We start from the raw sequence: 57,671 nt of genomic DNA, 5'->3' as shown, positions 1-57,671 counted from the left end.
TTGATACATCAGGTGTGGCTGTGATGAAATATCCAAATTATATTGCGGAATGTGTTGGAGCAAAAGATACACAGAGCATGAACTTTGCGATGATCCAAGGAGAAAAGGGATATCTAAAGGTAGTAGGCGGAGCAAACGGCTGCCAGGAAGTGGTCATTACAAATGGGGACAGGGAAATAACGATGAATGCCCAATTGAAATCCAATCGCCTTTATTATGAAGTCGCAGAATTTCAAAAGATTTTTCAAATGAGAGATTTCCAGCGGTGCTACGATTTGCTTGATTATACGAAGTCGGTTGTGGGAGTTCTGGAATCAGCAAGAAAAGACGGCGGAATATCATTTGACGCTGATTGATTGAATGATGGATGGAAACATGGGGGCTTCGCTTACTCGCGAGAGCAGTTCCCATGTTTTTAATTTAGTGCACCTGACTAGTTGGTTGAGCATGACCGAATAAAATAGTGACATATTATTGCGGCGATGCTTATATTATTATGTGTAATAGGTAAGTGGCCTTCCAGGTTTTGGCATCCTTTTTAACAGCATGGAAAAGGGATTTCTCCTGCATGTAAGGATTCTTTTCCAGGTCTTTGGCTGGGGGTGTTGATTGTCGCAGTGAAATTATAGTTTCCTTATGCACATATTGGTTGTATAATTGTCTTAATCTTCGAAAGGGGGGCTCATATGCGGAAATACTCCGTTTTTTTATTTTGTTTACCATAATAGGCTACTCCTATTACTTCATGGATAGCGATTTCCATCATAATGGCACCTTCGTTCTTGAAGATAATCCAACGATAAGCAGCTCCGTTTCAAGTGATTTTCAGCCAATCGATGTTGACAACAATAAAAAGGCAGCAAGCACCAACCATGAGATCTTGTTGTTTGCTGCATTAAATCTGATAATCTTCTTTAACTGCTTTATCCAGCTCATTAGAAGACTTATATTACTGACACCGATTTTTTACCAATCAAACTACGTGGCTTCTCTCCATTGAAAAAGTAGAATGCTTTAATCTTTTTCGATGGAGGGAGGAAGGACCAAATGATATGGTTTCGTTTTGTAATTATAGGAATGCTTTCGCTGACCGCAATTTCTGTACTCTCATATCAAGGAATAGAATTTTACCACGCATTAAAAGATTATTTAAACCTAAATAAATATTTATAGAAGCCGCCCATTGGGGTGCCTGTCACTTCCCGAAATTTGTCGAATCCAGCAATTTTTGACATTAGATTAGCAAGAGCTTTCTCTGCACGCGTGATTGGTGCGGAGGGGGCTTTTTTTATTTCACTCGATGCTGGAGGTGATGCTGGCGAGTTGGTAACAGGCGACTTGATAGAGAGGTGCTGGTGCAGAGGAGTCGCACTTCCTGGGCGCAGATTCCGGGGCAGAGGTGTCCGAGGTGCCTGTCACTTCCCGGTTTTTGTCGGTTTCTGTCAATTATATGATTCTATCAATTGAACTCATCTCCAAAATTCGATACGATATTATATAAGAATTTGTGGAAAAGGAGTTAAAATTGTAATGGACATACTTGGAATGAATATAGATCTTGCAGAAGTGGCTGGAGTAGTGGTCCCAGTTGTTGTGCAAATCATTTTATTGCTGATTTTATATGCGATTGTGGCACCTATCGGGAAAAAGCTGATTGAAAGGGCGTTGAATAAGGCTTCGGCAAGGCAGAATGCATCTCCCGGCCGTATGAAGACCCTGGAAAAACTGCTCATTAATTTGTTTTCATATGCGATGATTTTTATTCTGATTGTTATGATCTTAACGGCCATTGGAATTGAAATTGGACCATTGATTGCCGGAGCAGGTGTAGTTGGTCTGGCAATTGCCTTCGGTGCACAAGGACTTGTCAGTGATATCGTAACAGGGTTCTTCGTGTTATTGGAAAGACAACTCGAGGTTGATGACTATGTAACAACGGCTGGTTATGACGGCGTTGTCGAAGAAATCGGTCTTCGGACAACCAAAATAAGAAGCTTTGATGGAACTTTGAATTATGTGCCGAATCGTTATATAGAAGGGGTAGCGAATCACTCTCGCGGAAATATGCGGGCAATGGTGGACATTGGAATCAGCTACGACGAAGATATCGACCAGGCAATCAAAGTTCTCGAAACGATATGTATGGAGTTTCAACTGGATGAACGATTCAAGGACGGCCCAAATGCGATTGGAGTGCAGAGCCTGGGTACTTCTGATGTGGTTCTTCGCGTTGTAGGTCAAACGGAAAATGGGCTCCAATTTGAATGTGAACGGGATCTGAAGAAAAGGATTAAAGAAGAATTTGACAAGCAGAAGATTGAAATCCCATACCCGCACCAGGTTCTTGTACAGAAATAGCTGTTCAGCGGAAGAGGATGAGGAAGAGTTGCCCGAAAGAAGTGCCTGTCACTTCCCGGTTTTTGTCGAAATATGTCAATAGTTAAAGGAAGGTTCCTCGAAGCAAAATCAGGGGAACCTTTTTTTAATAAAAAAACAGATTATAAATATTTATAATAATAATCAGCAGTATGGTTAGGTTAAACACCGTCTCTATCCGCTTATTGGATAGCTTGCTGACCATTCTGCTGCCTATCCAGCCACCCAGAATCCCCCCGCCAATCATATAGCCAATCATGGATAAATCATATCCGCTGAACCCAGTGGTAACAGCTATCAAAGCGAGCGCAGACAACTGTGAAAAGAAAATGATAAACGTAGAACTTATTACGGCATTTTTTGCGTTCATCGAAAATAGTAAATATAATACAGCGACATTCAGAGGACCGCCACCTATACCGAGGAACGATGAAAGCATTCCCAACGCAATGCCGACTGCTAAGATAATCCATTTATTAGTCAGCCTGTATGCTCTGAGGGCATTCTTATATCTCATATAGAGGAAAATTATGATTAAAATAAGTGCTAATAAAGCCGATTGAAAAATACTAATAAAATATGTCAAACTTTGGTCGCTCACCAAATGGTTAAATAGACCTTTTCCAATAAATCCACCCAGAATAGATCCGCATGCAATCAGTAAACCAATGCTTCTATCGAAGTTGTGGTTCATTCTTTTGACTTCTATCAAAGACATCGTTGACATCGCCAGTACGGTAGAAGCGGACAATAAGCCGATCGTCGGTAAATCATAATGACCGAAGAAGTCCAACAAGGGTTTAATAATGATGCCCCCGCCTAAACCAGCCATAGATCCCAGCAAGGAAGCAAGAAAACCGATTAAAAAATATAAAGCAATAATCATAACCATCTCCAATAGGGGTGCCTGTCACTCCCCGATTTCTGTCGAAGTATGTCGTGACTCCAAGATAAGTATAACAAGAATTTAGAATTAGGGGTATTCTCCTTTTATTTTTAAACAATAACAATGTTGCTGCAACAAATTTCTATAAAGTAATCGTCGGGCGATACATATAGCTCATGCGGAATGACTTGTTGGCCACACTTAAAGCTGAAGTGAGGAAAAATGAGTTTATGAGCATGGCATGCACGGTTGGCAAACAAGAACTGGGCAGAGTTATGCAAACCCAACGACAACCCAACATCAACCCAACATCAACCCAACGTCAACCCAACATCACCCAACGTCATCCCAACCTGAATTGCTCGAACAGTACCCGAACGGTGCCTGTCACTTCCCGGTTTTTGTCGAAAAATATTTGGGTTAGGTTGGTTCTTCAATTCTGAGTAGGCCTTTTGTCTTGAATAGTTTGACCTGTTTAATAAGTGAGCAAACGGGGTATATTTTAGCAAGTCAGCCTGTTTTACTTACAAAAGAAAAAAACAATATAGAAGATGGGGGAGAGATTATGGCATTTACAATCATTTCCTGTGCTTTTTTATGGGAATAGTTGCATGGTATTCGTATATGAAGACGAAGAATACGGTGAGTGACTCGGAGGGGTATTTTTTGGCGGGGCGCGGACTGACTGGAGGATTTATTGCCGGGTCACTTGTACTGACAAATCTGTCCGCAGAACAATTGGTAGGGTTGAACGGACAGGCATATAATTCCAATCTGTCCAATATGTCATGGGAAGTAACGGCAGGGATATCGGTCACGATTTTAGCTCTCATCTTATTGCCGCGCTACTTGGGGGGAGCATTTACGACGCTTCCGCAGTTTTTAAGTACCAGGTTTGATCATGGAACCCGTACATATGTCGTTATTTTATTTATGCTTGGTTATGCTTTCGTTACGATTCCATCTGTACTCTATTCGGGCGCACTGGCTGTTTTACAGCTTTTTGATGTGCCTGGCTTGCTCGGGATTTCACTTGAACAGGCGCTTTGGATTGTCGTCTGGATTATAGGGATTATTGGTGCAGCCTACGCAATCTTTGGTGGCCTTCGTGCTGTAGCGATATCAGACACTCTGAATGGAATTGGATTATTGATTGTCGGTATCCTAGTTCCGATTCTCGGATTTATCGCGCTTGGGGATGGAAGCATAATGGAAGGAATGAAAACCATCTCAACCGATAATCCGGAGAAATTGAATGCAATTGGTTCCCGAGATGACTCGGTACCATTTGGAACGATTTTTTCAGGGATGCTCTTCATGAATCTGTTCTACTGGGGAACGAATCAGTATGTTATTCAGCGGACACTTGGCGCGAAAAGTCTGGCAGCGGGCCAAAAGGGTGTGTTATTGACAGGTTTCCTTAAAATTCTGGTCCCGTTTATGATGATGATTCCAGGTGTCATCGCCTTTCATCTTTATGGTCCATCCTTAGCGACCATGGATCTTGCTTATCCAACATTAATAAATGATCTCTTCCCAACCATTTTGACTGGATTCTTTCTGGCTGTTTTGCTCGGTGCAGTATTGTCCAGTTTCAATTCCTTATTGAATAGTGCTTCAACCATGTTTGCCTATGACATTTACAAAGCGGCAATCAACAAGGGAGCAACCGATAAGCAAATGATTCGTGTCAGCCAGTGGTTCGGAACAATATTGGCTCTTGTTACATTTTTCATTGCTCCGTTGCTGCTGAGAGCACCGGATGGTTTATGGAATATTATAAGGCAATTTACAGGCTTCTTTAATATTCCCATCGTAGCGATAGTTCTGGTTGGTATCTTTGCCAAAAGAGTACCTCCAATCGGACCGAAGATTGTCATTATCTTTCATGTTATCACGTATTATATGTTGCTTTGGGGGCTTCCGGCATTCTTTAATATAGAAATTCCAATCAACTATATTCATATAGCGGGAATCCTATTCTTTGTAGAGGTCGGTACCATGCTAGTGGCTGGAAAAGTGAGACCATTGCGAGAGGATTTTGTATTCAAGGCAGATCCTAAAGTGGATTCAACCCCATGGAAGTATGCAGTTCCGGTATCCATTATTCTGTTTGGCCTGATGCTATTTACGTACATCTTGTTCTCGCCAATCGGCTTAGCCTATGCAAACGGGAGTGTCTCAGGGTGGTTTTGGCCAGTGAGCATTGCATTACTTATTGTTACAGCAGTACTATACTATATCGCTTTGAAAACGTGGGAACGAAAAAATGCTGCAGGCTTTTAAAACTGCAGCATTTTTTTGTGTAATTATAATCGACAAATTACGACAAAAACCGGGAAGTGACAGGCACCTATTTGGCACCTTTTTTCCTACAGACAAGTTTCGACTTAGGTGATAGAATCTATTATAAGAGTGATAGATAAGGAGATTTGTTCATTGTCGAATTTTAAGCTAGGTCGTGTGCTGTGCATTATTTTTTCTGTTTCTGTACTTATTTCTTTTTGTCCAAGAGGCACATATGGAATGGATGGCAGTCAAGTTGAGGCCATCATTGGCTATGAAAATGAGCTGGGCAAGCAATTCATTATAGAAAATAGCAATAATATTAATCATCATTTTAATAGGATAGCTGCGCTTGCGGTAACAATTGATGAAGATGTTTTAGAGGAAATCGATGATAGTGAAAATATTAGCTACATCGATCAGAACGCTGCGGTGGCATTATCCAATAATGTCCAAAATATTACAGAAATATCGGAAGTCGAAATGGGAGAGATGGAACAGTGGAACATTCAGTCCATCGGTGCTCCCTATGCATGGGAAGAGGGTGCTACTGGCAACGGTATTAATATAGCAATCATTGACACTGGTATATTCCCGCATTCAGATTTGACCATTTCGGGAGGATTCTCAACGGTCGATTATACGAAAGAATGGCTGGATGATAATGGTCATGGGACCCATGTAGCTGGGATAATCGGTTCAAAAAGGAATGACACCGGGGTAGTCGGAGTTGCACCGGAATCCAATCTGTATGCTGTAAAGGCCCTTGATGCTAATGGAGAAGGGACATTGACAGATTTACTGGAAGCAATGGAATGGGCGATTGAAAATGATATGGACATTCTAAATTTTTCCCTGAGTACGGAAGAAAATAGTCTCGCATTAAAAGATATGATGGACAAGGCCTATGAAGAAGGAATGCTGATTGTAGGTGCGAGTGGGAATGACGGAGAAAATGTTACATATCCTGCCAAATATGAAAGTGTTATTGGAGTATCCGCCGTTGATGGGCGTTTGAATATAACCGGTTTCTCTTCTACAGGAGATGAGGTGGAGTTTTCCGCACCAGGGCTGAACATCGTAAGTACGTACCTCCATGATTCTTACGGTGAAGGAAGTGGAACTTCTCAGGCCTCGCCTCATGTTACAGGCCTGCTTGCTTTACTGAAGCAAAAGCATCCCGAAATGGCAAATAGTGACTTGCGGGCAGAATTGATCAAGCATGTCCAAGACCTAGGTGAAGCGGGTAGAGATTCCTTCTATGGCTATGGATTCATCACATATGTACCAGATGACCAGACCGCCCCAGGCACCGTCAAAAATCTAAAACAGACGAAATCCAGTACGGATTCACTATCCGTTGGCTGGGGGAATCCGGTAGATGCAGATTTTGCTAGAGTTCATGTTTACATGGATGATTCCTTAATTACAACAATTAATGGAGCGGATGCATCTGTTTATACGCTCACTGAATTGGCCGCTGACACCGAATATACGATTACTTTATATACCGAGGATAAGGTAGGAAACCTGTCTGAAGGAGTGAGCTATACGGCGAAAACTGCTGCAGTGCAATCTGATCCGGATGATGAATCAGTCGTTGTCGATGAGAAAAACGACGCGGACTCAGATGAATTGAACGATGGTAAAGCAGCTGAATCTGGGAAGGAAAGCCATAATGATGCTGCTTCTCAAGTAAGTGATAAGGCTGCAGAAGAAGCTGAACAATCCGGGCAAAATAATGCCGGAAGCACCGGGAAGCATCAGGAAGTAAATGCTGACCTTAATAAAAAAGTAACTGCTGCCTTGCCTAAAGACAAGGATGATTCTATCGAGAACCCATCCGTAGCATCCGGCGAGAGTCAATCGGCTGCAAAGAATGGGGAGCCGGCGAATGATGTGCAGTCCTCAATCGGCGGGAGCCCTGATTCAGCAAAAACGGAGGGAAGCTCGGAATCAGCAGAACGTAGCGACAGCAGCGATATAGCTGATCCATCTGACAACAACAAATCCTATGAAACGGCAGCAGGAAATCAAGAGAAAGCTGAAGAAAAACCAAAAGATACAGAAGAGCCGGACCAAAACAGCGAAGAGGGGAATATGTTCACTAGATTGTTTGAAGCCATCGGAAAACTATTCACCACACTAGCAAACTGGATCACCGCACTGTTTAACTAGAAACGCGGAAGTGCCAACACCGAGGTGCTGCCGAGGAGTTGCCGAGGTGCCATCGAGGTGCCTGTCACTTCCCGAAATATGTCGAATAAAAAAAGCTGCTAATCCATTTTAAACGATAGATTTAGCAGCTTTTTTGCTCGATTTAATCGACAAAATACGACAAAAACCGGGGAGTGACAGGCACCCAAGTATCTCCGAAAGTTAGTGGCAGATTTCCAGGTTGAATGCTGCGACTTTCAATTGGAAGGAGATGGTAAGCATCCAGAGGAAGAGTCCAAAACCGTGGAAGACATACCAGCGCTTCATTTTTTTATAATATTGGATGACAAGCAATACTGCGAGAGATGTGAGTGTAACAGCTACTGTCAGTCCAAGCATGGCAGAAAATGTAGAAGTCCAGTAAAAATTATTAAACATAGGAATAACGGTTATCGGGGTGTAATATACAAGTAAATAATAGATACCGATAATCCATGAAAGAACCATAAAACCGAGCATGAAATACAGCGAGTACTTTTTCACGGGCCGTCTCCCCTTTATCTGAATTAAATCATAGTAATTTGATTGGTTTATTTTATTTTATGCGGTGCGTATATTTTTGTCAATATAATAACTTCCGGGCTTGGAGATGCACTGTGACAACTTATCGAAACTTATTCAAAAAATAACAGGATTTCTTGACCCAATCCCTTGAGTAGCATAGAGTAGAATGAAAAACAATGAACGAGGTAGAAGCTGATGAATACGTACTCTCAAGGAAAATTACAAGCATATAAAGATAAAAATGAAAATCGGGCCCGTTTGCTGATTAAATGTCCTGATCAGCCGGGAATTGTGGCTGCTGTATCAAAATTCCTCTATGACCATGAGGCAAACATCGTCGCATCGAACCAGTATACAATGGATCCGGAGGGCGGAGAATTCTTCATGCGAGTTGAGTTCGATTGTCCGGATTTAAAAGAAAATGCAGAGAGGATTGAGCTCGAGTTTCTTCCGTTGGCGAGCGGGTTCCAAATGGAGTGGAAGATGATGTATGTTAGTGAACTTAAGAACATGGCCATCTTTGTCTCCAAAGAACCTCATTGCCTGCTCGAACTTTTATGGGAATGGCAAAGCGGCGATCTAATGGCTAATATAGCGCTTGTCATCAGTAACCATGAAACAGCAAGGGAAATGGTGGAGTCACTAGGAATACCATTTTATTATATCCCGGCAAGCAAGGAGATTCGCAAACAGGTAGAAGAGCAGCAAAAGCAGCTGCTGGAGCAATATGACGTGGATATTATCGTACTGGCCCGCTATATGCAGATTCTCACAAATGATTTTGTGAAAGGCTATGAGAATCGCATTATCAACATCCACCACTCTTTCCTGCCGGCGTTTATTGGAGCAAAACCGTATGAACGTGCCTATCAGCGCGGGGTGAAAATGATCGGAGCAACGTCCCATTATGTAACAAGCGACCTTGATGAAGGACCGATTATCGAGCAGAATATCGGACGCGTTGACCATCGCGATAATGAGGAAGCTATGAAAAAGATTGGTCAGTCGATTGAACGGAGTGTTCTGGCCCGGGCGGTCAAATGGCACCTTGATGACCGGATTATTGTGCATCGCAACAAGACCATCGTATTTTAAATTCAGTGATACTCGCTATGCCACCGTCTTTTAGATTGCATTTATTTTAGGATACGGCTACAAAATTCATCAATAACAGGACCATCGATAACAGGACAATAAAACGCCATCTGCCATTACTGGGGGATGGCGTTTCGTTGTGTTCTGCCTTTCAACGATAACAGAAACCGCAAGATGAATAAAATGGAAGAGGAATGCTCTTAGATGGCCCCCAGCAACAATGCAATCATACTGTCGCTAGTCCCATCCCCAAAAAAGAATAAACCCTGTCCAATATATACATAAACCCAGCTTCACAGACTGCTGAAATGATAAAGCAACCTTTGTGCTACACCGATTCGACAAAATTCGGGAAGTGACAGGCACCTATTCAGTCGGCTTTTAGACTTTACAAATAGCGAAATTAATTATAGAATTATCATAATAGTTAGTCAAATTAGGTATTGCATGAGTTAATTTAGCGGCAGAGGCAGGATTGGCTTTTTTATATAAGAAGTTTGTGAATAGGTAAACATACTCACTTTAATGAAAACGGTTTAAAATTATTGTATAAAATAGTGTTAAAAGTGAGAAAAAGGGTATTATTTAAAATAATTGGATATATAAAAGGGGGAAATTTTATGAAGAAGTTTAGTTGTATTCTTTTTTTTAGCTTATTTTTAGGGATTTTCCTCGTTGGCTGCAGTGGCGGCAGCTCCACGGGAAGTGGGGAGGATGTACAGACCATTACCTTTTATAGTGTTGGTGGTGGAGACAATTACTACAATGACATTCTTATCCCGATGTTTGAGGAGGAGACTGGGGGCAAGTATAAGGTTGAATATGCTCGCGGCACCCCGCAGGAGATCATTAGCAAAATTAAGGCACAAGGGACTAATGGAAACATAGATATTGTGGCAACAGGAATTGACGGCATGCCATTAGGTGTTGAAGAAGGTGTATGGGAAGAGCTTTTCCCGGAGTATGAAGAGGAACTGAATTATAACAATTTAACGGATTCAGCGAAAGCATATATTGAGGCATATGATAACTATGGCGTAGCAATGAATGGTGAATCGGGCGGTCCTATCATTGTCTACAATGAGGATACGGTTTCCGATCCGCCGACAACCTTTGAGGAACTAACTGCTTGGATTGAGGAAAATCCAAAGAAATTCAGCTATGCACCGCTTTCGGTCAGTGGGCCGGCAAGAGGGTTCTTCTTTGGAATTGCCCAAATGATGGGAGAGGATTTCCAAAGCGGGGCAGATTTGACGAAGACGTGGGAATACCTTGAAACAATTGGAGAGGATATTGATTTTTACCCGTCTAAAAGCTCTGATGTATTCAATCTTTTATATGATGGAACGATTGATATAGCACCACATATGCCATTCTGGTATGCATACGATAAAGCCCAGGGGCAAGTGCCTGATAATATCGAAGCTGTGAGACTGGAAGGTACCAAGCAAATTATTGATGCCCAATTCTATGTCATGGTCAAGGATCTTCCGGAAGAGCGAAAGGAAGCAGCATTGGAGTTCATCGAATTTGCAATGTCTGCTGAAGCACAGGCACAGCAGTATCAAGTAGGTCGTGTTCCAGCCAATAAAGAGGCAACTTCTGATATGATACTGCCGGACTATCAGGATTCGTATCAGACATATCTCGATATTCTGATGCCGGAATTCCAGCAGGATGGAGATGCATATGTACCTGAGGATGATTGGATACTTTTCCCCAATACGGATGTGCTGAATGGTTACTATACGGAATGGGAAGATAGGATTCAATCGCAAAAATAGAAGCCATCATTGTGTGGACATAAAAAGGAGATGAATAGGATGTCTCAGGTAATGGAGGAAGTCAACCCTGCACCAGCAGATAAAAAGGCTGAAGCAGAGAAGAAGATTATGAAGCAGGCAAGTGCGAAGGTGGAGTTAAGGAACCTGGTTAAAAAATTCGGCAAAACAACGGCCCTGGGATGTCAACCTTGATATTGACAGCGGTGAATTCATGACATTGCTCGGTCCAAGCGGCTGCGGGAAAACAACCATTCTATCCATGATTCTGGGAATCCATGATCCAACATCTGGCGGGATTCTCTTTAATGGGGAGGTCATCAACGGCATTCCGATGAATAAACGGGATATCGGCATGGTATTTCAAAACTATGCCCTCTTTCCGCATATGACCGTAGCACAAAATGTCGCATTTGGACTGGACATGCGAAAAACGTCAAAGCAGGAAAAACAGAAAAGAGTCGCAGAAGCACTGGAGATGGTCCAGCTGGCAGAATTCAGCAAGCGATTTCCGAAAGAATTGAGTGGTGGGCAGCAGCAGAGGGTAGCGCTGGCCCGAGCCCTCGTCATTCGGCCGAAAGTACTGCTGCTGGATGAACCGTTGAGTAATCTTGATGCAAAGCTTCGCAAGGATATGCGGATCCAATTGAAACGACTGCACGATGAACTGAACATTACGACCATTTATGTGACACATGACCAGGAAGAAGCACTATCACTGTCCACGAAGGTTGCTGTCATGTCCAGAGGTATCGTCCAGCAGATCGGAACTCCAAGAGAGATTTTTATGAATCCGAGAAATAAATTTGTAGCCAATTTTATCGGGTACAGTAATTTTCTGGAAGGTAAAGTGGAGGCAGAACAGGGGGAGCATTTTGTTTTCCGGTCCGAGCATGGCTACCCATTGCTTGTGAAAAAGAATCCGGATATTAAGATTGGGCAGGAAGTTCTTCTGACGATTAAACCGGAAAATGTCAAAGTGGCTGGTGAATTGATTAAAGATAGCATCAATTATATGAGCGGAAGGGTTCTGACGAGTGATTATGTCGGAAGCACGACCAGCTATGAAGTGCTGACAACGCAAGGGGAAATTATCAGGATAAATGTATTGGGGCTTGAGCCATATCCTCTGAACACGGATATAAAGCTATATTTGAATCCTGCCAGTATTCTCATATTAAATAAGGGGTGATTTCCTTGAATCCAGAAACAGCTACCAAAAAGGCAGATTACCTTTTATTGCTCCCTGCAATACTTCCTATACTATTCCTATTCGTGTATCCACTGATTAAAGGAGTATTATTGACGGTACAAACAACAGATGACGGGGCCTTTACCTTGCAAAACTATATTACCTTTTTTACCGAGAAGGACTATTTCGATACGATTTTCCGGACAGTGATGCTGGTAATACCCGCTTCCATCGCCGAATTATTTGTAGCATTTACCATCTGCTTTTTTATCCGGGGGAAAATGAGAGGGAAAGGGATTATTGGAGCAATGATTATTTTTCCCTTGACCCTGGGCTCTCTGATTATCGACATGGGAATCATCACTTTTTTCAGACCATCCGGCTGGTTTAATGAAATGCTGATGTCGATTGGTTTGATTAGTGAACCAATCCAGCTTGTATACAACTATTGGGGAGCATTCATTGCCATTTTTATTCTTGGGGTTGCTTTTCTTGCATCCAATTTCATCGGCATGATGGATTCGATTGATCCGAATCTGGAGATTGCCTCCCGGTCATTGGGGGCAAGTGAATGGACAACATTTAAACGCGTATTCTATCCGCTCATCCGCAACAATGTCCTAACCGTATTCGGCCTCAATATCATCATGCAGATTGGTGTATACAGTTCTGCAGTTGTCGTCGGGAATCCGGCATCCGAGACGAGGACATTCGCAGTTGTTGCCTTTGAAGAGGCGATGCGCAATTTCAATTACAGTATGGCAAATACGGTCGCTATTGTGATGGCGGTCACGCAGATATCCGTATTGATGATTGTCTTCTGGCTGAAAAAAAGGGGATATACAGGTTCGGCATCTACGTTCAAATAAGGTGGGGAGAATATGCAAATGCCTGCAGATAATCAGCAAGTCGTACAAGATAAAAGCTATTCTAATAAAAAGATAGGACCCTTCGTCAAAAAAATACCATTCTGGTTTTTGATTATTGGTTTTCTGGGACTTGTGTTTGGGATGATGTTCGTTGTATTTCTTAGTGCATTTGGAAAGGAATCTGATGGTCTATTTGGCGGCATTACATTGGAATGGTTCAAGCGGGCTTGGCTTTCCTACGATGTCGGCCAATTTTTCCTGGTGACCGTGCAGGTACTGTTTACGGCTACGATTATTTCCTTGGTGCTGAGTATTCCTACTGCCTACATATTGGCAAGGAAGGATTTTCCGTTCAAAAATCTTTTGGTGTCCTTCTTTCAATTGCCGTTCACCTTACCTGAACTGGTTTATGCTATTCCGATTGCGTCTATCTTTTATTCGATGGGACTGGCCGAAACTATACCGGGTCTCGTCTTGGTGTACCTGATTATTGGTGTGCCATTTTCCGTATTCATCCTTATTCCATTCATTGAGTCGCTTGACCCGAGACTGGAATTCGCTGCCTATTCTCTCGGAGCGAATAAATTTAAGCTCTTTACGAAAATCATTGTGCCGCAGCTCGTACCGGGAATCACTGCAGCAGCCATCAATATATTTGTCCGTATGTTTGGGGCGTTTACATTGATTCTATTGATTGCCGGACCGACCACACAAACATTGCCGGTAATGGTATTCAGTGTCCTGAGAAGTTCCGGGAGCCAGCCGCAGCCGATGCTTGATGCATTAGCATTAACATTGATGGTTCCGCTACTATTATTCTCAGTACTCAGCATCTGGCTATCATCCTACGCCCAAAGAAGAATGGGAAAATAGGTGCCAAATAGGTGCCTGTCACTTCCCGAATTTTGTCGGAAACGCTGAAACTTGATTTCCTATCGAAAAACAAGGAGAATTCGCGGTTTATCCTATGAAAATGAGTCGAATGTCCTGATAAGCAATTTTTACCATTTTATGAATTTTTGTTTAATAGGATTTATAGAAGGGTATTAATAAGCAATTAAACGTAAACATACAGATTTATATAAATAAATCGAGCTTTGGAGGTTGCTCTCTAAGCTGAATTTGGAGGAGATCATATGGGAAAGGTTAAAAAAGCGATTATCCCTGCTGCAGGTATGGGAACAAGATTTTTGCCGGCAACAAAGGCAATGCCTAAGGAAATGCTGCCAATTGTCGATAGGCCGACAATTGAGTATGTCGTAGAAGAGGCAATCGAGTCCGGCATAGAAGACATTATTATCGTCACTGGTAAAGGTAAACGGGCCATTGAGGATCATTTTGATAATAACTTTGAACTGGAAGAGAATCTCATTAAAAAAGGGAAATTTAATCTGCTGGAAAAAATCAATAAATCTGCCAATGTAGAGATTCACTACATAAGGCAGAAAGAAGCAAAAGGATTAGGACATGCAGTTTGGTGCGCAAGGAAGTTCATTGGAAATGATCCATTCGCAGTGTTATTGGGAGATGATATAGTCCAAGCTGAAAAGCCATGCCTGAAGCAGCTTATGGAACAATATGATGAGACCCAGTCATCCGTCATTGGCGTACAGCAGGTTCCGGAGGAAGAGACATACCGTTATGGGATCATTGATCCGAAAACAATCGAAGGCAGACGCTACCAGGTAAGCAACTTTGTTGAAAAGCCGAAGCAAGGCACAGCACCATCCAATCTTGCTATCATGGGCCGCTATATACTGACGCCCGAGATTTTTGATTTTCTGGATAAGCAGGAAACGGGTGCAGGAGGAGAAATCCAGCTGACCGATGCGATCCAAAAATTAAATGAACTTCAGAAGGTCTATGCCTATGACTTTGAAGGCAAACGCTATGACGTTGGTGAAAAACTTGGATTTATCCGCACCACGGTTGAGTTTGCGCTGAACAACGAGGAAATGGGTGATCAGGTTTTGGAAATGCTAAAAGAGATTGTGCTGGGCAAAGAGGTTGTGAAGGAGTAAATATCATAACAGGGTTTATCACTTCTCGATTTTGGGAATTACATGGATACCTTAACGGGTCTGACAGTATTCGACAAAATTCGGGAAGTGACAGGCACCATTCAAGATGGTGGTACCGTTCAAGGGGATTTTTGAGGAAATCTATTTTTTAAAATAAGCATTGTGAACAGGTTCACAATATGGAGGGGAAATGGATGAATATTTCAGTTGTTGGTACGGGCTACGTAGGACTGGTAACTGGGGTAAGTCTCTCAGAAATAGGACATACAGTAACGTGCATAGATATAGACGAGGCAAAAGTAGAGAAAATGAGCCAAGGGCAATCATCTATTTATGAACCGGGTTTGGATGAATTAATGAAACAAAACATCCAAGAGGGCCGGTTATACTTCACAACAGATCATAAAACCGGTTTTGAAAATGCGGATGTTATTTATATCGCAGTCGGAACCCCGGAAAATGCGGAGGGTGCTGCAGATCTCTCTTATGTGATGAAGGCTGCTGAGGATATTGCGGCACATATCAGAAAAGATGCGATTGTAGTAACCAAAAGTACCGTGCCGGTTGGAACCAATGAAAAAATCAAGCAGACTATTATGCTTAATCTCGTAAACGACGTCCATGTCGATATTGTTTCAAACCCTGAGTTTCTTAAAGAGGGGTCGGCAATCTATGATTCTTTTAATGGAGATCGAATTGTCGTTGGTGCCGATAATGAGAAGGCGGCAAATGTCATCGAAGAAATCAATAAGCCTTTCGGTGTTTCCGTATATAAAACAGATATCCGAAGCGCTGAAATGATCAAATATGCTTCCAATGCATTCCTGGCAACCAAAATTAGCTTTATCAACGAGATAGCCAATATCTGTGAATTGGTTGATGCCAATGTAGATCAAGTGGCAGAAGGGGTAGGGATGGATCAGCGAATCGGCGACAAGTTCCTGAAGGCGGGAATAGGCTATGGCGGGTCATGCTTTCCAAAGGATACCAAGGCATTGATCAAGATTGCGGGAAACGTAAACTATGATTTTGAGTTACTAAAAGGCGTTGTACATGTCAATAAGAAACAGCAGGCACTCCTAATCGATAAGCTCTATGATCGTTTCCCTTCTATAAAAGGCAAACGAGTGGCGGTACTGGGGCTTGCTTTTAAACCGAACACAGATGATATGCGAGAGGCAGCTTCTTTGATTGTCACTGAAAAATTAATCGAGCAGGGCGCAGAAGTTATCGGCTATGATCCTATCGCTACGAATAACGCCAAAAGGCTTTTAAGCAGCAAAATGACCTATGCTGATAGTGTTGAGGATGCGATTAAGCATAGTGATGTTGCACTGATTCTGACAGAGTGGGATGAAATAAAGAATATCGATCTCCATGCATTCCAAACCATGAAGACACCGATTGTTCTTGACGGCAGAAACTGCTTTGATTTGGAAACGATGAAGGCAAACGGCATCGAATATCATTCGGTCGGACGTCCTTCCGTCTACCAAAATGAAGAAGTGCTGATTCATACAGAATGAGGTGGTGGCCGACCGTGAAACAGATTGTGAAGCATTGAAAGTGAAAAAGCATAGCGAATGATCAGCCACTATTCAAAGGACGCCAATAAAAGATCGGGATAAACGAATTTTCATGATGGGAGATTGGCAAGTGCTGCCAATGGAATTGGAGAAGCATTCTAAAGTGGATATATCCTGTTGTGTTAAATCTTTTAGAAGAAGCTGCGGCAATCAAGCCGGCAGTCTAATATATCATTCGTGAAAGGATGAGGAAGTATGAAAAAAGATGTCGTGATCTATACAGCCATTTCAAAGGGATATGATGATTTAAAAATACCATATAGTGTTTCAGACAGATGTGATTACGTTTGTTTTACCGATGATCCATCGCTCCATGGCGGACCGTGGGATGTCAGACCTTTTCCGAATGAGGATCAGGGACTGGATCAAATAAGAAAATGCAGACAGGTGAAAATACAGCCGCATGTCTTTTTGCCGGAGTATCAATACAGCATTTGGGTGGATGGGAATATCGAGATTACGGCAGATATTGATGAATTAATTGAAAAGCATTTCGATCAGCCGGGTCCAGGATTTCTTTCATTTGATCATCCATGGAGAGACTGCATCTATGTGGAGGCAGAAGGTGTCATTGAAAATAAGAAAGGGATTGAAATCGGGTATGGTGACAGAAGAGTACGGGATCAAATGGCAAAATACCGTGCTGAAGGCATGCCGGAAAAGAATGGCTTAATTGAAAGTAATGTTATTATGCGAAAACATACGCCGGAAGTAAAGAAAGTAATGGATCAATGGTGGCAGGAAGTCAAAACACACAGCCGCAGGGATCAGTTAAGCTTTAATTACGTGGCATGGAAAAATAATTTCAGCTATGGCCATCTGGAGGGCTGCAGCAGATGGAATACAAATAAATATTTTGAAATCAAATATGAACATTCCGCTGCACCTACTACAGCTAATGACACAACCTTTGCCGAGGAGCAGTTTTAGCAAAGACATGTCAGAACAATTTAGGAAATAGCATTATCAGTATGAAAAGATGTGATGGGTTCTCTGCCCTTCACGTCTAATATCTTTTTAGTTTCAGGAATTAAATTAGTACAGCAGAAAGAGGCATAGGTTATTTCATCTCTGGAACACATAAGGGTTAGCTTAAATATTGGACAGGCTGTTGCTTATTCTTTAATAAATGCAATATAGGAATGAACCATTATTAAGAAAAAACTAATGAGGTGAAGGAAAATGGAAGAGCGAATATCTGATGTGAACAGTGAGGATCAGCCTGCTGAGAAGAGGGCAAGAAAAAAGCTTCGATTGATTGCATCTGTTTCTACCTTTGGCGGGCTGCTCTTTGGTTATGATACGGGTGTTATCAATGGGGCATTGCCTTTTATGGCACAGCCGGATCAATTGAATTTAAATGCAACTACACAGGGGATTGTAACGAGTTCCCTGATTTTTGGTGCCGCTTTTGGTGCCATTTTTGGTGGACAGCTTTCCGACAGGCTAGGCCGTAAAAAGGTTATCATGTATCTGGCCGTTCTCTTTTTTATCGCAACTTTGGGCTGTGCCTTTGCGCCCGATGTTCCAATCATGGTTACTGCCAGAATTTTACTTGGTCTAGCAGTCGGGGGAGCATCTGTCATTGTACCGAGCTTCCTGGCTGAAATGTCGCCAACTGAGAAACGCGGCCGAATGGTAACACAAAATGAATTGATGATTGTCAGTGGCCAATTGCTTGCCTATGTATCCAATGCGATTCTTGGTGCAACGGTTGGAGCTCAGGATGCAAATGTTTGGCGTTATATGATTTTAATTGCAACCATTCCGGCAGTCCTGCTATGGTTTGGAATGCTGTTAGTGCCTCAAAGTCCACGCTGGCTTATCACGCAAGGAAGGTATAAAGAAGCATTGGATGTTATGAAACAGATTCGCTTTGGCAATCGGGCAGAAAAAGAAGTGGTAGAGATTCGAACGGCGCTGAAAGCAGAAAAGCAAATTGATCGCGCCTCCATAAAAGATCTGGCTATACCGTGGATACGGCGACTGGTTCTTCTGGGAATTGGTATAGGGATTGTCCAGCAAATAACTGGGGTCAACTCGATCATGTATTATGGAACAGAAATATTGCGAACAGCTGGATTCGGGACCGAAGCAGCATTGGTCGCCAATATTGCCAATGGTGTCATTTCCGTTCTGGCAACATTTGTCGGAATCTGGCTGCTTGGAAAAGTAGGACGCCGGCCAATGCTAATAACCGGTTTAATAGGAACAGCCTCTGCGCTGCTATTGATTGGTATATGCTCATTTTTATTTGAAGGTACTGCCATTTTACCGTACCTGGTCATTACATTGACGGTAACATTCCTCGCTTTCCAGCAGGGGGCGATATCACCGGTGACATGGCTGATGCTTGCAGAGATTTTCCCGTTGAAACTACGTGGGATCGGCATGGGTGTCAGTGTGTTCTGCCTCTGGATAACAAACTTTCTGATTAGTTTCTTGTTCCCAATATTACTTAGTGGAATCGGATTATCATCGACGTTCTTCCTGTTCTCCTTTATCGGATTGTTCGCAATTCTATTCGTGGTCAAATTTCTTCCGGAAACAAAAGGAATCTCGCTGGAAGCACTCGAACTCAAATTCAGACAATACGGGAACTAAATTAAAATTGAAGTGACACCCCCAATAAGGTGCCTGTCACTTCCCGAAATTTGTCGAATAATATTTGCCGCCCCCCCAGCTGTCCCCACTGCCCGGCTGCCTTCACCCGGCAGCCGCAAGCTGTGGTGCCTGCCACTCCCCGAAATTTGTCGATAGGGAGGGCGGGGTTTTTTATTGCTGTTATCGATGGTATAATATTCCCATAAGGTATGAGGGGATGGGAAGCATGAACTCTTTTTCGGTAACAAAAATACTGAATAACAATGTGCTCATTGCTGCGGACCTCCAAGGAAATGAAGTTGTGCTTATTGGAAAAGGTCTCGGTTTTAACAGGAAAAAGAATGACACGATCGCAGAAGAAACTGTTGAGAAGCTATTCGTTCTCCGCAATGAGGATGAGCAGGAAAATTATAAAAAACTTCTGCAGGAAATAGATGATCATACATTAAATGCAATTGTCTCTGCTATTGAGATTATTAAAAATAGATCTAATTCGATGCTGAATGAAAATGTGCATGTTGCCTTGACAGACCATATCGTAATTGCGATAAGTCGCTTGCTGAAAGGCGGAGTTATACGAAATCCATTTTTAACCGAAACGAAAGCGCTTTACCCTGGAGAATATGAGATTGCGGCAGAAGTGGTCAATTATATCAATCAATCCTTGGATATTGATTTGCCTGAAGGGGAAATTGGATTTATCGCACTCCACGTCCATAGCGCAATCACAGATAAAACCATATCGGAAATCAATCGCTATTCTCAGCTTGTTACGACATTAATCCGGGTAATAGAGAAACAATTCCAGATTACGATAGATCCCAAAAGCATCGATTACATAAGGCTGATCCGTCATCTGCGTTATACCGTTGAACGAGTACAGAACGGTGAAAAACTGGAGGAACCAAAAAAAATCAGGGACCTATTGAAAAACGAATATCCAACATGTTATAATCTCTCGTGGAAACTTGTCAAAATCATGCAGCAGACATTGAAAAAGCAAGTTTATGATGCTGAGGCCGTCTATTTGACGATGCATTTGCAGCGTTTGACTGAAAAAGTAATCACACAATAAAAAATGAATAGCGTTGATATATTCTTACGTGTAACTGATTCGATTAGGCATGAGTAGGAACATGAAAATGTGATGGCAGGGTAAGCAAGTATGCTCTGTATCCTTTTTCGTTGTTTCTGCCATGCCTTTTTCATTTTTAAAATTGCTGCACTATCATTATAAAGGGAGAGAATGATTATGTTTAAAAAGACTTTTGGGGTACTGCAAAAAGTCGGCAAAGCATTGATGCTGCCAGTAGCGCTTTTACCTGCAGCAGGTCTTTTGCTAGGATTTGGAAACGCTGCCCAGCAAGAAACAATGATCGGTTATCTGCCATTTTTGCAAACGGACTGGATCCAGCTCATGGCAACGGTGATGGAAGATGCGGGCGGCATTATCTTTAACAACCTGCCGCTGATTTTCGCAGTCGGGGTTGCAATTGGCGTTGCCGCTGATGGTGCAGCTGGACTCGCAGCGCTGGTCGGATACCTTGTATTAAATCAGGTGATGGGATCCTGGATGGGAGTAACACCCGATCTGATTGCAGATGATCCAGGTTTTGCAAGTGTACTTGGCATTCCGACACTGCAGACAGGTGTGTTTGGAGGGATTATTGCTGGTTTGATTGCAGCATACAGTTTTAATAGATTCCATGATATCGAAATGCCATCATTCCTTGGCTTCTTTGCAGGAAAACGTTTTGTACCAATTGCTACAGCAGCATTTTCTTTTGCAGCAGGTCTATTGCTGATGATTGTATGGCCGCCAATACAGGAAGCAATGAACGCAGCTTCTTATTGGCTGATTGAAGAAGGAACCTATATTGCTGTATTTATGTTTGGTTTCATCAAACGTCTACTGATCCCGTTTGGATTGCATCATATTTTCCATGCGCCGTTCTGGTATGAGTTCGGGGTTTATACAAGTACTGCCGGAGAATTGGTTCGTGGTGATATGACGATTTTCTTCCAGCAATTAAAAGATGGAGTTGACATAACAACCGGGAATTTCATGGCGGGGGAATTTCCAATCATGATGTTTGGTCTGCCAGCAGCGGCACTTGCAATGTACCACACTGCACGGCCGGAAAAGAAAAAACTTGTTGCAGGTTTGCTCGGTTCAGCAGCACTGACATCTTTCCTGACAGGTATTACGGAACCACTCGAGTTTTCGTTCTTATTCGTATCACCGTTACTATTCTTTATTCACGCCATATTGGATGGTCTATCATTTGTCCTGATGACATTCCTTGGCGTCAATATCGGCTATACCTTCTCGGGTGGGGCGATCGACTTTCTGCTATTCGGGATTCTGCCGGGTAAAGAACCATGGTGGATTGCTATTGCAGTAGGTCTGGTATTCGCAGTTCTCTACTATTTCGTTTTCAGATATTTCATCAAGAAATTCAACCTGATGACACCGGGGCGTGAAGCAGATGAAGATGCTGATTCTGATTCGAAGGCTTTCGCTGGAAATCTTGCTTATAACGTACTTGAGGCGATGGGCGGAGAAGGGAATATTGCCCATCTGGATGCTTGCATCACCCGTTTGCGTGTTTCTGTAAATTCGATTAGCGATGTTGATAAGAACAAGCTGAAAAAATTGGGGGCGGCAGGGGTCTTGGAAGTGGGAGACAACATCCAGGCGATATTCGGACCGCGCTCTGAGATTATTAAAGGACAGATGCAGGACATTATCTCTGGTAAAAAACCTCGTCCAGCTGCAGAGATAGATCAGCAGTCGGATGCGGTAAGTCAGCAGATTGAAGAAGTAAACCCGAACGCATTGCAAAATGAAAAGATAGCTGAAGACATCGTATCACCTCTAAAAGGGGAAATTGTACTAATCACCGAGGTTCCCGACGAAGTATTTGCAGGGAAAATGATGGGAGATGGTTTTGCGATTATGCCTGCAGATGGACTTGTTGTCTCACCAGTTAACGGGAAAGTAATCAATGCCTTTCCAACGAAGCATGCTCTTGGTATCCAATCTGAAGGAGGGATAGAAATTATGATCCATGTTGGACTCGATACAGTTCATCTAAAAGGGGAAGGATTTGAATTACTGATTGAAGAGGGACAGGAAATCAAAGCGGGACAGCCTTTATTAAAAGCGGACCTGTCCTACATTGAAAAACACGCCAAATCAACCATCACGCCAATTGTCTTCACCAACCTGAGTGAAAGCGAAACAATCGTCATTAACAAACATGGCAATGTAGAATCTCAAGAAAAAGACATCATCGAAATTAACAGATAGGTGCCTGTCACTTCCCGAAATTTGTCGAATGGGGAAGGGTCGCTCTTTTGGCACTGGTATAGAACATACAGAGCGAATGAAAGAAGCTAGCACCCATCCGGAGCTAGCTTCTTTTAACATTAAAAGCAATCCTTCTTATTTTTTCAAAACAACGATCTGATCACCTTCATCTGCCAGAAATTTTCCGCGGAGTGTGATCATTTCAACGTTTCCATTCTTTTTCCGGATACAGAGCGGGACTCCATTCATTTCCATATCCTCTTTTTTAATGTCTGTCTTTGTTTGGACTTGAATGGTTTCAAGCTGATACCCTGTGTTAATTTTGCGGTTCAGTTCTTCAAAAACATCTTCCTCATTAAATAGCAAGTTTGATTTCAAGGATTCCGGCAAATGCTTGTAATCCACTCCACCCTCAGATCTGACCCGTAATGCGAAGGTGTCGTTATATCCAAATTCAGGCACATAGGATTGGCAGACAAGTGCGTTGTAAGAAGCATCGCCTGTCATTGCTAAAATTTTATTATAGGGTGTAAAGTCAATATCGAATTCTGCATGTTCTGCCAGGATTTCTCCGTGATAGATATCTATTCCATTTTGCCTCGCCTTCAATAAACGGGCGCTAGATGTATCGCTGACGAGTGCCGGAGTTCCCATCTCTTTTAAATGTTGGGAAAAGGCTATAGAAAAGCTGCTTGCGCCAACGATTAAAATCCCGGGCGCATCGTTATTTGCCAGTCCCGTTTTCTTCGCAAGTGGTCCCAATGAAAAACCATGGGCACACACTGTAATGAAGACAAGGGCAAATGTCAGCGCGGTGAGGATAGAAGCTTCCTCATAGCCTTCTTCCATTAGCATCGATGAAAAATATCCTGCAACGGTTAGTGCCACGATTCCCCGTGGTGCAATCCATCCAATCAGCGTTTTTTCCGCAAATGTCAATTCGGTTCCGATTGTAGATATCCAAATGGATAGCGGACGTACCAGGAACAGCATGATCAGAACAAAACTGATAATTGGCCAAGTGAATATATCGGTAAGGGTTTCTCTGGTTAGAGACGCGGTCAATAAAATAAAAACCGTAGAAGTCAAAATGACCGATATGTTTTCAACAAAATGCCCAATGCTGCCAATCGATGATACATGTTTTTTTATCCGGGCAACGGTAAGTCCCATGACCGTAACAGCAAGCATTCCCGTCTCATGCATGATCGCTTCAGCAATTGTAAAACTAAGCAGTACAAAGGAAAGGATAATTGCCGATTTAAGATATTCCGGAAATAGTCCTTTGCTTACCATAATGCTTACAACCAATCCAATAATATATCCCGCAATCGCTGCCAGTATTCCACCAAGGAAAAACTGGAATAAATCGAATAATGTCAGTGCATCACTGCTGATGACCTTAAAGATTTCATAAGAAAAAAGTGCAAGTAATGGGCCAATAGGGTCGACAATTATGCCCTCCCACTTTAAAATGGCGGATACTCTTGGTTTTAATTTTGCCTGTCTAAGAAGCGGGATAATGACTGTCGGTCCAGTCACAACGAATAAACCGCCGATCATGAAGGCAACCTCAATGCTAAGTCCAGCAAAGAAATGGGCAGCAAGCGATCCGCCAATCCAGGATATAAATACACCAATCGTGATAATCCGCATAACAGATTTGGAGACGCCTTTAATCTCGCGGACATCTAAGCTTGAGCTTCCTTCAAACAAAATCACTGCTACCGCAAGAGATATCAGCGGACTATAAATATTGCCAAGTGCCTGTTCGGGATTCACAAGCCCAAGAATCGGTCCAATCAGCAATCCGGCAACGGACATAATGACGATAGATGGCCATTGGATTCTCCAAGCAAGCCATTGGGAGAAAATCCCTAATATGATGACAATTACGATACTGAGCAACGCAATATCCCCCAAAACATTCTCCTCCATTCAGTAAATAAGAATATAAAAAGATTTTACCATTTTGTAGAAAGAAGTCTAATTTTAAGGTGCCTGTCACTTCCCGGTTTTTGTCCTATTTTGTCGAACAGATAATATTATAGAAATATTGCGACATCTTTTGCGCAGATATATTATAATGATTCTATAGACAAAATTCGAGGGGGCCTTCTATTGTTATTTACCAAATCTAAATCCATATCCATATCTCAAAAAATAGAAAATGGCAATCAGGATGCCGGAAATAAAGAGCAATATATTGATCGGCAGGTACAAGTTGCTGTCGATCAGTTAAAGGGCGTTGTGGAGCAAATGAAGAATGCAGCAGGAAAGCTTGACGAAACTTCTGTCTCCAGTAAGGAAAGCATGGACAAGTTAATGTCTCATAGTGAAAAGACGGTGTCCTATACGTCTCAGGTTTCAGAAAGGATGGAAGCAATCGAAGCTTCTGCCATTAACATTTCAGCATCATCGCAGGAAATCCTGTCCAATAGTCAAAATTCCCATGATGATTTAAGTATCTCCTTGAAGTCCCTTATCGAATTGCAAGAAAGATTTAATGAAATCAGTAAGAGCCATACACAGCTGCTTGAACAAATGAACCATTTAGTCCATCATTCTAAGAATATATTCGATGTCGTACACTTGATTGGAGCAATTTCCAAAAAGACAAGAATACTCGCATTGAATGCCTCCATAGAAGCGGCTCGGGCAGGAGAACATGGCAGGGGATTTTCCATTGTTGCGCATGAAGTCGGAGAATTAGCGAATCAAACTTCTAAAGCAGTTGAGGAAACGAGTCAGCATATCCAGCTTATACAGGAAGAGGTCAATGTATCGACCAACATGGTTGAAAGCGAAATGAGCCAAGTGGATGAAGGATCAAAGGAATTAGGGCATGTACTGGATTATATGCACACATTTGAAACGGACCTTAGTCATATCACGAAGCTGGTAACCAAATCAACATTATCAGTCGAAGGGCAATCAGAGAGTGTACAGGAAATAGCGGGGCTGCTGAACCAAATCTCACAAATGTCCATTCACAATAAGGACTATGCCTATCGGGTGACAGAGGATTTAGATGAGCAGCTTAGAAATGTGGAGCAGATCATTGGCATTAACCAGTCACTTACAACAACTTCAGATGAGCTGCAAAGCCTCATTAAAAAAGATCTCTCTGTAACGGGAATGGAACAATTTGACCGTGCTTTAATCGAAAAGATGAAGCATGATATGAAACGGTTGTTGGATGCAAAAAAATTAACAGCTATGGATCCGTCCATTCACAATGCTGTTCTGGACGAATTTTTACTAGCAAATCCGCAGCTGGAAGCAATCTGGTCAAATCAATTGGATGGTACGTTTGTTTATTCTAATCCCCCTGCTGCATTGGTTAATGCAAAAGCACGGCCATGGTTTATAGAGGCAGTAAATGGAAAGGTCTATGTATCGGAAATATATACTTCTGCACTAACAAAAAATTTATGTTTGACGCTATCCTTTCCGATTATAGAAGAGGGGATTACTGTTGGTGTTTTAGGAATCGACCTGACTCTCGGCCAAACAGACCAGCATGCCCAGCTTTTATTGAATGATTAAAAAGGAGAAGGAATTATTAAATTGATAGAATCATTGGCTTTATAAACAGAAATGGTGCTACGCAAAAGATAGAGTTACAGCAGAAGCTCAATCTTGATCACTATACACTCAATCAGACGATTGTTTCATTGAAGCAGCAGCAATTAATTATCGAGGTTGCCCCTAATCTGTTCGCTCTCACATCGAAGGCGAGACAGGAAATAATGGCTGAGAATCAATTGAAACAGCAGAGGCTGGCTGAGGAAACACGACAGAGAGAAGAAATCGCAGTTAGTCAGATTTCACAGCTGAACGAAAAGATCGCAAAGCTGGAAGAAAAGGTTCGCGTATTAAGCGGGGAACTGCGGACACGCGATGAGCAAATTAGAAATCTGCAAATTCATATGAAATCGGTAATGGGAAAAAACAGAAATCAGCATAAAGAAGACAGGAATCAGGATAAAAAAATCCGGCAGAATACAGTTAATCGGAGTACAGCCTATCCAGCAATGCCATTATCCGCTGAAGCTGCAATGTGGCTCGATATGGGAAGCAGGGAACATGAGCGGCAAATTGTGACAGGAGAACTGGAAACGTATGACCCGCGCCATGATCGCTCGAATATAGGATATATGGATGATGATGAGAGATATTTTCAGCGGCTAAGAGATGGTGAGGAGTGATAACGGAAGTGACAGCCGAGGCGCGGCCTGAGCTCCGGTTCAACCATGGCCGGGCTCTATCTGAGGCGCAATCCGGCACGAGCTCCAGCCCAGTTCCAGACAAGGCTCGACCTCAGTTTGCCGCAGCGACCAAGCTCTGTCCGAGGCGCGCCTGAGCTCCAGATCCAAGCCCAGCCATGGCCCGACTCTGTCCGTGGCCTGAACTGAGCTCCAGCTCCAACTCTAGTCCCGGCCTCCTGCTGTCACTTCCACTTCTCATTTTTCTCCAGCAATCTCGAGTAGTTACATATCGAAGCATTTAATCAATTTCTTACCGTATTAGCGGGTTTCTATATAAAATATTCTTGTCTCTCTATTGATTTCCCCTTTTTCTGTTGCCGCCTCAAATGTTACCACATGAAATTTTTCCTGCAGGGGCTCCTTCAACTGAATACTTGAGATGGATTTTTCCGAATCATATTGTGCATTGTAAGAAATGCCATCAACAATAATTCTAAGGCTGTCTGGATCAATTTTAGAACCGGATTCGGCATTGATAGCTGCTGAGAGCGAAGGTGTTTTACTGTCCACTTTTTCTCCCATCTCCAAATCGGGTTGGATTACCAGTTCATTGCCAGTCCCGCTATAGGGATTAACCTCTGCCGCCTGTTCAACGTCCATGAGCAGCCGGAGAGTGTTTTTGCCTAGTATTTTTTCTATATCCTCATTGGAATATCCCCTGTCAATCAGTTCATTTGTGATTTTTGGGAGATCCGTAACATCCTTGATATCGGCAGGCATACCAGAACCGTCAAAGTCAGAACCGAGAGCGACATGATCGACACCGATCAGGTTGACCGCATAGTCGATATGATCGACAACATCCTTTACATTGGCCTGTCCTGTCCCGGTTAAAAATTCCGGATAAAAGACAATTCCGACCACACCGCCGTTTTCGGCAAGGGCTTTCAGCTGCTCGTCGGATAGGTTGCGCTGATGATCATGCAGGGATTTGACACCAGAGTGTGTCGCCATGATAGGGGCTTCAGTAGTTTCGATGACATCCCAGAATGCAGACTCAGCCATGTGGGAAACATCAATAATCATCCCCAATTTATTCATTTCTGCAGCTACTTGTTCCCCAAGCTCTGTTAAGCCGCCGTGGGAAGGTGTTTTTGCAGGATCGTTGTATACCTCGTTTGCACCTTCGCTTAGTGCATTGGAATAATTCCAGTTGAATCCAACAGCTTTTACTCCGAGGTCATAATATTGATGCAGCAGTCCAATAGCGTTGGTCTCATCAAACGAGTATCCGCCTTCGATCGATGGAATGGCAGCAGTTTTCCCTTCACGGACTGTATTCAAAACATCCAGTGAGGTCGAGGCAATTTTAAAATTCTCTGTGTTGTTTTCTTCTGTCCAATAGAGAGCATGAAGCAATGCCAATGTTCGACTGATATTACGTGGTGTATTGCCGTAATAATCAGTAGTATAAGCGGCAAAAAATCCAGCATCCAATCCGCCTTTCTGAAGCTTCTCTATGTCGATGTGAAGGGAAGTGTCCTCACCAATATTAACCTCAGGCAGCCAGGTTTCTTGGTTAATGACATTCATCATCGTGTCGATATGACCATCAACCACAGTGGAGGCAAAATGGATATTATCCTGATTCTGCTCCTGCTGTTCAGCAGGCTTGAAAGTGTCTACTAGTTTTTCAATCTCGGGGACTGGATTCGATGTATTCAGCAATAAAGAAATAATGAACCAAAAAATGGTGATAGGCATTCCCGAATCTCCTTTAAATGTATAGTTGAATCAATTGTACTATTTTGGAAGGTGCCTGTCACTTCCCGAATTTTGTCGGATAATAGTAAGAAAAGCCAGCTCATGCTGGATGCAAGAGCTGGCTCCTTATTGAATCGTTCTTTCATTATTATTTGCAGCCGGAAAGGGTTATCATAAGCCACTGCCGGTTCATTATACCTGCTTGTAACTGTTATACGACAGACTGATTTTTCTTCTCTGCTTTTACAAGCTGGCCGCCATTTTCGATGAACTGCTGAATCCCTTCTGCTGCTCTATAGGCTAGTGCGCCGACAGTACCTGTAGGGTTATAGCCGCCATTATGGACAAATGCTGAAGCACCTACGACAAATACGTTGTCGACATCCCACATCTGTAAGTAGTTATTGACTGCCGAGGTTTCTGGATCGGCTCCCATGATCACACCACCAGTATTATGGGTAGTTTGATATGGAACGACATCCCAGTGATCTGAAATGGTTCTTTCTTCAACTGTGTTGGCTCCCATTTCCTTTAATATCTCTGCCCCGCGTTTTGATAGATATTCATATAGTCCTCTATCCTGATCAGTGAAATCATAGGTTAAACGAAGCAATGGATTTCCATAGCTATCGGTATATTCGGGATCAAGATCCATGTAATTGTTTTTATGCGGGATTGAAGCGCCTTGAGCACCTACTGAAAGGGAACGGTTAAAGTACTGGAGCGACGTTTGTTTAAATTCACTTCCCCAGCTTGGTGTCCCGCTTGGAACTGGATTATTGGCAATAGGCCGTCTCCCTGTCTGGGTAATGGAAAGCGATCCGCCATGGATAAAATCAAGATCGGAATGATCGAAGTTATCCCCATTAAAATCATCGACGGTTGCACCTAATGCACCGGCCCCCATGAAAGTATTGAATTTCTCATCCTCAAAATAACCGGTTGCACCGCCCAAAATCTGATAGCAATAGTTTTTGCCGATGACGCCTTCACCAGTTTCCGGATTGTAGGGACGTCCAAGTTTTGATTGCAACAGTAAACGTGTGTTATTCATTACATAGCTTGTCAGTACGACAACATCTGCTGGCTGTTCGAATTCTTCACCGCTTTTGACGTCAACATAACGAACGCCTGTTGCAGTGCCGCTATCATCATGAAGGATTTCCAGAACATTGGCATCTGTCCGCAGTTCAAAATTACCCGTATTCTGTGCAGTAGGAATTACAGTGACATTCGGAGATGTTTTTGCTCCGTATTCGCAGCCGAAACGTTCACAGTACCCGCAATATTGGCAAGCATTAATTGTTTGGCCATCCGGATTTTCATACGCCTCCGATAAATTGGCGGACGGCATCATGAACGGATGGAGGTCGAGATTGGTAGCAGCCTCCTTAAACCGGTCCAGGATTGGTGTGCTTATCATAGGTGGGGTTGGATACGGTTCAGATCTTGGAGGTCCTAATGGCATTTCTTCACCACTAATACCTGCAGTTTGCTCATACTTATAAAAGTAGGGCTCCATTTCGTCATAGGTAATGCCCCAGTCCTGCAATGTATAATCAGGACCAAGCTTGTCCGGTCCATATTTTTCATCGGTCATTGTTTTAATTTCAAAGTCGTAGGGGAGAAAACGCCATGTCTGTCCATTCCAGTGAACTCCTGCTCCTCCAACACCTTCGCCAGGAAGGAAAGACCCCCATTGGCGCATTGGCAGCGCTTTTTCTTCCAGTGAATTGCGTGCAGTAACGGTTTCTTTCGAAGCGTCCTGCATCAAATCTAGTCGGATTGCATAGCGGTATTCATCATGCACCTGCTGGAAGTCTGCTGTTGAACGGTCCTCGCCTCGCTCTAAACCAACGACCTTAATTCCTGCTTTTGCCAGTTCAGCAGCGATGATGCCGCCTCCCCAGCCTACTCCTACAATAACAACGGGTACTTTATCCAATTTTGTTGCCATGAATATGTAAGCCTCCTAATATAGTTTTATTGAATCATTTTCAGAATGTAACTTTCGCAAAAAAATATACGCAAAAACTGGGTGAAACTATTTCCGTTTCTACCCGTACTAGTGATTACTTAATGATTGCGGATCCATTTCAACAAAATCTTCACTTTCAATTTCGTTTATATAGCTCATGATACTGCCGGGATATTCTTTCATCTGCCAGCCTTCCATATTGTTATTCCCGCCATACATTGGGTCTGAATAAACACCGGCAAGGGTAGCAGAACGCAGCAGGCTGAAGAAGGTATTGGAAGTAACCCCTTTCATTTGGACTTCCTCGTTTTGAAATTTTGTTAGAATTTCATCCTGCTGATCTCCTTCAATCTCTGTGAAAGATGCATCGAATTGATTCTGGCTTTCGCGATCGAGTGCACGGACACCTTGGAGGAAAACCTCATTTCTTCTTAAACGAGTCTGATAACCTTGATAGTCTGTACCCGGATAGAAAGGTCCCTGCATATATTCCCTCTCATTATTTCCGTATCCGCTTGCCATTTGATGGTCAATGAAATAAGGTACTGCTAATTGAATGGCTCCAGGCCCATTGTCGTCTTCTGGGAAAATTCGTTCTGTTGCTGCGCTCAAAACATCAAAATCTTTCTGTCTTTTAAAGAACATTCGAGCCTGCTGGAAATTCTGCTGCTCAGTCTGTTGGCCGGTTTCAGGGGCTGTTTGCTCTGTTTCCGTACCTAAATTGCCACCAAGTAAGGAACCTAAAATACTTCCCCCAACAACACCGCCAGCCACATATCCTGAGCTTCTCAAAAATTTACGCCGCGATAAATCCACTTTGTTTTTTTCTTCTGGCATTGTTACAACCCCCTTAAAAATTGATTTTTCCTGATTGTTTTGAGTATACCCTACATTCGTAAACACTATACCCTTTAGAAATAATTATAAAACATAAAATTTAGAATATTCAACTGTGACGTATTTGAGTGCCTGTCACTTCCCGAAATTTGTCGAATCTGCGCAGTCTGGGCTGGTGCCTGTCACTTCCCGAAATTTGTCGAATGGCGGTGTTGGTTTTATTTTATTTGCAGAGGCAAAGCGTTTGCTCCATAAAAAAGGAAGAGAGACGAATGTCACTCTTCCGGTGTTACAGTATAATAATTATCCTGATAAAAATAATTCGGCTTTTGGACGGTATTGTTATAGGGCTTGTGCCACATATGGGTTGTGGCTGGAGATAACGGCGGAATCAGCCATGACCATTTTCCGGTTACATCTCTTCCGGCCTTTTCTTCCTGTTCCTCAAACGCCTGGAATTGTTTCGCCGCAGTATGATGGTCGACAATGGTTACACCGTATTTTTTAAACGAGTCAAGTACCGCTGCATTCATTTCCACAAGTGCACGATCACGCCATAATGAACTTTCCCGTTTCGTATCAAGTCCCATTTTCTCAGCAAAAGCGGGCAGCAAGTTATACCGCTTTTCGTCGGCAAGATTCCTGGCTCCGATTTCAGTGCCCATATACCACCCGTTGAATGGGGCAGTTACATAATTTATTCCGCCAATTTCCAGACGCATATCCGAGATAATCGGCACACTGTACCATTTTAAATTCAGCTCTGAAATGGCTGGGAAATCACGATGTTCAATCGATATTTCAGTAGTAATAGATGCGGGGATATTCCTGAACTCTGGAGGATTATTATCAATCTGCACGACTAAAGGCAATAGATCAAAGGCGGTTCCTTTTCCTTTCCATCCTAATTGAAGGCATTGCTCGGTAAAGTCAGCAGAATCTGGATCGCCTGTCACACCCTCTTCGGTACGGTAACCAGCATATCGCAGCAGTTGATGATTCCATATTTTGACCTTTTTCTGGTTATTGGTTTCCGGTCGGAAGATGGTAATCAAGGGCTTAACTTTCCCATTATTAGTCGCAGTTTTTATATGGTTGAACAAATACTGAAAAACATCCTCGCTAGATTCGGCATCCCGAGCATCAATGACTTCCATACGCTCCCAAAATAATCGCCCAATACAGCGGTTGGAATTACGCCAGGCAACCTTGGCACCATATACCAGCTCATCATATGTATGCTGGTAAGCGCCTGTGGCGTGAATCTGATCATCGATTTCTTTCCATCTGTTTTTTAAGCCATCTAGGGATTTGCCGGTTTCATGATAATACTGTGTGATAAACTTATGTGCTTCTTCGGTGATCTGCATTGTTACTTCCATTACCTTAACCTCCTGTGCTGCCTGCAGAAAAAGCGGGAAGCACGGACGCTTAAGTGCCTGTCACTTCCCGAAATTTGTCGAAAGCTATTGTGCACCACAGCATTTTTTAAATTTCTTTCCGCTGCCGCAGATGCATGGATCATTTCTTCCGATTCCTTTGCTTTTAGCTTCTTCCTGAATCATTTTTTTCTGTTCGTGTTCCCAGTGTCTGTCGGTCTCTGCAATCTCCCGCTTCCATTCCAGAAGTTGTGGGTGATCTATTCCGTTAATCATGCAGTTGGGATAGAGTACTTCTGTCAAATCCACCATTGCCGCATCATATCCGTCTTCGAGCATCTGTACGATCTTTGGAATTGCTTTTGTTGAAAGCTGGAGGCAAAGTGACTCGGCAATTAATGTTTTACTCGTTATATCTTTCTCTTGATCAAGATGGCGGAGCAATGTTTCTTCTGCTTTCGGATGTTTGAGACTGGCGAAAATATCGAGTGCCGCAATTGCGGTATCCTCATGTTCAATATATTTTTCCACAGCATCGAGTACTTCCTCGGTACCGATTTTGATTAAAGCTGCAACAACTTCCTCAACCAAAAGATCATCTTCTGACTGCACCAGAAGTGTCGCCAAATCGGGTATAAGAGGAACTGCTCTTAGTTCTCCTGCAGCATAAATATGATAGACTCCATTCATATACAAGAAATCTTCATCTGCTTTTTCTTTGATGGCCAGACGAATCTGCTCTATGCCATCTTCAGCATATTCACCACGCTTGATCAATTCCTGGAAAATCCGCTTACCATATAAAAAGCTGTCAGCATCAAAGCTGTGATCGAGGCTATTCATCAATTCTCCAGCTGCCGTATAAAGCTGCTCAGAGTCCAAATCCAGTAATTTCAATATCTTGTCCATCTTGGTTTTGCTGATATATGGTCTCAGTCTCTCTTCATAAGCAGAGAAAAGCTCTGTCGGGCAATAATCTAAGATAGTAAGATACCATTTGTAATGGCCATCCTTTCTATCCAGACGGTTTAAAACCTCTAAAAGCACCTTCTCCGTTACCGGAAGATTTCTTGTATAATGTATAATCGGGTTTGCTCTGAAGTCTGGGCGAACCTTGCCCATCGCTTGTAAAGCAAGCAAAAAGGTCTTCTCAGATCCGGTATAAGACCGTTCAATTGCTTCCAGCGCAAAGTCCCTAACATGTTTATCATCACTTACAATAAAAGGTTCAACCATATCTAGAAAATTCATCATCACATCTGACCTACTTTCGCCCTAATTGTACAATAAACGGCAGGTGCCTGTCACTTCCCGAAATTTGTCGAAAACCGAACAGTAACAGGCACCACCCGAATTTTGTCGAATCCGGTGTGGTGCCTGCAGTTTGTACAATTTATTTATTTGTCAGTTTCTGTTGAACTGCTGCGTTCCCAGCATTCGATACCGTCCTGATCATCGAGGATATCTCTGTAAAAGACGGGATCTTTTCCTGCCTTACGCTGCTGCATATAATCCTTAAGCGAATGGTTTGCGATCTTGAAGAGCCTGGTAATCGCATATAAGTTTATGAGTGCCATTATAGCCATTGTCAAATCGGCCAGCGCCCATACGATATCGAATGTAGCAAACGTACCAAAAACTACCATGGCAAGCACTGCAATCCGGTAGAGAAACAGTCCCAGCTTGCTATTTTTAATATATGCGATATTGCTTTCTCCATAGTAATAGTTTCCTAAAATAGAACTGAAGGCAAAAAGGAAGATTGCAATCGCGATAAAGATTCCCGACCAATCACCAAGTGTCTGATTGAAAGCCGTTTGTGTTATCTGAATACCATTATCTTCACTGCCGGCAAATCCGCCAGCAGTAAGGATTACAAATCCTGTTGCCGTACAGACAAGGATAGTATCAAAGAATACTCCCAGCGCCTGAATGAGACCTTGTTTAACCGGATGGCTCACTTCAGCCGTAGCTGCTGCGTTGGGAGCTGCACCCATTCCGGCTTCGTTTGAAAAGAGTCCCCGTTTGATACCCATCATAATGGCAGCACCAAATCCACCACCAGCAACCTGCTGAATGCCAAATGCGTTTGCGAAAATAAGCGAAAACATATCTGGAATTGCCGAAACATTCATTACTAAGATAATCACGGCCAGAATGATATACAGTACTGCCATAAACGGAACGATTATCTGAGAAACATTAGCGATGCTTTTTAATCCACCAAAAATCACGAGCGCTGTCAAAATTGTCAGTACTACAGCAATCAGTGTGGGGCTTAAAGAATACTGTCCAGCAAAGGCCAGGCTAATGGTATTGGACTGAACAGAATTAAAGACAAGTCCATATGTAAATGTGATAATTACAGCAAATGCTATACCAAGCCAGCGATTCTTCAATCCCTTTTCAATATAATAAGCAGGACCTCCACGGTACTGATTGCCATCCCTGACTTTATAAATCTGGGCGAGTGTGCTCTCGATAAATCCTGATGCGGCACCCAGAAGTGCAATCATCCACATCCAGAATAATGCTCCAGGTCCGCCAAGTGCCACTGCTGAAGCAACCCCTGCCATATTTCCGGTTCCAACCCGCGAAGCAGCACTGATTGCAAATGCCTGAAATGAGCTTATTCCCTTTTTCCCGGAAGAATCAAATGCCTGTTTATCCGTAATAACCCGAAACATCTCAGGGATCGTCCTGAATTGCACAAATCGCGTTCTGATGGTGTAGTAAAGACCCAACCCAATTAAAGCGATTATTAAAATGTATCCCCATAAATAATCATTTATATTTCCAATGACCTCTTGTAAAAATTCCATCCGAAACACTCCTTAAATAATATATAGTAGTCCATACCCTAAAACCATAAGTGCCTGTCACTTCCCGGTTTTTGTCGAAATCTGTCAGCTGGTCTAGCCTAGTTGCGGCGCTGGGAAAAGTGACTCAGAATCCTTAACAGGTCCATAAACAGATTAATGAAATCCAGATAAAGATTCAATGCAAGCCTTGGGATATCCTTCTCTGAAAGATGCCTGTGCTTGATCTGATTAAAATCATAAACAATATAAACCGAAAATAGGACTGCTGAAATAATGGTTACAAGCAAGATTGTAGTATCTGACTGCGGTACGAAGAAATTAAATAGGCTAAAAGCGATAAGGCCAATTAATATGATGAACAGAATGGAGCCGATGAACGATAAATCTTTTTTTATTATCCATCCGAATATCCCTAATAAGACAAAAATGATGAGTGCAAGGATAAATGCCAGCAGTACTATTTCTGCCCCAACTTCACTAAGGTAGTAATAGATTGCCGGATACATCGTGAGCCCCGATACCGCTACAAACAGAAACAGAAATGAATAGCCAATCTTTCTTCTCCTTCTTAGTATGGCAGCTGTGATGAGCATAACCACTTCCAATATCATCAGTGGCAGCATGAAAGACTGTGGAACGAATTGACCGAAATATATTCCAGCGCAAGCAACGGCGAGAGTGAGTACAAAAATCCGAAGCAGCTTATTTAGCAATTCCCTTTTATTCATCAGTTAAAGCCACCTTACGATCATTTTTCGACAAAATTCGGGAAGTGACAGGCACCTTAGCCGTAGTCCAGCTGTTGATGAGGGTTTCTATTGCGCCTTCCAATTGGTCCTCAGCGATACCGGCGAATCCGAGGATGATTTTTGGCGGAGATTCATAATTCTTACCCATAGAGTAGGCGGAGAGGGGATAGACCCTTATGCCTTTCTCAGCTGCCCGTTTGATAAGTCCTTGCTCTGTCATACCGTTTTTTACGGAAAGTACGATATGCAGGCCGGACTGTTCACCAATTACGGAAACAGTATCTTCATACGGTGTCAGAAGTTCCATTATTTTTTCGAGTTTGCGGCGATAGATTTTTCTCATCCGGTTTAAATGTCTTTCGAAATCTCCTTCTCGCATGAATTGGGAAAGAATATGCTGGTCAATTCGTGAAACAGAAGAATGGTAGAACTCTAATTCCTTATTATACCGAATAAGTAGTGGATTAGGCAAAACCATATAACTTATACGCAGTGAGGGAATCAGCGATTTGGAAAAAGATCCCAGATAAATGACCTTGTCTGCCTGATCCATACTTTTCAGCGAAGGAATGGATTTGCCGCTGTAACGGAATTCGCTATCGTAATCATCTTCTATAACATAACGGTTTTCATCAATAGATGCCCAGTTTAAAAGTTTTGTCCGCCGATTGACAGAAAGGACTGTACCATATGGGAAATGATGGGAAGGCGTTACATAGACTACATCCGGTTTTGTCTTTTCAAACGGTTCAATTTGAATTCCCTCTTCATCAACCTCCAGCGGATAAACCACGTTCGGATAGCCCTTTAATATACGCAAAATCAGATGGTATCCGGGATTTTCCACTCCGTAGACAATATCTTTTCCTAATAGAAGAACAAGCTGCTGCATCAAAATTTCGCTTCCTGCTCCAACGATAATATTTTCCGGAGCACACTGAATTCCGCGTGCATGATATAAATAATGCGCTATTTCTTGACGGAGTTCTGGCTCTCCTTTGGCATCCCCAAGCAAAAGCAAGTCATGGTGTTCCTTATCTATCGTATTTTTGGCGTGCTTTCTCCACTGTGCAAATGGGAAGCTTTTGGTGTCAACGAGGCTAGGGTGGAAATTATACTGCATTTCTGAATGTTTTTCAGCCGGTTTTTTCATTTCTTTATCATTAGGCTGGATGTATTCCAGATCCCCGCTTGCCATCACAAAATAGCCTCTGCGGGGAAGCGATTCAACATATCCCTCGGCAATTAACTGATCATAGGCGGTCTCCACCGTGTTCTGGCTAATGCTTAGAAATTCAGCAAGCTTGCGTTTGGAAGGCAGTTTAGTCCCGTATGCCAGGCGGCCTTCCGTAACTTCTTTTTTTATAAATAGATAAAGCTGCTCATACAAGGGAATATCAATTTCTCTATTTAAATGGCAGGATAACATCTCCATTTGCTGCCTCCAATATATCTGACCTGGTTATTTTTATGAAAACTGACTCTTTCAATAGTATCACTTAGTCTTATAATAAATGACATATTAGAAAATTACAAACTAAAATCAGGATGGAGTCGATAAGTATGGAAAAGATCTTAGGCAGCGAAACAGTTAAAAGGGGAATGGCGCAAATGCAAAAAGGTGGCGTTATCATGGATGTCATCAATGCCGAGCAGGCAAAAATTGCTGAAGCATCAGGTGCAGTCGCTGTAATGGCACTGGAGAGGGTACCTTCAGATATTCGTGCTGCTGGTGGAGTGGCAAGAATGGCAGATCCGCTAATTGTGGAGGAAGTACTGAACGCTGTATCCATTCCGGTTATGGCCAAAGCACGTATTGGACATATCTTGGAAGCAAGGGTGCTTGAGGCAATGGGCGTTGATTATATCGATGAAAGTGAAGTCTTAACTCCAGCCGATGAGGAGTACCATATTTTAAAGAGTGATTATACCGTACCATTTGTCTGTGGCTGCCGTGATTTAGGGGAGGCCGCCCGTCGCATTGGAGAGGGCGCAGCAATGCTTCGTACAAAAGGAGAACCGGGAACAGGAAATATTGTAGAGGCTGTACGTCACATGCGCAAGGTCCAGGCACAGGTACGAAAAGTTGTCCATATGAATGACGATGAATTGATGACGGAAGCTAAATTGCTTGGAGCACCATATGAGGTATTGAAGCAGATAAGGGCTGAAGGGAAACTTCCGGTTGTTAACTTTGCGGCTGGAGGAGTGGCAACCCCAGCAGATGCTGCGCTTATGATGGAACTTGGAGCAGATGGAGTCTTTGTAGGGTCAGGAATCTTTAAATCGGAAAATCCTTCGAAATTCGCCAGTGCGATTGTGCAGGCAACAACCTATTATAATGATTATGAGTTGATTGGAAAATTATCAAAAGAACTGGGCAGTGCCATGAAAGGAATCGACATCTCTAAATTGGCTGCCGAAGAAAGAATGCAGGAACGCGGCTGGTAACCTTCACTATAGATAAATAAACAAGACCGGTGCCCTCACCATGAGGTACCCGGTGAGGTGCCTGTCACTTCCCGAATTTTGTCGAATGGAAAAGGAAAGGGGCTGGGTTCATATGGGTGACGAAAAAGCTGCAATTGGTGTTCTCGGGCTGCAAGGTGCAGTTCAGGAACATTTAAAGCAAATTGAAAATCTTGGATTCAAGGGAATTAATGTGAAAAATCCTGATCAGTTCGATTTAATCGATGGGCTGATTATTCCGGGCGGGGAGAGTACTGCTATCAAAAATCTGATGACCAGATACGGCTTTATGGAACCGATAAAGAATTTTTCACAGACCGGCAAGCCTATTCTCGGTACCTGTGCCGGAATGGTATTGCTTGCAAAGGAAATCTCAGAATCGGAAGAAGTCCATCTAGGGCTAATGGATATCAAAGTAAAACGGAATGCATTCGGCCGTCAGCGTGACAGCTTTGAAGTCGCTTTGGATGTGAAGGGTTTACAACATCCATTTCCATCCGTTTTTATTCGAGCTCCATATATCGAAGCAGCAGGGAAAGCGGATGTGGAAGTATTAGCTGTTTACAATGAGAAAATTGTTGCAGCCCGCCAAGGAAATCTGGTGGTCTCATCTTTCCATCCGGAGCTAACAACGGACATCCGTTTCTTAGAGTTATTTACAGAAATGGTAACCGCACGGAACTTACCGCGGGAGGTGCCTAAGGAGGTGCCTGTCACTCCCCGAATTTTGTCGAAAATGTAATGTTAAAATGAATACTTTCAAAATGATTCTTAGGACACTTAAGATAGAAGTCCTAAAGATAGAACTAAAGTAGTAAAATTCTGTAGTCCTATGCTATGCCATAGATGAAACTATTTTGAATTAATGCCACTGTTGAATGCAGTGGCATTTTCTGTCGACAAATTTAGACATAAACCGGGAAGTGACAGGCACCATATCGACAGCGGATCAACAACTTTCTCAATTATTTTCTAAAATTCATTGTTTTTATGCTACTTTTTTCCTATAATAGATATTGATTACAAAATATAGAAAATTTAAACTATAACAAAATATGTCGCTGCTATCTTTGTAATTAAATAATGATGAGGGAATGGGGAGAGTAGATGGGAAAAGAATCAATAGGGTTATTTTATGATATTGTGGAAGAAAACGAGAGGAGAATACATTACCAGATACATAAACTGGGGATATATGACATGTACTCGCATTATATTAGATTCGATTATAACAGTCTTGAAGCGGATTGTAATACGTATTATATCTTTCAGCCAGATCAAGGTATTTTGCCCACCTATTTTAACCACATCATTCGGAACCGATTATTCGATTTACTGCAGCTTGAACCGACAAAACTTCAATATGATAAAATTATTCTCCACGAAGAGGCAGGAACATCAAGTTATACATATGGACCCATCGATCCTAGCATGCTGCAGCGCAGTAAATCAGTACAAACCTCTATCCATTTCAAATGGTTTTATCAATATGTACAACAGAACTTGCCGATAAAGGAAATTGCGGAATTGGAGGGGGTGCCGGTTGAAAACATAAAGTATTGGGGCAATGAAGCGAAACGAGAATTGAGAGGAAAAATTATTCGGATTTCCATTCCAGCTCATTATTTAAAAAATAAAGTTAAGTTGTAGTTGTGGCAGGCAGACTGAACTTTTGAAGCAAACAAATGGTTAGCTGAGGTTGTGAATCCACACGTACCAAAGCTAACCAATAATTCGACAATATTTGACAAAAACCGGGAAGTGACAGGCACCATCGTGTCTTACTTTTTGAGGAATTTGCTTCCCTTGCTTTTAGATCTTAGTTTCTCCATTAAATCGGATGATTTTTCTGCTTCCATCTGCGTTTTTTCAACATTTATGGAAACCGGTTTGAATTCCCCACCTTCCTTCTCAACATGAAAAACAGTCCCGATTTTGCTTCCTGCAGGCAATTTACTTTTATCTATAATTAGCTCTGTTTTATTTTTATCTATTAGAATGACAGCCGTTTCTCCTTCAAATCGATCGAGTATACCTTCCATTTTACCGCCTCCTCGTTCTATAATTTTCTGCCCATAGCTGAAAATCAATTATTATGGACAATCGCTGCCCATGGTTTCTATCCGCTTTTCGTCCGAAATGAAGAAAAATTTAGCACACCCCGAAACCCCGAAACCCCGAAACCCCGAAACCCCGAAACCCCGAAACCCCGAAACCCCGAAACCCCGAAACCCCGAAACCCCAAACCTACCAAATAAAAAATACTTCCTTATGTGCAGGCTAGTCCTTCACTTTTTATATCGGCGATCCTTGCTGGTCCAATCCCGCTAATCCGGCTTAAATCATCGACTGAGTTAAAAGGTCTCAAGTCAATTAAATCCTGGGCTCTTGCCGGTCCAATATGGATAATTCCCTGTACAGCTTCAACTGAAGCGCTATTGATATTGATGCAGGAACTATTGGCGGGAGCATCTTTTGGCGGGGCAGGTTCGGTTTCGGCAGGAAGGTTCTCACTAGTCTTTTTCCCTGAACTTTGCGAATTCCCCGTATTTCCCGGACTGACTGTTCCATCTTTATTCGTTGCTATATGGTAGTTTTCCCCATCTGTAGTGACAACAATCGACCCATTTACATCGGTTCCATAAAGCTCAATTCCTGACTTCTTGATCAGTGAAACAACCCGTTCGCCAGGATGCCCATAACTATTGCCTGCCCCGGCACTATAAATAGCGACTGATGGATGAACGGCGCTGATAAAGGCGGGATCGCTTGAGGTATCCGAGCCATGGTGCCCAAGTTGAATAATATCTGCCTTTATATCCATTCCGCTCTCCATCATTTCCAATTCAGCACTTCGATCGGCATCACCAGTGAATAAAAATTTTGTGCTGCCGTATGTGAACAGCAATGAGACAGATTCTTCATTGGATTTTCCGGAAATATTATCCGGATAAAGTACATCAATTTCAAGCGGTCCTATTTCGAATTCTTCTCCAGTGCGTGGTTCGTGAAAATCTGCCCCGCTGTTTATTACAGCTTCCATCCCTCGCTGGAATACTTCGGATGAGCTTTCGTTCCCGGACAGCCAAACCTCCCCAACTTCAAATGTCTGCATGACATCATCCAGCTGGCCAATATGATCGGCATCAGGATGGCTGACGACAACAAGATCAATATCGGAAACATCTTGTGATTTTAGATAGGTAGCGACTTCGTTTCCCTGCCAGTCTCCAGTATCAAAGAGGATGGTATAGGGTTGATTTCCATCATTGTACTCAAAAAGTGCAGCATCGGCCTGGCCAACATCAATATAGTGGACTTTTAAGTCAGATAATGATTGATCCGGTGGAGAATCCCCAGTCTTCGTAGCTTTTTCCTCTGCTTGGTCTTCTTCGGCAACGCTTTCCGTCGCCGAATCTGATTCTTCTGATTCTACTGATTCTATATTCATTGCGGTTTTTTCCCATTCTTCCACAGTAACCTCTTTATGGTTTCCAGCACTATTTTCCCCTAGTGTTTCAGGACTGTCTTGACCGCAAGCAACTAAAAATATTGTTAAAAACATGGTGAGCAAAAATCTAGTATTCAATTATATTCCCCCAGTATCTACTTTCATCCTAAGATTACCAAAAAAGAACGGTGAAAGCTATTTGATTTAAAGGGGGGCTATTAAAAAACCTCGAAAAAATTCTCTTAGGCAATCCAGAAAATTCTAGTGAAAATTCCAGTTCTGTGCTAGCGCTATGCTCTACTATTCTATTTTATATAAGGGGAAAATTCTATTTGCAAAATGTATTTTACAGGGGAGTTCCCATTTTACGAGGATGAAAGATTTTTTGGATATTGGCATAATGAAGAAAATATTAGAAGGAGTGCGGAAGCCTTGAAGAGAAGAATAGCAGGATTTGTGTATCTCGCAGTGGCAGCTTACTTGATCTATATCATTTTTATTGTTCCTGTATTTACAGAGGGAAATGAACCTGAGAAAGAGATTATCGGATTCATTGATCGATTTGAAAACGAAATGGCCGTTGTCCTAATAGAAGAGTCAGCAGAAGAAATATACCTGCCAACATCAATACTCCCGCCAACCACCAAAGAGAACACCTACCTAATCATCCAGGTGCCTGTCACTCCCCGAATTTTGTCGAAAAATAATTAAGATTGGAGTGTTATCCATTATGGCCAGAAATAAACGATTATGGATTCCGGATACTTATTATCATGTTTCCTCCCGAGGGAATCGCAGAGATATTTTGTTTAAAGAAGATAGGGATTATGACGTCTTTTTTTCAATCCTCCATCACATCCACAAAAATAATCCTTTTAAGCTTGCTTCCTATTGTTTGATGTCAAACCACTATCATTTACTGATCTGTACAACCGAACAGCCAATTTCGAAAGTAATGTCTCTGCTTAATAAGCGATATGCTGATTATTTCAATACAAAAAATAATGTGACCGGGCATGTTTTTGAGAAGAGATATTTTGATAAACCAATAGGAACACCTTACGGATTATTGGAAATCAGCCGCTACATTCATTTGAATCCTGTCAAAGCGGGTATCGTTACCAATGCCGAAAGCTACAAGTGGAGCAGCTATCATCATTACATGTACAATACATCGACAACACTGCTGTGTACCAGTGATATTCTGGAAAGCTTTCCGGGAAATGTCCACCATCAGAGGACGAAGTATCAGGAGTTTATCAACAAAACAGATGAAAATATTATATTGAATCAAGGCAGTGAATAGCAATAACCGTTCGACATATTACGACAAAAACCGGGAAGTGACAGGCACCTAAGAAGCAGGAGATTCTTTATTTGCAGCGAATATCTATATAAAGTGGTTAGAGGAGGGAGCGGTTTAGAATGGTGGATTCGGAAAACGTATTTGCAAAGATAGATCGTCATTTGACGAAAGAAGTGATTGATGCGGCTCTAAACGGGGAACAAGCCAATAAGTGGCAGCAGGTGTCCTATCCGGTTATCATAAATTATTTCGCGAATGCAGCCGGAAAGCATTCCAAAAAGAGCTGGGTGAAGCGGATTGCCTTTACCTATTCCTGGCTGCAGAGTATTCCAAGGCATGCGAAACCGAATGAAATAGACAAGAACTTTATCGAATTGGAAAAAGACTTTCAGCATGTAAAGCTGAAGAAAATTAAGTTTATCGAGACGGAAAATGACAAAATAATTGGTTTTAAAAAGAAGCAGCACAGCTTGAATGAATTTTTACTTCCGATATCTGCGTTAATTTTTGATAAAGAAAACCTGGATACACAATTGCCGGCATTAGTGAAACTGCTCCATTTTATGTTTCCGGAACTATTCCCGATGTTTGACCGGAATGCCAGTAACCGAATTTTTGGCTCGTCTTTCCAATCAATTAGCAGATATTACAGCTATATGGAAGGATTGAAGACATATTTGAATGATGGGACAAATGCAGCCTACTTGGTGAAAAAAGCAAAGGAACGGTCATTATCACCGCTTTATCTGATTGAACTAGCAATATGCACAGATTCTCAAACATCGGAGACAGATTGATAAGGAGAGTCACATGAGAATGGAAATTAATTTAAATGAACTGAAACAAAATCATAAGCTTGATAAAGCAACCTACAAAAAAGAGCTCGCCAAATACCAGAATCGATTATTGAGTCTGCAGCGTAAAATAGTCGAAGAAAATATTGGGGTAATTATTGCATTTGAAGGAGTGGATGCGGCAGGAAAGGGCGGGGCAATCAAACGCCTTACAGCCGAACTTGATCCAAGAGGGCTTATGGTCTACCCCATTTCTGCCCCGAAACCACATGAGAAGCGATATCATTATTTGCAGCGTTTTTGGCGGAAAATCCCTCAATACGGACAAATTGGCATCTTTGACCGGTCTTGGTATGGAAGGGTCCTTGTCGAGCGACTTGAAGGGTTTGCCACCAATGAAGAATGGGAGCGTGCTTATAATGAAATCAATCAATTTGAAAAAACGCTGACGGACGATCATTATATTTTATTGAAGTTTTGGATTCAGATTTCCAAGGAAGAACAATTGGAGCGCTTTGAAAAACGGCAAAATGATCCACTCAAGAGCTGGAAAATCACGGAAGAAGATTGGCGCAATCGTGAAAAATGGGAAGAAAACGAGAAAGCAGCAAAAGAAATGCTCCAACGGACGGATCGGGACTATGCTCCGTGGGTTATTGTCGAAGGGGATAATAAACGCTATGCTAGGGTTAAAGTACTTAAAAGTACGGTAAACTATATCGAAAATTACTTGGAAAAAACAGGAATAGAACTGCCAGACTACTCACTATTTGAGGGATAATCGAGAGAATTCACTTTACAGGGAGCTTCAATTTAAAAGTTCAAATAAGCTGCAGGAAACCCAAATTGCAATGGAATTCTCTTATCCTTTTGCACCGCTGACAGCGTAAAAACAGAAACCGATCCATGATTCAAGTCTTTACGCTGAACTTGACGTGGATCGGATTTTTCTTGAGATAAGCTGCCGGTCTAATGGACGTCTCTAAGGTTGATGGGCAATTTGGTTAGGCTGCTCTCTTTAGAATGGAAGTGTTATATTGTCCCTTTGCAAAATCGGGATTCCTCCACCTTGATATTTCTATTTAAAACAATCAAATCAAAACGATCAAATTTAAGCTATAAAAGCATGGCTCCGATTGCCCCAGCATAGGCACCTTTTTGAGGGAAAAGAGGCTCATACAGCAGGGTCTCCTGAAAACTGCCCAATACATTTTTGAGGGGAGTATTTCCTGTTAGCGTACTGCCAACAAAAATAATTTGCCGGATCTGTTTTGATACCGCGGCCTGCCATGCCAATGAGAGGATTGTTTCACCAATCAGCTGCATAAGTGCAGCCAGATGATCCTCAACGGTTGCCGAGCTATTTACATGTGCCTTTCCAAAATTAGCTGCAGTTAAGCTTCCAGGAACTGGCGGTTCGTTTGGTGCGTAAATATCCTTAACCAATAAATCGCTATGCTCATGGTTTCCCTTCGATGCGAGCTGAGTCAGGGCAGCGAAATCTTTATTACCTGCAATTAGGCTGCCAAGGCCCATTAACGTCCCACCGCCGATTCCACTTCCGGCTATGCGCTCTGAATCCGCCGCTGTCACGTGGAAAATGGAAGAACCTGTACCGATGCTAACAAGGATATAGTCACTGCTGCGCTTGTGATTTTCCTCAAGCATCAAGTAACGTGTACCGGAAGCGATTGCCTGAATTCATCCACATGGTGAATTTTATGGGCTGCTGACGATATATGACTGCTCTTTCCACCAGTTATATGGAGTACAGCATCAGGCGAAAGTACTGCCAGCCATCGAAGAAGTTTCTCCATATCATGATTGGGGTATGTTTTCACATGGAGTCGGCCACGTTCTTCATAGGCAACTTTTGTGAGTGTACCGCCCGCATCAATTCCGATTTTTTTCATGCCTTCGTCCCCCGTCCAAAACTATTTTTCCTTCTATTTAATCTTAACCCACGATAAAGTATTCGACAAAATTCGGGAAGTGACAGGCACCTGAAAAAGTTGAAACCTTTTGCGGGCTGTTGTCGTAATAGTAGATATAGCAGGAAGACGTTTACTACGGAATTTTTTATATAGGAGTGGTTGATTGTGAGGGCTGTTTTTCAATTTATGATTCAGTCAGTGTCAGGTTTTTTCGGTATCACCTCCATATGGCTGATAAGTTTTTTTGCTTTCAGTCAAACTTTGATAGTTTCAAGCCTATTCGCGATCGCTGGCGGGACTGCAATTTATCTGGGATCGAAGCAGATTATGGATTACCGGTTTGTACGAAGCAATGGGCTTACGAGAAGAGAATATAGATTTATCGAGAACAATCTTAAAGAAGCAAAGCATAAAATTTCACGCCTGCAGAAGTCCCTTTTCCGGGTGAGGTCCATACAACAGGCCAAGCAAAACCTGGAAATTGCCCGAACCGCCCAGAAAATATATGCCAACGCAAAAAAAGAACCAAGACGGTTTTATCAGGCGGAAGGCTTTTTCTACAATCATCTCGACTCCCTGGTGGAATTGGCGGAAAAGTATGCATACCTGTCTTCCCAGCCCGCCAAAAACAAGGACATGGTCCATTCTTTGGAAGAGACCAGGCAGACCGTTATCACACTTGGTGAAACGATAAAGAAAGATTTGTATATCATGCTTGATGATGATATTGACACACTGCAGTTTGAGCTTGATGTAGCCAAAAAATCGATCAATCGAGTGAAATAGAGATAAAAGGAGGAAATACTGATGAGTGAAGAAAGCGTTAGAAAACAATCTCAGGACATCGATGACTTGCTGGCAGACCCATTTGGAATGCTGAAAAGTGATGATTCGTCATCAGAAGCTATTGCAGATCAGAAGGACAAGTCTGAGAAACTGATTAATAAACTGCCTCAGGAAAGCCGTGATCGCGCAATGCAGCTCGCTGCACAAATCGATCCCCAAAACAATCAGTCGATTGCCCAATACGGTACAGAAGCCCAGTCGAAGCTTTTAAATTTTTCGCATGGAATGCTGGAGCATGTTCAAAACCAGGATGTAGGGGAGATTGGTTCGATTCTTGGTGATTTAATGAAAAAGCTTGAGCAAGTGAATCCAGATGAGCTTAAGGCAGAAAAACGCGGCTTGTTATCAAGGGTATTCGGTAAAATTTCCGGTTCCGTAAATGAAATTCTTTCAAAGTATCAGAAAACCGGCGCACAAATTGATCGAATCAGCGTGAAGCTTGACCGCAGCAAGGATGTTTTAATGTCTGATAACAGTATGCTGGAGCAGCTGTTTGAAAAAAACAGGGAATACTATGAGGCCTTGAATATTTACATTGCAGCAGGTGAAGTAAAGCAGGAGGAACTGGAAAAGCAAGTCATTCCCGATCTGAAGCGCAAGGCCGAGCTAAGTCAAAGTCAAATGGACTTCCAGGCGGTCAACGACATGGTGCAATTCGCAGATCGATTGGAAAAGCGTACCCATGATTTAATGCTCAGCAGACAAATAACCATGCAAAGTGCACCGCAAATCCGGCTCATACAGAATACGAATCAGGCATTGGTTGAAAAAATCCAATCCTCAATCCTGACTGCCATTCCACTATGGAAAAATCAAGTGGCAATAGCGCTGACATTGCTCCGGCAGCGAACTGCGGTAGAAGCCCAAAAACAAGTATCCAAGACTACGAATGATTTGCTGCTGAAGAATGCAGAAATGCTGAAAACCAATACGATTGAAACAGCGAAAGAAAATGAGCGCGGTCTTATTGATATTGAGACGCTAAAACAAACGCAGGAACACCTCGTTTCAACAATAGAAGAAACGATAAACATTCAAACGGAAGGAAGGCAAAAAAGAAACGAAGCAGAAAAGGAACTGCTCGGAATGGAAGAAACACTAAAACAAAAACTACTAGAATTCCGCTAAGGTGCCTGTCACTTCCCGAAATTTGTCGAATAATGTTTTGAATAGCATGTACAACTACTGCCAGCTTTTATGTATAATCCTAAAAGCTGGTGGTTTTTGCATCCATTTTTGCCTGACAGCGAGCACCAACCATCCAACCATACAAGTTAGGTACCAATCCCACAAGCCCACTCGCAGCCAAATGCCATTACCAACCGCCATCCTTTGCTCCGATTCCACGCCACCCGGCTTCCCAACCCAACCCAACACCAACCCCATTAAAGCGTTGGGACCCATCTCCTTTCCTCATCTTTATAAAAAATCAATTTTTATGATATAATAATAAAAATATTCAACCGCATATAGCCGCCAGAAAATCATGAAGTCCATCTGCCGTTTTACATAGCTAATCAAACCCAAATTCCGTTATCAACAATGCTCCTTAATTAAAATCATCTCAAGTATCAATACTATAAAATTCATAACAGGGCATCATCGTACTAGACAACGTAAAAAAGGAGAATACATCATGTCTGAAAAAGAACCACAGATTTTATCGGAAAAAGATAAGAAAAGCAGAAGAAATTCATTAATCGGTGCTGCATTTTTAATGGCTACTTCAGCGGTAGGTCCAGGTTTTCTGACACAAACTGCCGTATTTACCGAATCGCTGCTGACCAGCTTTGGATTCGTCATTCTGGCTTCCATATTCCTGGATATCGGTGCTCAGCTGAATGTCTGGCGGATTATCGCAGTATCCAGAAAACGCGGGCAGGAAATCGCAAATGCGGTCCTTCCGGGTCTCGGTTTTGTGGTGGCGATATTCATTGTCATTGGCGGACTTGCGTTTAACATCGGGAATATTGGCGGTGCAGGACTTGGTGTGAATGCCATGCTCGGATTTGATACGAGAGTAGGGGCGGTAATAACCGCTGTAATTGCAATCTTTATTTTTATGTCGAAAGAAGCAGGAGCGGCAATGGACCAAATTGTAAAATGGCTTGGCGCCCTTCTGATCATTCTAATTGCTTATGTTATGTTTGTGAGTCAGCCACCGGTCGGCGAAGCGATACAGCATTCCATTATGCCGTTAGAGCTTGATTTTTATGCAATCATCACAATTGTCGGCGGTACGGTAGGCGGATACATCACATTCTCAGGCGGCCACCGGCTCTTGGATGCAGGAATTTCGGGGAAGGAAAGCATTCCAGAGGTAACAAGGACCTCGGTGATGGGAATTCTGGTTGCATCCTTTATTCGCATTATGCTTTTTCTCGCGGTTCTGGGAGTAGTTTATGCTGGGGTGAGTCTCAATCCGGACAATCCAGCTGCAACAGTATTTGAATATGCTGCCGGCCAATTTGGCTACCGTATGTTTGGTATTGTTTTATGGGTGGCAGGTGTTACTTCCGTGATTGGTGCAGCTTACACATCAGTATCATTCCTGCGATCCTTTCATCCAAAAATTGACCAATATTACAGATACTGGATTATAGGCTTTATCGTCTTTTCGACCACAGTTTTTGTATTTATTGGCCAAGCCGTTGCGCTGCTTGTTCTCGCAGGTGCAGTTAACGGACTGATCTTGCCGCTGACACTTGGTTCGATTCTGCTGGCAGCACATAATCCAAGAATAATTGGAGATTACAAACACCCAATCTGGCTGACGGTGTTCGGGACGATAGTTGTTCTCTTAACGGCATATCTCGGCATAAGAACGCTGATACAGACATTGCCGCAATTGTTCTAAAATCGTTACAAAAAAGTACCGCATGCAATACAGACACTACAGGCGTCACAGGGAGGACAGCAGGTTTTCCCTGTGCTCCTATTCTTTTTAGGTGGGATACGAATGTTTCAAATAAATACTTATGGCGATGCAGGCATGCGGATTCAATTTGGAGAGAAAATTTCTATAGAAATAAATGAAAAGATCCGCAGTTTCTGTTTGTATCTGGAAGAGGTAAACATACATGGTATCATCGAATGGATTCCTGCTTATACAGCGGTTACGATTATCTATGATCCATCTATCATTTTATACGATGCATTAAAAAACGAGTCGAAGCAATAGAGCATAAGCTTGGCCAAATCGATCTGCCTGTGGCGGATATTGTACACATTCCAGTTCTGTATGGCGGGGAAAGCGGACCGGAATTAACTGCAGTTGCATCACTTAATGGAATGACGGAGGAAGAAGTGATCGCCATTCACTCGGGGACCGATTACTTAATCTACATGATGGGATTTATCCCCGGATTCCCATATCTTGGTGGTATGTCCAAAAGGATTGCAGCTCCACGATTGTCTAAACCGAGATCGGAAATTCCGGCTGGTTCGGTTGGAATTGCGGGTGAGCAAACCGGGATTTATCCATTGAAGTCACCGGGGGGATGGCAGATTATTGGCCAAACACCAGTAAAAACATATGATGCAGCACGACAGCCGCCGATTTTACTGCAGGCTGGCAATTATATTCGTTTTAACGCAATCGATGCGGAAGAATTTGAATCGATTCAAGCAGAAGTTGAAGCAGGGAATTATAATCCGCAAATTGAAAAATATACAGTCTAAGATGGGAGAGGATACAGTGACATATCATGTCGACTTGAACAGTGATCTAGGGGAAAGCTTTGGTGCATATACAATCGGTCAGGATGATTTAGTGATGGACTACATATCTTCTGCCAATATCGCATGCGGTTATCATGCCGGAGATCATAATGTAATTCAGCATACTGTTAAGAAAGCAACGGAAAAAAATGTCGGCTTGGGAGCACATCCAGGCCTGCAGGATTTAATCGGATTTGGGCGCCGCCCGATGAAAGTCTCCCCTGAAGAAGTATACAACCTCGTCGTATATCAGATTGGGGCAATCGATACATTTGCAAAAATTAATCGAAATAAACTGAATCATGTGAAGCCTCATGGTGCGCTATACAACATGGCCGCCAAAGATACAGAAATTTCCCACGCGATTGCGGAAGCTGTCTATGCCATCAATCCGAAGCTAATTCTTTTCGGCCTTGCAGGAAGTGATCTTGTAAAAGCAGGAAGAAAAGCCGGACTTACTGTCGCAGAAGAAGTTTTTGCGGACAGAACGTACCAGCCAGATGGAACGCTGACACCACGAACAACGGCAGGTGCCATGATCGAGGATCCCGATCTGGCATCCAGCCGGGTCATCCGCATGATAAAAGAAGGCAGAGTGGAAGCGGCCGATGGAACGGATATTGCGATTCAGGCAGACACCGTCTGTATCCACGGTGATGGACCAAAATCGCTTGAATTCGCCAAAAGGCTACATAAAGAGCTCACTTTACAGGATATTTCAATTGAAAAAGCAGGGAATTAAATGGGCAAAATAATTGAAGTCATAAAACCAGGATTGGCAACCTCCGTTCAGGACCTTGGACGGATAGGATTCCAGCAATACGGTGTAGTCGTATCTGGAGCGATGGATAGTTTTGCCCTCCAGGTAGCGAATCTACTTGTTGGTAATTCGCGCATGGAAGCAGGAATCGAGGTAGTGATAATGGGGCCGGAGCTTCGGATGATGGAAGATACGGTCCTGGCAATATGTGGTGCCGATTTATCGCCCAAACTGGATGGTAAGCCTGTTTCAGGCTGGAAATCTTTTGCAGCGAAGAAAGGGCAAAGACTCACATTCGGTCAGCCCAATAACGGAAGTTATGCATATATTGCCATTGCTGGCGGGATAGACATTCCGGAAGTTATGGGAAGCAAATCCACTTATACCAAAGCTGGGATTGGCGGATTTAATGGCAAATTCCTCCAAAAAGGGGATCAGCTGGCATCAGGTGGAGAGCATGTGCCACTAAGGTATCTTACTGGAAGAGGGCTCACTGAAACAGCTGTGCCAAGTTATGATCCGCACCGAAAAATCCGTGTAGTATTAGGACCAGACAAGCATGCATTCACCACAAATGCGATGGATGCATTCTGCTCATCAACATATAAAATGACAGCACAATCTGATCGGATGGGCTACCGTTTGGATGGCCCGGTACTTTCTCATCTCCATGGAGCAGATATCATCTCAGATGCCATTTTGCCGGGAACAATCCAGGTTCCTGCAAATGGCCAGCCTATCATTCTATTGGCAGACAGACAAACGACCGGCGGCTATACAAGAATCGCCACCGTTATTTCCGTTGATCTGCCACTGGTTGTCCAGAAATTATCCGGAAGCAAATTGCAATTTGAAGCGGTAAGTGTAGAACAAGCACAGCAATTGTACACAGAGCGCGAACTGTTATTGCAGAAGCTGAGCCTAAGAGCAGGAGTGTACCCAGGGGCATAGCCATAAAGAATCACCGGACGGCAAATGTTGTCGCACGAGTGAATATGTTGAAAGAATCCAGGTTTGCGGGAGAAGCGCCGAAGTTCACTGGGGAATGCCGCGGTACGACAGGAAATGCTGAAGTTCACTGGGGAATGCCGCGTCACGACAGGAAAAGCTGAAGTTCACTGGGGAAATGCTGATGTTCACAGGAAAAAAGCTGATGTTCACAGAGGAAATGCTGAAGTTCACAAGAAAAAAGCTGAAGTTCACAGTGAAATGCCGCGGTACAAGAGAGAAAGCTGAAGTTTCCGGTAGAAAGCCGTGTCACAACAGGAAAAGCTGAAGTTCACAGTGAAATGCCGCGGTACAAGAGAGAAAGCTGAAGTTTCCGGTAGAAAGCCGCGTCACAACAGGAAAAGCTGAAGTTCACAGAGAAAATGCTGATGTTCACAGAGAAAAAGCTGAAGTTCACAGGAAAAAAGCTGAAGTTCACAGAGAAAAAGCTGATGTTCACAAGAAAAAAGCTGATGTTCATAGCACCCAATAACATTTTGCTATAAAGCAAACTAAATTTTCATAAGTTATAATCTATTAAAATAACTTTATTATAAAGATTCAAAAAATATTTCTATTAATTATATAATTTTAAAGGGGAAATAAAATTGAAAAAAATTAATAGACTTTTTAAAAGTTATAATATTAATAGTGCAATTATGTTTTATGCTTTCACATGCTTATATAGTGTTTATTTTAATATAGAAACAGACCTAATGAATATGTTTACAATTCTATGCTTTACAATACTTTTTTGGTTAGCAAATTCTTTGCAAACATATAAAGAAAAGGGAAAAAAGTAACATTTAAAAAAACTGACTATTTATATATTTCATGCTTTAATATTCATGCGAAGAAATACCACAGCACAAGAGAAATGCTGATACCTCAATAAGGATCGAGCGACTGTTATATAAATAGCTATCTGTCAAAAAAATAATTCACTCCAAAACTATGGATATTCATTCTTTTAATATTCATATTCAAAATAAACGATAACATTTAAATCGGTAAAAATTTATTTGAGGGGGTTTTTTCATGGACGGGAAGAAAAAGACAAATGAAATTGGCGCTGCAATTAGAGTTGGGGATTGGGCAAAGCCGACAACTGGACTAGCACCAGGATATACACAGGCTAATCTAGTGATTTTATCGAAAAAGTATGCCTATGATTTTTTACTTTTTTGTATGCGGAATCCAAAAACCTGCCCACTCATAGAAGTAACCGATGCTGGTTCCCCTGAGCCGAAACAGACGGCGCCTGGAGCTGATTTGAGAACAGATATCCCCCAGTATCGTGTCTATCGTCATGGGGAATTGGTGGAGGAAACATCCGATATATCTTCTTATTGGCAGGATGATTTTGTTTCCTTTCTGATCGGCTGCAGTTTTACATTTGAAAAACCGCTTCTTGACAATGGTATTCCGATTCGTTATATCGAGGAGGGGCGCAATGTTTCTATGTACAGCACGAATATTCCTTCAGAATCTGCCGGTATTTTCAGTGGTCCGATGGTAGTCAGCATGAGGCCGATGAAACCATCAGAGGCAATTCGGGCAACACAAATTACATCAAGATTCCCATCGGTACATGGAGCACCCGTACATATAGGGAATCCAGCTGCAATTGGAATAGCTGATATTAATAAACCCGATTTCGGCGATCCAGTCACAATCCATGAAGGAGAAGTCCCTGTATTTTGGGGATGTGGTGTAACACCGCAAGCGGCTGTCATGGCAAGCAAACCAGAGCTCGTGATCACACATGCACCCGGCCATATGTTTATAACCGATGTGAAAGATGAGGAATACGCGGTAATATAGAAAAGCCAGTTATACAGATAACGAGTCAGGAGTTCGAAACCCTGACTCGTTATTTTTAGCCGGATTAATTAGATTATTTTATCTAAGTTTGACAGTATCCGGGAAAGCGAGCAATCAAATCCTTTAGGCGTTCGCTGGATTTGGCTGCGCACGGTCCTGCAAAAAGCGTATGGGATATCCGCATCATTTGACTCAGTCAGGGCTAGGAGATACTCTTTCCAGCTAGTAAGAAATCTTTGCCTCATGCTCGAGCCATTTTTCAAAAGGAAGACTCCTATTTTCCAATGAAATGGATTGAAAGGGTATTTTTCTGTTTACATGCTCCTTGGCAATTTCATCATAAATAAACGCGTCATCAAATCCGCCCATTGCGGCAATCTGCTGATCGGCTGCATAATAAACCTTTTTAACCCGCGCCCAATAAATTGCTCCGAGGCACATCGGACAAGGCTCACAGCTCGTATAAAGAATACAATCCTTTAACTGAAAATCCTCCAATTTACTGCAGGCATCCCGTATTGCCAATACTTCCGCATGTGCTGTGGGATCATTATTTTTTGTCACCCCATTTGTACCAGTCCCGATAATGTTTGAATCTTTATCCACAACAATCGCAGCAAATGGACCACCGCCATTTTCCAAACTTTCAACAGCTAAATCTATTGTTTTTGATAAAAAATATTCGTGCATATAAATCCCCCTTATAAAAAATCTACCGCGGAAAAAGCGCCATAATCGCGGAAAAAAACTGAGAATCGCGGAAAAACCGCCGGCACCGCGGAAAAAAACTGAGCACCGCGGAAAAAAGTGCAGAATCGCGGAAAAAACGCCAGCACCGCGGAAAAAAGCGCAGAATCGCGGAAAAAGTGCCAGAATCGCGGAAAAACCGCCAGCACCGCGGAAAAAAACTGAGCACCGCGGAAAAAAGTGCAGAATCGCGGAAAAAAACTGAGAATCGCGGAAAAAGCGTTAGCACCGCGGAAAAACCGCCAGAATCGCGGAAAAAAGCGCCAGCACCGCGGAAAAGAGCGCCAGCACCGCGGAAAAAAGCGCCAGCATCGCGGAAAAAAGCGCCAGCACAGTGGAAAACCGCAACATCGCAAAATCAACGCACCACCGCACACCCCTCCGAACCACTGCAACAACCCCCACACCACCGCGGCACCTTCGCCCTGCATCTCGCCAAATCTGGCTTATAAATCTGAAATTTCAATTAAATAGTATTTATCATCATAAAGAATAATATGTAAGTTTTCCAGTTTGTTGTAATAAAATCTAACAAACTACTTGAGTGTCAGGTGATTTATCGTCATTATATAAATAATATAATTTCAGATTATTTAAATTAATTATCTTTTGGCCTTTTTAAATTAGGGAGGAATTGGTAATGGAAGATATGCATTCTATTCTTGAGGTAATTGCTTCCAGTGATTCAGATGGAGTGCTGGCAACCGTTATACAGGTGGATGGTTCAGCCTATAAGAAAGAAGGGGCGGCCATGTTTCTTGATAAAGAGGGGAGTGCAGCTGGTTTGATAAGTGCCGGCTGTCTGGAAGAAGATTTAATAGCCCGGGTGGAGCAGGGAATGATCAGTGAATCGGAAGTAATTATTTACGATATGAGTGGTTATGATGATTTGTCATGGGGCGAAGGTTCGGGATGCAATGGTGTTATACATGTGCTGGCTGAACGGGTGGACGCAGATTATAGGGAGCACCTTCTTGAATTGAGGGACAATTTGAAGAGTGGAATTGGCGTGACATTGGTAAAGGTAGTGCCTTCCGGATTAGGGAATCAGCCGGCTGAATATGTTTATATGACTGAAACGAATCAGCGTTTTGGAACCTGGCAGGGGAGATTGCCGGCCGGTATAACGGAACTGATAAGGGGTGCCCAATATAATAAAAATGGCAAATACTATCTCCCGGAATTATCCAAAGAAGTGTATGTACATCATTATGAACCAAGGCCGCGGTTAATAGTTTTTGGGGCGGGTAAGGATGCAATCCCGCTTGTATCGCTGATGTCGACAGTCGGTTTTTCGGTAACTGTTTCCGATTGGAGGGCTGGTTTATGTGAGGCAAAATATTTCCCTGCTGCAGATAGACTGATTATTGGCTTCCCATCTGCAAAACTGGTGGAACAGGAGATAAGAATTTCTTCCGGAGACTATGTTATTTTACTTACCCATAATTTTAAAAAAGATAGAGAGCTTTTATCCATCCTTATGAATAAACAGTTAAAGTATTTGGGTGTTTTAGGATCTGGCAGTCGTACAAAACGTCTGTTTGAATCAGAATCGCTGTCGGTTCCGGACTTCATTCGAACCCCTGTTGGTCTTTCTATTTCAGCAGAGGGGCCGGAGGAGATAGCGGTCAGTATTGCTGCTGAGCTAATAAAGTGCTCCAAACAAAGACTTGAGAAAGAAGTTGAATCAAGTAATGTCCGTTAAAGTCATAGGAATCTGCCTTGCTGCAGGAAACAGCAGCCGGATGGGCAAAGATAAACTCCCCCTTCAAATAGGAGGGACGACAATCGGCAGCTCGGTTTTTGAAAAGGCGGTCTCTTCAGAACTCAATCATACATTGATTGTTAGTAAAGAATCGGATTCACTGGATTGGATTGACACTAAGTTATGGAAGCTTGAAAACAAGGCGAAATGGTCATCTGTATCGAGTTCAGAGTCAATGAAGGGCCAGGCTTTTTCCCTGAGACGAGGCATTGAATGCGCCAGGCAGATAGGAGCGGATGCAGTGCTGATCATGCTTGCAGATCAGCCTTTTTTACAAGTGGAAATGGTAAATGATTTAATCCATTCCTATGATGACCATCTGATTGCAGGGGAGAGTCTCGACTATATAGCATCCAGGCTTGCTGGGGTCATCCAGCCCCCCATATTGATTTCGCGTACCCTGTTCCCGGCGCTTTTGAAGCTTGATGGTGATCAGGGGGCCAGATCTATATTAAGAGATGAGCGTTTTAAACAAAATGGAATCTGCGTTGATTATGAGGACAGAAGATATTTTTTTGATGTTGATACAATGGATGATTATAGGAAAGCGGAGGAACTAAATGTATGCCTAAATCAGAATCGCTAACCAAGCTATGGA

Annotated in this window: 53 protein-coding genes and 1 pseudogene (2 of these 54 only partly in view); 37 read left to right on the top strand and 17 right to left on the bottom strand. The window is 42.6% G+C overall.

Features of this window, described 5'->3' with window-relative positions; genetic code table 11:
- From OMHG_RS02525 to OMHG_RS02515, 3 genes are all read left to right on the top strand, one after another.
- On the top strand, positions 1 to 356 hold the 3' portion of the coding sequence (locus tag OMHG_RS02525; RefSeq protein WP_010648044.1) for a Gfo/Idh/MocA family protein. The gene continues 622 nt to the left of window position 1, outside the view; only the last 356 of its 978 coding nucleotides appear in the window; its start codon lies off the left edge, out of view; it ends in the stop codon at positions 354 to 356.
- A gap of 356 nt (positions 357 to 712) precedes the next feature.
- Positions 713 to 1,000, top strand: a complete 288-nt coding sequence (locus OMHG_RS18205; protein WP_147628996.1) for a hypothetical protein — start codon at positions 713 to 715, stop codon at positions 998 to 1,000.
- Positions 1,001 to 1,530: 530 nt separating this feature from the next.
- On the top strand, positions 1,531 to 2,358 hold the full coding sequence (locus OMHG_RS02515) for a mechanosensitive ion channel family protein (protein WP_010648040.1): 828 nt from the start codon (positions 1,531 to 1,533) through the stop codon (positions 2,356 to 2,358).
- A 124-nt stretch (positions 2,359 to 2,482) separates the two neighbouring features.
- Here OMHG_RS02515 and OMHG_RS02510 read toward each other — a convergent pair whose 3' ends face one another.
- Positions 2,483 to 3,262, bottom strand: a complete 780-nt coding sequence (locus tag OMHG_RS02510) for a sulfite exporter TauE/SafE family protein (RefSeq protein WP_010648039.1) — start codon at positions 3,260 to 3,262, stop codon at positions 2,483 to 2,485.
- 457 nt (positions 3,263 to 3,719) lie between these two features.
- Between OMHG_RS02510 and OMHG_RS19310 the strand changes: the two genes are divergently transcribed.
- From OMHG_RS19310 to OMHG_RS17425, 3 genes are all read left to right on the top strand, one after another.
- The gene (locus tag OMHG_RS19310) at positions 3,720 to 3,869 is read left to right on the top strand and encodes a hypothetical protein (protein WP_154648216.1); all 150 of its coding nucleotides are present in this window, start codon (positions 3,720 to 3,722) and stop codon (positions 3,867 to 3,869) included.
- Positions 3,860 to 5,548 (top strand): solute:sodium symporter family transporter, encoded by a 1,689-nt coding sequence (locus OMHG_RS02505; RefSeq protein ID WP_044476683.1) that lies wholly within the window; start codon positions 3,860 to 3,862, stop codon positions 5,546 to 5,548. Before OMHG_RS19310 ends, OMHG_RS02505 begins: the two co-directional genes overlap by 10 nt.
- A 153-nt stretch (positions 5,549 to 5,701) precedes the next feature.
- Positions 5,702 to 7,726 carry a S8 family serine peptidase gene (locus OMHG_RS17425; protein WP_049887913.1) on the top strand — a complete coding sequence of 675 codons (2,025 nt, stop codon included), beginning with the start codon at positions 5,702 to 5,704 and terminating at the stop codon, positions 7,724 to 7,726.
- 201 nt (positions 7,727 to 7,927) lie between these two features.
- Here the strand turns inward: OMHG_RS17425 and OMHG_RS02495 are convergent, their stop codons facing one another.
- On the bottom strand, positions 7,928 to 8,248 hold the full coding sequence (locus OMHG_RS02495; RefSeq protein WP_010648036.1) for a hypothetical protein: 321 nt from the start codon (positions 8,246 to 8,248) through the stop codon (positions 7,928 to 7,930).
- A gap of 216 nt (positions 8,249 to 8,464) precedes the next feature.
- Here OMHG_RS02495 and purU point away from each other — a divergent pair, with 216 nt between their 5' ends.
- The 12 genes from purU (at position 8,465) to ptsG (ending at position 22,730) form a co-directional block, all read left to right on the top strand.
- Positions 8,465 to 9,364, top strand: coding sequence for a formyltetrahydrofolate deformylase (purU, locus tag OMHG_RS02490; RefSeq protein WP_010648035.1), 900 nt, complete (start codon positions 8,465 to 8,467; stop codon positions 9,362 to 9,364).
- Between the two features lie 620 nt (positions 9,365 to 9,984).
- A complete protein-coding gene (locus OMHG_RS02485; protein WP_010648034.1) occupies positions 9,985 to 11,148 on the top strand; it encodes an extracellular solute-binding protein in 1,164 nt (387 codons plus the stop codon).
- Between the two features lie 39 nt (positions 11,149 to 11,187).
- Positions 11,188 to 11,340, top strand: coding sequence for a hypothetical protein (locus OMHG_RS18195; protein ID WP_154648215.1), 153 nt, complete (start codon positions 11,188 to 11,190; stop codon positions 11,338 to 11,340).
- 19 nt (positions 11,341 to 11,359) lie between these two features.
- Complete coding sequence (locus OMHG_RS02480) at positions 11,360 to 12,337, top strand: ABC transporter ATP-binding protein (protein ID WP_010648033.1); 978 nt, start codon at positions 11,360 to 11,362, stop codon at positions 12,335 to 12,337.
- 5 nt (positions 12,338 to 12,342) lie between these two features.
- A complete protein-coding gene (locus OMHG_RS02475; RefSeq protein WP_010648032.1) occupies positions 12,343 to 13,206 on the top strand; it encodes an ABC transporter permease in 864 nt (287 codons plus the stop codon).
- 18 nt (positions 13,207 to 13,224) lie between these two features.
- On the top strand, positions 13,225 to 14,079 hold the full coding sequence (locus OMHG_RS02470; RefSeq protein ID WP_010648030.1) for an ABC transporter permease: 855 nt from the start codon (positions 13,225 to 13,227) through the stop codon (positions 14,077 to 14,079).
- A 263-nt stretch (positions 14,080 to 14,342) separates the two neighbouring features.
- Positions 14,343 to 15,227: a UTP--glucose-1-phosphate uridylyltransferase GalU gene (galU, locus tag OMHG_RS02465; RefSeq protein WP_010648027.1), complete on the top strand. Its 885-nt coding sequence runs from the start codon at positions 14,343 to 14,345 to the stop codon at positions 15,225 to 15,227.
- Positions 15,228 to 15,421: 194 nt separating this feature from the next.
- On the top strand, positions 15,422 to 16,753 hold the full coding sequence (locus tag OMHG_RS02460) for a UDP-glucose dehydrogenase family protein (protein WP_010648025.1): 1,332 nt from the start codon (positions 15,422 to 15,424) through the stop codon (positions 16,751 to 16,753).
- Positions 16,754 to 17,008: 255 nt separating this feature from the next.
- Entirely contained in the window at positions 17,009 to 17,743 is a 735-nt protein-coding gene (locus OMHG_RS02455) for a glycosyltransferase domain-containing protein (RefSeq protein ID WP_010648024.1), read from the top strand.
- A 252-nt stretch (positions 17,744 to 17,995) separates the two neighbouring features.
- A complete protein-coding gene (locus tag OMHG_RS02450) occupies positions 17,996 to 19,417 on the top strand; it encodes a sugar porter family MFS transporter (protein WP_010648022.1) in 1,422 nt (473 codons plus the stop codon).
- Between the two features lie 226 nt (positions 19,418 to 19,643).
- Positions 19,644 to 20,492, top strand: a complete 849-nt coding sequence (glcT, locus tag OMHG_RS02445) for a glucose PTS transporter transcription antiterminator GlcT (RefSeq protein WP_010648021.1) — start codon at positions 19,644 to 19,646, stop codon at positions 20,490 to 20,492.
- A 177-nt stretch (positions 20,493 to 20,669) separates the two neighbouring features.
- Entirely contained in the window at positions 20,670 to 22,730 is a 2,061-nt protein-coding gene (gene ptsG / locus OMHG_RS02440) for a glucose-specific PTS transporter subunit IIBC (RefSeq protein WP_010648019.1), read from the top strand.
- Between the two features lie 135 nt (positions 22,731 to 22,865).
- Here the strand turns inward: ptsG and OMHG_RS02435 are convergent, their stop codons facing one another.
- Positions 22,866 to 24,653: a cation:proton antiporter gene (locus tag OMHG_RS02435; protein ID WP_010648017.1), complete on the bottom strand. Its 1,788-nt coding sequence runs from the start codon at positions 24,651 to 24,653 to the stop codon at positions 22,866 to 22,868.
- A 198-nt stretch (positions 24,654 to 24,851) separates the two neighbouring features.
- Here OMHG_RS02435 and OMHG_RS02430 point away from each other — a divergent pair, with 198 nt between their 5' ends.
- Positions 24,852 to 26,279, top strand: a complete 1,428-nt coding sequence (locus tag OMHG_RS02430; protein WP_010648015.1) for a methyl-accepting chemotaxis protein — start codon at positions 24,852 to 24,854, stop codon at positions 26,277 to 26,279.
- Between the two features lie 128 nt (positions 26,280 to 26,407).
- Positions 26,408 to 26,941, top strand: coding sequence for a hypothetical protein (locus tag OMHG_RS02425; protein ID WP_147628994.1), 534 nt, complete (start codon positions 26,408 to 26,410; stop codon positions 26,939 to 26,941).
- 318 nt (positions 26,942 to 27,259) lie between these two features.
- Here the strand turns inward: OMHG_RS02425 and OMHG_RS02420 are convergent, their stop codons facing one another.
- From OMHG_RS02420 to pdxR, 8 genes are all read right to left on the bottom strand, one after another.
- The gene (locus OMHG_RS02420) at positions 27,260 to 28,705 is read right to left on the bottom strand and encodes a dipeptidase (RefSeq protein WP_010648011.1); all 1,446 of its coding nucleotides are present in this window, start codon (positions 28,703 to 28,705) and stop codon (positions 27,260 to 27,262) included.
- Positions 28,706 to 28,916: 211 nt separating this feature from the next.
- Entirely contained in the window at positions 28,917 to 30,662 is a 1,746-nt protein-coding gene (locus OMHG_RS02415; protein WP_010648010.1) for a GMC family oxidoreductase, read from the bottom strand.
- Between the two features lie 108 nt (positions 30,663 to 30,770).
- Positions 30,771 to 31,520, bottom strand: coding sequence for a gluconate 2-dehydrogenase subunit 3 family protein (locus OMHG_RS02410; RefSeq protein ID WP_010648008.1), 750 nt, complete (start codon positions 31,518 to 31,520; stop codon positions 30,771 to 30,773).
- 275 nt (positions 31,521 to 31,795) lie between these two features.
- A complete protein-coding gene (locus tag OMHG_RS02405) occupies positions 31,796 to 32,902 on the bottom strand; it encodes a nitric oxide synthase oxygenase (RefSeq protein WP_010648007.1) in 1,107 nt (368 codons plus the stop codon).
- Positions 32,903 to 32,986: 84 nt separating this feature from the next.
- Entirely contained in the window at positions 32,987 to 34,153 is a 1,167-nt protein-coding gene (locus OMHG_RS19195; protein WP_010648005.1) for an SEC-C metal-binding domain-containing protein, read from the bottom strand.
- Positions 34,154 to 34,296: 143 nt separating this feature from the next.
- On the bottom strand, positions 34,297 to 35,721 hold the full coding sequence (locus tag OMHG_RS02395; protein WP_010648004.1) for an alanine/glycine:cation symporter family protein: 1,425 nt from the start codon (positions 35,719 to 35,721) through the stop codon (positions 34,297 to 34,299).
- 98 nt (positions 35,722 to 35,819) lie between these two features.
- Positions 35,820 to 36,449, bottom strand: coding sequence for a Bax inhibitor-1/YccA family protein (locus OMHG_RS02390; protein WP_010648003.1), 630 nt, complete (start codon positions 36,447 to 36,449; stop codon positions 35,820 to 35,822).
- A complete protein-coding gene (gene pdxR / locus OMHG_RS02385; protein WP_010648002.1) occupies positions 36,442 to 37,905 on the bottom strand; it encodes a MocR-like pyridoxine biosynthesis transcription factor PdxR in 1,464 nt (487 codons plus the stop codon). The genes OMHG_RS02390 and pdxR overlap by 8 nt, the downstream gene beginning before the upstream one ends.
- Positions 37,906 to 38,033: 128 nt before the next feature.
- Between pdxR and pdxS the strand changes: the two genes are divergently transcribed.
- From pdxS to OMHG_RS17420, 3 genes are all read left to right on the top strand, one after another.
- A complete protein-coding gene (gene pdxS / locus OMHG_RS02380; RefSeq protein WP_010648001.1) occupies positions 38,034 to 38,921 on the top strand; it encodes a pyridoxal 5'-phosphate synthase lyase subunit PdxS in 888 nt (295 codons plus the stop codon).
- 112 nt (positions 38,922 to 39,033) lie between these two features.
- On the top strand, positions 39,034 to 39,681 hold the full coding sequence (pdxT, locus tag OMHG_RS02375) for a pyridoxal 5'-phosphate synthase glutaminase subunit PdxT (RefSeq protein ID WP_010648000.1): 648 nt from the start codon (positions 39,034 to 39,036) through the stop codon (positions 39,679 to 39,681).
- Positions 39,682 to 40,046: 365 nt separating this feature from the next.
- Entirely contained in the window at positions 40,047 to 40,589 is a 543-nt protein-coding gene (locus OMHG_RS17420) for a hypothetical protein (RefSeq protein WP_010647999.1), read from the top strand.
- Positions 40,590 to 40,720: 131 nt separating this feature from the next.
- On the opposite strand, the gene OMHG_RS02365 is transcribed toward OMHG_RS17420, so the two are convergent.
- Together OMHG_RS02365 and OMHG_RS02360 are read right to left on the bottom strand one after the other, a co-directional pair.
- Positions 40,721 to 40,981, bottom strand: a complete 261-nt coding sequence (locus OMHG_RS02365; RefSeq protein WP_010647998.1) for a DUF3006 domain-containing protein — start codon at positions 40,979 to 40,981, stop codon at positions 40,721 to 40,723.
- A gap of 227 nt (positions 40,982 to 41,208) precedes the next feature.
- Complete coding sequence (locus tag OMHG_RS02360; protein WP_010647997.1) at positions 41,209 to 42,528, bottom strand: MBL fold metallo-hydrolase; 1,320 nt, start codon at positions 42,526 to 42,528, stop codon at positions 41,209 to 41,211.
- Positions 42,529 to 42,822: 294 nt separating this feature from the next.
- Between OMHG_RS02360 and OMHG_RS02355 the strand changes: the two genes are divergently transcribed.
- The 4 genes from OMHG_RS02355 (at position 42,823) to OMHG_RS02340 (ending at position 45,271) form a co-directional block, all read left to right on the top strand.
- Complete coding sequence (locus tag OMHG_RS02355) at positions 42,823 to 43,101, top strand: DUF3006 domain-containing protein (protein ID WP_161603053.1); 279 nt, start codon at positions 42,823 to 42,825, stop codon at positions 43,099 to 43,101.
- A 19-nt stretch (positions 43,102 to 43,120) separates the two neighbouring features.
- Complete coding sequence (locus OMHG_RS02350; protein WP_010647995.1) at positions 43,121 to 43,696, top strand: transposase; 576 nt, start codon at positions 43,121 to 43,123, stop codon at positions 43,694 to 43,696.
- A gap of 119 nt (positions 43,697 to 43,815) precedes the next feature.
- Positions 43,816 to 44,493 (top strand): hypothetical protein, encoded by a 678-nt coding sequence (locus tag OMHG_RS02345; protein ID WP_010647994.1) that lies wholly within the window; start codon positions 43,816 to 43,818, stop codon positions 44,491 to 44,493.
- Positions 44,494 to 44,512: 19 nt separating this feature from the next.
- Positions 44,513 to 45,271, top strand: coding sequence for a polyphosphate kinase 2 family protein (locus OMHG_RS02340; protein ID WP_010647992.1), 759 nt, complete (start codon positions 44,513 to 44,515; stop codon positions 45,269 to 45,271).
- Positions 45,272 to 45,606: 335 nt separating this feature from the next.
- Here OMHG_RS02340 and OMHG_RS02335 read toward each other — a convergent pair whose 3' ends face one another.
- A complete protein-coding gene (locus tag OMHG_RS02335; RefSeq protein WP_010647990.1) occupies positions 45,607 to 46,158 on the bottom strand; it encodes an acetate and sugar kinases/Hsc70/actin family protein in 552 nt (183 codons plus the stop codon).
- Complete coding sequence (locus tag OMHG_RS18910; RefSeq protein WP_010647988.1) at positions 46,158 to 46,403, bottom strand: acetate and sugar kinases/Hsc70/actin family protein; 246 nt, start codon at positions 46,401 to 46,403, stop codon at positions 46,158 to 46,160. Before OMHG_RS18910 ends, OMHG_RS02335 begins: the two co-directional genes overlap by 1 nt.
- Positions 46,404 to 46,610: 207 nt before the next feature.
- Here OMHG_RS18910 and OMHG_RS02330 point away from each other — a divergent pair, with 207 nt between their 5' ends.
- The 7 genes and pseudogenes from OMHG_RS02330 to OMHG_RS02290 all read left to right on the top strand — a co-directional run bounded on the left by OMHG_RS02330 (position 46,611) and on the right by OMHG_RS02290 (position 54,561).
- Positions 46,611 to 47,210: a 5-bromo-4-chloroindolyl phosphate hydrolysis family protein gene (locus OMHG_RS02330; RefSeq protein WP_044476742.1), complete on the top strand. Its 600-nt coding sequence runs from the start codon at positions 46,611 to 46,613 to the stop codon at positions 47,208 to 47,210.
- Positions 47,211 to 47,231: 21 nt separating this feature from the next.
- Positions 47,232 to 48,398, top strand: coding sequence for a toxic anion resistance protein (locus OMHG_RS02325; RefSeq protein WP_010647984.1), 1,167 nt, complete (start codon positions 47,232 to 47,234; stop codon positions 48,396 to 48,398).
- A 508-nt stretch (positions 48,399 to 48,906) separates the two neighbouring features.
- Positions 48,907 to 50,127 (top strand): NRAMP family divalent metal transporter, encoded by a 1,221-nt coding sequence (locus tag OMHG_RS02315; RefSeq protein ID WP_010647980.1) that lies wholly within the window; start codon positions 48,907 to 48,909, stop codon positions 50,125 to 50,127.
- Positions 50,128 to 50,229: 102 nt separating this feature from the next.
- A pseudogene (pxpB, locus tag OMHG_RS02310) lies at positions 50,230 to 50,951 on the top strand (5-oxoprolinase subunit PxpB).
- A gap of 1 nt (position 50,952) precedes the next feature.
- Entirely contained in the window at positions 50,953 to 51,732 is a 780-nt protein-coding gene (locus OMHG_RS02305; protein ID WP_044476682.1) for a LamB/YcsF family protein, read from the top strand.
- Entirely contained in the window at positions 51,733 to 52,701 is a 969-nt protein-coding gene (locus tag OMHG_RS02300; RefSeq protein WP_010647971.1) for a 5-oxoprolinase subunit C family protein, read from the top strand. It abuts the gene before it with no gap.
- A 1,074-nt stretch (positions 52,702 to 53,775) separates the two neighbouring features.
- On the top strand, positions 53,776 to 54,561 hold the full coding sequence (locus OMHG_RS02290; protein WP_010647964.1) for a putative hydro-lyase: 786 nt from the start codon (positions 53,776 to 53,778) through the stop codon (positions 54,559 to 54,561).
- A gap of 222 nt (positions 54,562 to 54,783) precedes the next feature.
- Here the strand turns inward: OMHG_RS02290 and OMHG_RS02285 are convergent, their stop codons facing one another.
- Together OMHG_RS02285 and OMHG_RS18185 are read right to left on the bottom strand one after the other, a co-directional pair.
- Positions 54,784 to 55,251, bottom strand: a complete 468-nt coding sequence (locus OMHG_RS02285) for a nucleoside deaminase (RefSeq protein ID WP_010647962.1) — start codon at positions 55,249 to 55,251, stop codon at positions 54,784 to 54,786.
- Positions 55,252 to 55,262: 11 nt separating this feature from the next.
- Complete coding sequence (locus tag OMHG_RS18185; RefSeq protein WP_147628993.1) at positions 55,263 to 55,739, bottom strand: hypothetical protein; 477 nt, start codon at positions 55,737 to 55,739, stop codon at positions 55,263 to 55,265.
- Between the two features lie 209 nt (positions 55,740 to 55,948).
- On the opposite strand from OMHG_RS18185, the gene OMHG_RS02275 reads away from it, so the two are divergent.
- The 3 genes in view from OMHG_RS02275 to OMHG_RS02265 are tightly spaced (each overlapping or abutting the next) and all read left to right on the top strand, a layout consistent with a single transcriptional unit that may run on beyond the window.
- Entirely contained in the window at positions 55,949 to 57,013 is a 1,065-nt protein-coding gene (locus OMHG_RS02275) for an XdhC family protein (protein ID WP_010647959.1), read from the top strand.
- Entirely contained in the window at positions 57,003 to 57,659 is a 657-nt protein-coding gene (locus OMHG_RS02270) for an NTP transferase domain-containing protein (RefSeq protein WP_010647956.1), read from the top strand. The genes OMHG_RS02275 and OMHG_RS02270 overlap by 11 nt, the downstream gene beginning before the upstream one ends.
- A protein-coding gene (locus tag OMHG_RS02265) for an FAD binding domain-containing protein (protein ID WP_010647953.1) crosses the window boundary here: on the top strand, positions 57,638 to 57,671 show its beginning. It continues 845 nt past the right edge of the window; 34 of the gene's 879 nt are visible here — the first part of the coding sequence; its start codon is at positions 57,638 to 57,640; the stop codon falls past the right edge of the window. Before OMHG_RS02270 ends, OMHG_RS02265 begins: the two co-directional genes overlap by 22 nt.

This window comes from Oceanobacillus massiliensis str. N'diop, from assembly GCF_000285495.1.
Classification (GTDB): Bacteria; Bacillota; Bacilli; order Bacillales; family Amphibacillaceae; genus Oceanobacillus; species Oceanobacillus massiliensis.
The sequence above is the reverse complement of the archived record's forward strand: the minus strand, read 5'-3'. Positions and strand labels throughout refer to the sequence as shown.

Bases quoted from the DNA above. Each gene is read 5' to 3' on its own strand.
- OMHG_RS02515 (WP_010648040.1), top strand. From the start codon at position 1,531: ATGGACATACTTGGAATGAATATAGATCTTGCAGAAGTGGCTGGAGTA.
- OMHG_RS02510 (WP_010648039.1), bottom strand. From the start codon at position 3,262: ATGATTATTGCTTTATATTTTTTAATCGGTTTTCTTGCTTCCTTGCTG.
- OMHG_RS02505 (WP_044476683.1), top strand. From the start codon at position 3,860: ATGGGAATAGTTGCATGGTATTCGTATATGAAGACGAAGAATACGGTG.
- purU (WP_010648035.1), top strand. From the start codon at position 8,465: ATGAATACGTACTCTCAAGGAAAATTACAAGCATATAAAGATAAAAAT.
- OMHG_RS02485 (WP_010648034.1), top strand. From the start codon at position 9,985: ATGAAGAAGTTTAGTTGTATTCTTTTTTTTAGCTTATTTTTAGGGATT.
- OMHG_RS18195 (WP_154648215.1), top strand. From the start codon at position 11,188: ATGTCTCAGGTAATGGAGGAAGTCAACCCTGCACCAGCAGATAAAAAG.
- OMHG_RS02480 (WP_010648033.1), top strand. From the start codon at position 11,360: ATGACATTGCTCGGTCCAAGCGGCTGCGGGAAAACAACCATTCTATCC.
- OMHG_RS02470 (WP_010648030.1), top strand. From the start codon at position 13,225: ATGCCTGCAGATAATCAGCAAGTCGTACAAGATAAAAGCTATTCTAAT.
- galU (WP_010648027.1), top strand. From the start codon at position 14,343: ATGGGAAAGGTTAAAAAAGCGATTATCCCTGCTGCAGGTATGGGAACA.
- OMHG_RS02460 (WP_010648025.1), top strand. From the start codon at position 15,422: ATGAATATTTCAGTTGTTGGTACGGGCTACGTAGGACTGGTAACTGGG.
- OMHG_RS02455 (WP_010648024.1), top strand. From the start codon at position 17,009: ATGAAAAAAGATGTCGTGATCTATACAGCCATTTCAAAGGGATATGAT.
- OMHG_RS02450 (WP_010648022.1), top strand. From the start codon at position 17,996: ATGGAAGAGCGAATATCTGATGTGAACAGTGAGGATCAGCCTGCTGAG.
- glcT (WP_010648021.1), top strand. From the start codon at position 19,644: ATGAACTCTTTTTCGGTAACAAAAATACTGAATAACAATGTGCTCATT.
- ptsG (WP_010648019.1), top strand. From the start codon at position 20,670: ATGTTTAAAAAGACTTTTGGGGTACTGCAAAAAGTCGGCAAAGCATTG.
- OMHG_RS02420 (WP_010648011.1), bottom strand. From the start codon at position 28,705: ATGCCTATCACCATTTTTTGGTTCATTATTTCTTTATTGCTGAATACA.
- OMHG_RS02415 (WP_010648010.1), bottom strand. From the start codon at position 30,662: ATGGCAACAAAATTGGATAAAGTACCCGTTGTTATTGTAGGAGTAGGC.
- OMHG_RS02410 (WP_010648008.1), bottom strand. From the start codon at position 31,520: ATGCCAGAAGAAAAAAACAAAGTGGATTTATCGCGGCGTAAATTTTTG.
- OMHG_RS02405 (WP_010648007.1), bottom strand. From the start codon at position 32,902: ATGGAAGTAACAATGCAGATCACCGAAGAAGCACATAAGTTTATCACA.
- OMHG_RS19195 (WP_010648005.1), bottom strand. From the start codon at position 34,153: ATGATGAATTTTCTAGATATGGTTGAACCTTTTATTGTAAGTGATGAT.
- OMHG_RS02395 (WP_010648004.1), bottom strand. From the start codon at position 35,721: ATGGAATTTTTACAAGAGGTCATTGGAAATATAAATGATTATTTATGG.
- OMHG_RS02390 (WP_010648003.1), bottom strand. From the start codon at position 36,449: ATGAATAAAAGGGAATTGCTAAATAAGCTGCTTCGGATTTTTGTACTC.
- pdxR (WP_010648002.1), bottom strand. From the start codon at position 37,905: ATGGAGATGTTATCCTGCCATTTAAATAGAGAAATTGATATTCCCTTG.
- pdxS (WP_010648001.1), top strand. From the start codon at position 38,034: ATGGAAAAGATCTTAGGCAGCGAAACAGTTAAAAGGGGAATGGCGCAA.
- pdxT (WP_010648000.1), top strand. From the start codon at position 39,034: ATGGGTGACGAAAAAGCTGCAATTGGTGTTCTCGGGCTGCAAGGTGCA.
- OMHG_RS17420 (WP_010647999.1), top strand. From the start codon at position 40,047: ATGGGAAAAGAATCAATAGGGTTATTTTATGATATTGTGGAAGAAAAC.
- OMHG_RS02365 (WP_010647998.1), bottom strand. From the start codon at position 40,981: ATGGAAGGTATACTCGATCGATTTGAAGGAGAAACGGCTGTCATTCTA.
- OMHG_RS02350 (WP_010647995.1), top strand. From the start codon at position 43,121: ATGGCCAGAAATAAACGATTATGGATTCCGGATACTTATTATCATGTT.
- OMHG_RS02345 (WP_010647994.1), top strand. From the start codon at position 43,816: ATGGTGGATTCGGAAAACGTATTTGCAAAGATAGATCGTCATTTGACG.
- OMHG_RS02340 (WP_010647992.1), top strand. From the start codon at position 44,513: ATGGAAATTAATTTAAATGAACTGAAACAAAATCATAAGCTTGATAAA.
- OMHG_RS02335 (WP_010647990.1), bottom strand. From the start codon at position 46,158: ATGCTTGAGGAAAATCACAAGCGCAGCAGTGACTATATCCTTGTTAGC.
- OMHG_RS18910 (WP_010647988.1), bottom strand. From the start codon at position 46,403: ATGAAAAAAATCGGAATTGATGCGGGCGGTACACTCACAAAAGTTGCC.
- OMHG_RS02330 (WP_044476742.1), top strand. From the start codon at position 46,611: ATGATTCAGTCAGTGTCAGGTTTTTTCGGTATCACCTCCATATGGCTG.
- OMHG_RS02325 (WP_010647984.1), top strand. From the start codon at position 47,232: ATGAGTGAAGAAAGCGTTAGAAAACAATCTCAGGACATCGATGACTTG.
- OMHG_RS02315 (WP_010647980.1), top strand. From the start codon at position 48,907: ATGTCTGAAAAAGAACCACAGATTTTATCGGAAAAAGATAAGAAAAGC.
- OMHG_RS02305 (WP_044476682.1), top strand. From the start codon at position 50,953: ATGGGAGAGGATACAGTGACATATCATGTCGACTTGAACAGTGATCTA.
- OMHG_RS02300 (WP_010647971.1), top strand. From the start codon at position 51,733: ATGGGCAAAATAATTGAAGTCATAAAACCAGGATTGGCAACCTCCGTT.
- OMHG_RS02290 (WP_010647964.1), top strand. From the start codon at position 53,776: ATGGACGGGAAGAAAAAGACAAATGAAATTGGCGCTGCAATTAGAGTT.
- OMHG_RS02285 (WP_010647962.1), bottom strand. From the start codon at position 55,251: ATGCACGAATATTTTTTATCAAAAACAATAGATTTAGCTGTTGAAAGT.
- OMHG_RS18185 (WP_147628993.1), bottom strand. From the start codon at position 55,739: ATGCAGGGCGAAGGTGCCGCGGTGGTGTGGGGGTTGTTGCAGTGGTTC.
- OMHG_RS02275 (WP_010647959.1), top strand. From the start codon at position 55,949: ATGGAAGATATGCATTCTATTCTTGAGGTAATTGCTTCCAGTGATTCA.
- OMHG_RS02270 (WP_010647956.1), top strand. From the start codon at position 57,003: ATGTCCGTTAAAGTCATAGGAATCTGCCTTGCTGCAGGAAACAGCAGC.